The sequence below is a fragment of the Bdellovibrio bacteriovorus genome, assembly GCF_002208115.1.
Lineage (GTDB): Bacteria > Bdellovibrionota > Bdellovibrionia > Bdellovibrionales > Bdellovibrionaceae > Bdellovibrio > Bdellovibrio bacteriovorus_C.
On record NZ_CP020946.1, the window covers coordinates 3498423 to 3555201 of the forward strand.

Consider the following 56779-nt stretch of genomic DNA (forward strand, 5'->3'; position numbering starts at 1 on the left):
TCAGATAGTTCCCGACTGCCTCGCAGTTTTCCTGATTGCCCGTGAAGACGATCACACCGCCGCGAGTGGCGTTGAGTTCATCCAGCAAACGGTCATTTTTCATCGAACGATCCAGGAACAGAACCTTTTGTTTCAGGCTTTCCACCGGCGCTTCGGCTTTTTCTGAACGCACCATCACCACATCCGGTTTCATGAACAATTGTGCGATGGATTCCACATTGGAACCAAAGCTTGCCGAGAACATCATGGTCTGGCGCGGACCACGCAGAGTGCTTTGAATCGTGCGAAGCTGCGGGGCAAAGCCCATGTCCAGCATGCGGTCGGCTTCATCCAGGACGATCACTTCCACATTCTGCAAAAGCAGCTTGTTGCCGGACAGATGGTCATTCATGCGACCCGGCGTCGCGATGATCAGACGCGGATTTTTCTTCAGTTGGTTGGCTTGCTTTGAACCCGTGGTCCCGCCGATTGCCAGGCACACAGACACCGGCATTTCTGCACAAAGTTCCAGAAAGACTTTGTAGATCTGCTGGGCCATTTCACGGCTGGGAACCAAAATCAGACCCCGGGCCTGAGGTTTTTTCTGCAAAGTGGTCAGCAAAGACAAGGCAAAAGCCAGCGTCTTGCCGCTGCCCGTTTGAGCGATGGCGATGATATCAGAACCATCCAGGCTTGCCGGGATCGCCTGGCTTTGCACCGGCGTCGGTTTGGAGATTTTCATTTTGGTCAAAGCCGGCAGCAGTACAGGTGCCAGGTTCATTTCCTGAAAGGTCTTGGCGCGAACGGGGGAATTATGCAGTTTCATAGGGCGCAGGTGTACCACAACCCGTTGAAAAGAGACAAAAAAAAGCGGCTTTAAGCCTTCGCCCAAAGCCGCTTTGCAATTATAACAGACCTGATTACTTCAAAGACGCCAAAGCCGCTTCGTAGTTCGGCTCATTGACGATCTCGGACACCTGCTCAACATACAAAATCTTGTTGTCAGCAGAAAGGGTCACCACCGCGCGGGAAAGAAGGCCTGCCAGCGGGGAATCCATGATCTGAACACCCCAGTCCTTGCCGAAAGAGCTGCGGAAAGTGGAAACAGTCTCGCAGTTCTTGATGCCTTCAGCACCGCAGAAACGGGCTTGAGCAAACGGAAGGTCCGCAGAAATGTTCAGAACAACCGTGTTGTCCAATTTAGAGGCTTCCTGATTGAAGCGACGAACAGACGCCGCACAAGTGCCAGTGTCCACGCTTGGGAAGATGTTCAAAACTTTCTTTTTGCCTGCATAGGTGCTCAAAGAAACTTCAGAAAGATCGTTGCGCACAAATTTGAAGTCTTTGGCGGCAGTGCCCGCTTCTGGAAGAGTGCCGGAAGTATTAACGGGATTGCCTTTGAGTGTGATCGATGCCATGGATGCTCCTTTTGTTTAAGCGAACCCAGCATAGCACCGATCCGGTGAAGATCAAAATGATCTACTTACAAATGGACAGATTCTGGCTCCAGCTCACAATGGACTTATAGCTGGTCTTGTCACCGGCACGCAGCACCGACCAGTACCGGGCGCCACCTTTCCACGCCCCGCTCACTTTACCGGCAATACGCCCGTCACGGCCCACCCAGCGATCCAGAATTCTGATACCACAGCTCAGGTTTTGCAACGGATCGTGAAGATCTTTGGTGGACTTAAAACCACAACCATAGGCGTTGCCGGACTCGATGGAAATCTGCAGCAAACCACGACTGATCACGCGCTTGCCGTTACTGTCATTGAAGTCCTCGGTATAGGATGTTTCAGTTTTAAAGTTACTCTCAAATCTTACCATGGACGACAGCATGAAGGCCCAGTATTGTTTGCGCTGGGCATAAGACAAACTGGAATATTTCGGACAGAACAAGCTGCGGTCGGCGGGGATCACATCCAGCAGATTTGGACCCAGCTTATCCAATGCACTGTAAACGTGCGTGGACCAGGCCTTGCCGTCAGTCACCTTGTCTTCCCATAAAGGAATGACTTCGCGCAGATTATTATCCACGGAAGGAGGCGTCACCGGCGGAACCACCTCTGGTTCCACAGGGTCCGGCGTCGTGGTGCCGGTATCAGGAGTCGACGACGAGGAGTTTTCCGAAGAACCCACCGTCGTGGAGCTAGAGGATTTACAACCCGCCAGGATCTGAACAACAAGCAACAGGGCGACTACGAAAAATAGTTTGTGTTGAGGGGTGTTTTTCATTCTGAACCCATCGGCAAAAAAATCCCGGTGCTTGACTGTTGGTCAAACTGTCGAAGTTTTTGTAATTTTCTGGGCCTTTTTCCGTAAACCTGAAATCATGGATTTCCTACACACTGAAGGCCGGTTCACGACAAAAAAGTGAGCCGGTCCAGAGTCTGAACTTCCCTTTTGGCGGCGAAGTCTTTACAACTGGGGGATGTCTGAACATTTCGAAAAACGTCGTGCGATTTTTTTACAGCTTGGTTTCAACGAATCCGCCCTGCCTCAGCTAAAGGCTTATTTGGATCTGTTGTGGTCCTCGAATGAAGAGCTGAATCTGATCAGCCGTAAAATGACCTACGAGGAATTGATCGACAATCACGTCATCGACTGCCTGCTGCCGATCAAGGACTTTCCGAAGGATGTAAAGGTGGCGGCGGATTTTGGTTCCGGCGGGGGACTTCCGGGGGTGATCTATGCCATCCAGTTCCCGAATGTTGAGTATCACCTGTTTGAAAAATCCAAACTGAAACAGGATTTCTTAAATCGCTGCGTCAGCATCGCGCCGAACCTGCGCATTCACGGCGAGATCCCGCCAAAGCTTGAAAGAATCGAAGTGGTTTCTTCCCGCGCCTTCAAGCCGGTGGATGTGATTTTGGAATTCAGCCGTGATTACTACAAAAAAGGCGGCAAGTACTTCCTGCTGAAGGGCCGTAAAGAAAAGATCGACGAAGAAGTCGCGTTGGCTCGCAAGAAGTTCAAAGACCTGAAAGTCACCATCCAGCCGCTGAGTTCTCCAGTACTGGAAGTGGAACGCCATCTGGTTCTGATTTAATTATTTCCCAGGCCTTGTCACCACAAGGCCGATGCCTCCGGCCACCAAGCCCCAAAATGGCGAACCGATCCCCCACAAGGTCACACCCGAAGCGGTCACCAGGAATGTCAGCAATGCCGCCTCACGACTCCAGTCTTCACGCATCGCTGAAGCCAAGCCGTTTGCAATCGTCGCAAACAAGGCAATGCCTGCCACTGACAAAACCAGCTCTTTGGGGAAAGCCGCAAACACCGCCATGATCGAGGCGGCAAAAAGTGAAATCAGCAAATAGAAAGCACCGGCAGAAATAGAGCTGATATAGCGCTTGGCTGGATCTTGGTGCGCCTCCGGCCCGGCACAAATCGCCGCGGTGATCGCTGCAAAGTTCACCGAAAATGCACCAAAGGGAGCCAACAACAAAGTCGCAAAACCTGTTCCCGTGATCACCGGTGAAATCGGCGGCTGATAGCCTGACGCTTTCAACACCGCCACCCCTGTCAGATTCTGAGAAGCCATCGTCACCACAAACAAAGGCAGGCCAATACCGATCATTACCGGGAAAGAAAACGCAGGCACCACAAACTCAGGACGGGCAAATTCAAGTCGTACCGAAGAAAAATCCAGCATCCCCTGCGCTTGGGCCACCAGCACCCCGGCCAGCAGCACAAACAGCACTGAAAAGCGCGGACTGAAACGACGGGCGGCAAAATATACCGCCAGCATGACCAACACCATCACGGGCTGGGCTTTTAAGGAATGAAACACGTCCATTCCAAAACGCACCAACACTCCCGCAAGCATCGCGGAGGCCAGTGCCACCGGAATACGGTTGGCCACGCGGGCAAAAATCCCCGTAATCCCTGAAAGCACAATCAGCACTCCACAGAAAACAAAGGCCCCAATCACTTCGGGCATCGGAATGGGAGTCGCAAAACTTGCCACCAACAGGGCGGTGCCCGGCGTGGACCACGCAGCCAGAATCGGCATCTTGTAATGCCACGAGAAAAGAATGGAAACCAACCCCGCTCCAACACAAACCGCAAAGACCCAGGAACTGGCCTGGGACGCGGTCGCCCCCGCCGCCTGCGCTGCCTGAAAAAGAAGAGCCACGGAGCTTGCAAAGCCCACCAGCACCGCCACGATGCCTGTCGCCACACTGGGAAGAACGGAAGTCATTGATTTCATGTCTGAACGCTACCACGCACTTTGCTGTTCAACAAGGAGGGGGAATTTAATTTGTCCCCGTTCCGCCTTGTGAAAGACGATAACAAGCTCATCTGCAAGAAGGAGTTTGCCATGTTGAAAGTGACCGCTGAACACCCCGAATTCAAATACATAGAAATTCTGGTCGACGGGGATATTAGTAAGGATTCCGTTGTACCCCTTCTGAATCTGATACAAAAACGCATTGATGACTGGGGTGAAGTCAGCGTCTTGGAAGAAGTTCGTGACATTGGCAAGATCGAACTTGCGGCCTTCTGGAAAGACCTTCGTTTTGGCATAAAAAATCTCAAGAAAATCCCGAAAGCTGCTATAGTTACAGACATCCACTGGGTGAAAAACGTCAGTAATTTCTTTGATCCGATTGTGGGCACTGACATTGAGGTTTTCACCCGCAAAGAGCTGGATCAGGCCCGTGCCTGGCTGGCGGAAAAGGAACCGGATGAAGCAACGATCAATAAAGCAAGTGGCCTCCGCAATCCGTGAGGATATTGACGACCTGATCACCCGACGCGCACTTCCCACCCATCAAGTGCGCATCGTGGATCCGTTTTTGTTTTTGAATCATCACGGGCCGCAAACTTACCCTTCACCGAATCACGGTCTGCCTTTTGGCCCGCATCCGCACCGCGGCTTTGAAACCGTGACCTTTATTCTGGAAGGCGACATCGCCCATCGTGACAGCGGCGGGCATGAAAGTGTGATCAACGCCGGTGGCGTGCAGTGGATGACCGCCGGGGATGGCCTGATACATGAAGAAGTGTCTTCAGAAGAATTCATGAAGAAAGGCGGGCCGCTGGAAATCCTGCAACTGTGGGTGAATCTTCCGGCAAAACTCAAACGCACCAAGCCCAACTACAGGGGCTTGCAGGCCCCGGACATTCCAAAGATCAAAACCGATGACGGCAAAGTGACTGTGGAAGTCGTCTCTGGATCCTGGCTGGGGGAAAAGGGCGCCTTTGAACCCCTGGTCGACATCCAGTGCCAGTTGCTTCACCTGAAGGCCTCCGCCCAGTTGGATCTGACAGTCTCAGCCCCGCGGAATATTTTCTTTTATGTCGTGCGCGGTTCGGTGACCGTCAACGGTCAGACTGCCGAGCGGTTTCAACTGGTTGAGTTTAACAACGACGGTGATACCCTGCGGGTCAATGCGGAAGAAGATGCTGTGATTCTTTTTGCCCATGCTGATCCTTTCAATGAACCCGTGATTTCCCACGGACCGTTTGTGATGAACACCAAAGCAGAAATCATCGAGGCTATCGAGGACTATCAAGCCGGAAAATTCGGCTAAAGACTGAGGTTCATGCCTCCATCGTCCATTCTTTCAGGACGGCTCCAGTAATGGTACTGGGGCGTCCATTCATCCATGCCGATACCGGCCAGACTGAGCAGACTCCACACCGGACAGAATGTGTCCCCCGGCCCCACCACACTGCTGTTCTTTTTAAAGATGCGCTCCCCGCGCCGCTCATAGTACACCAGGCCCGGCATATTGTTTTTTCCCGGCACTACACTTTGTTCCCGGATGTAAAGTCCCCCACCGTGGGAAACCATATTAAAGCGCCAGCCCCGATCATTGGCAAAACGCCGCTGTATTTCAGGAGGATCTTTTGAAAACATCACCACGGCGAACTGTTCTTCCAGCGCCGGTAAAAAAGCATTGTAACCATCCGCCCACATTGTGCATGAACGACAACCCTGCCCCATATTGTGAATGGCCAGCAACCGATCCTTGCCATCGAAAAGATCACGCAAGGTCACTTCTCCGTGAAGGTTTTTGAAAATGTAGTTTTTGACTTCCAATGGTGGATTTTCTTTTCTTAAGACTTCAAGACGGCGCTGCAAACGATAAATGTCGTTTTCAAGTTTTTGAATTTCGCCCAGAGGATTTTCATTCAACATAAACGCCCCCTGCCTTCATTCTAGTTACAGTGGAAGTTTTTGTCCGCGTGTATTCCGTCAGGTTATGACGTGATCTTACTGCCAAGGATCCGGACAATCTGCAGAAGGTTTTCCGGAACCTCTTGTCGATCCTCAATGCTCCAGGCGGCTGACAGCATCGAATAGCAGAATGTCCATCCCAAAATACGATAAGGATCCATCGCAAGCTCGCGATAAAGAATGTCCAGACGCTGATCAAGAATCTTTTCCAGTGGTTGTCCTGAAGGATAACAATCCAGCGGATTTGAAATCATCGCCCCGACTTCAAAGGCCGGGTCACCCACATATCCATGTGGATCAATGACCTTCCAGCCGTCGGCAGAAGCCAGAATATTGTCATGATGAAGGTCCCCGTGTAAAAGCACATCGCGCGGAGCCGTCATACAAAGTTCGTCATAAAGAACGGCTACCAGTAGCACCAGCTCTGAAGAAAGTCTTCCGTGCAACAGTGACAGTGTCGGCAGGAAGTCGCGCACATGCTTGTAAGGCAGGGTCCCCGCGGGCCGCTCTTTACCCAAAGACCGGATCATTTGCGCAATCACTGACGTGGCTTCGCCATCTTTACCGGCCTTCACCAGTGATTTCAGTGAACTGCCCGGTGACACCATCTGCATCATAAAAGCTCTTTGATCCGACTCCACCGCCAGCACTGCCGGAGTGACTTCGGAATAGTATTTAAGCCATTGCAGCTCTTTATCCAGAATTCCATCAGGACAAAGTACTTTGAGCACCACAGGATTTTTTTGCGCATTGGTGCGCGCATATCCCACGAAGTTATAAGAAAGATCTTCGGCGTGCCCGGTGATCGTCAGATCCCAGCGTTCACAAAGCCCGCGCAACAAAGACGGAAGGCCTTGCAGCCACTCTTCGCCAGCAATACCAAAAGTGTCGCGGATGTTTTTCACAAACGGTGCGGGAAAATTCATACTATTGACTCTGGCACAGCGCTTCGGAAAAAGTAAGCAGGTACCTTTTGGACCTTGATCCAGATTGGGAGAGGGGCTTTTGACTTAAGACAGGAACGCGCCCAGCCTGAATTCATGCTAGAAATGATTCTGTCTTTATTTCTGATGACGAAAGCCGCTCCTGCAAGCAATTACGTGAGTGTGACTGACACTCTTCGCCGCATTGTTCAGGAAAATCCCACCAACGCTCAATGGATCGATATCGGTCAGTCTGATTCCGGTCAGATGATCTCGGGTCTTAAAATCGGAAACGGTGAAATTGCCGATCTGATTGTTGCCACTCACCACGGGAACGAGTACGGCTCCACCGCCGTGGCCCTGGGTGCGGCCGAAGCCTTTGCCAGAAATCCGATTCCGGGTCACACCGTTTACGTCATTCCGGTTCTGAATATTTCCGGCTACAACTCCCGCAACCGTTACGAGCGCACCTCCAGCGGATCTGTGGATCCCAACCGTGATTATCCAGGCCCTTGTGTGAACGGCGCCTCTCACCGCTCCAAGGCCACCAAAGCTTTGGCGGAGTTCCTGGAAAAAGCCAACATCGTCAGCTCCGCCACCTTGCACACCCACTGGCCGGCCGTTCTTTATCCATGGGGCTTCTCAACCCGTGACACGGAAACCGCCTATGACAGCACCTTCATCGGTCTTTCCAAAGATGCCGTCGTGGAAAGCGGTTATCAGGTTGGAAATTCCAAAGAGCTTCTTTACGCCGCCGATGGCGCCTTTGAAGATTACGCTTATTGGAAGCACGGCGTATGGTCATTGCTCTTTGAAATGGGCACGACTCATTCTCCGTCCCAGAATCAGATGAAACAAATGATTGACGTAAACGTTCCGGGCCTTCGCCGCTTCTTTGAAAACGCGCCTAAAGAGCGCGCTCAGAATCATGCCTTTACCGGCAAATGTGACAAGAGCTCCCGTCAAAGAGAGCACTTGGAATAGTCCTGTTTAGCGGGCCGTCAGCACAATTTTTCCAGTGTGCTGACTGGCTTCCATCATCGCATGGGCCTCTGCGGCCTGTTCCAGCTTAAGAACTTTGTAAATCACCGGGCGCATTTGATTTTTATTCAGCAGCGGCCAGATATTTTTCAGCAAAGCATCGGCAATACGGGATTTTTCCGCCACCGGACGCGCACGCAAGGTTGAACCCGTCAAAGTCAGTCGCTTAAACATCACTTTGCGCAAATCCAGTTCCACCTTCGCCCCCTGCAAAGTGGCGATCTGCACCAGCCGTCCCTGCATCGCCAGCGCCTCAATGTTTCGGGCGAAATAATCTCCACCCACCATATCCAGAATGACATCCACACCTTTATCCGCCGTCAGTGTTTTCACCACGCTGACAAAGTCCTCTTCCTTGTAAAGGATCACCCTTTCAGCGCCCAGATCCAGACACGTCTGCACGGATTCTTTTTTTCCCACCGTCGTAAAGACCCGAACCCCCAAAGACGCCGCCATCTGAATCGCCGTGGTGCCGATGCCTCCGGCCCCGCCGTGAATCAAAACGGTCTCGCCTTTTTGCAGACGCCCACTTTCAAACAGATTCGTCCAGACAGTAAAGAAGGTTTCCGGCAATGCCGCAGCCTCTGTCACACTCATGCCTTCAGGAATCGGCAAACACTGCCCTTCCGGCGCCGCCACATATTCGGCATAACCCCCACCGGTGACCAGCGCACAAACCATGTCGCCCACTTTCCAGCGAGTGACCTCCGCGCCAACGGCGATGACTTTGCCCGCCACTTCAAGCCCCGGAATATCCGACGCCCCTGGAGGAGGCGGATAAGATCCCTGTCTTTGCGCGCAGTCGGGACGATTCACGCCGCTGGCATGAATCTCAATCAACACCTCGGTGGCAGCCGGTTCAGGCTTTGGACGCTCACGCACTTTCAAAACTTCAGGTCCGCCGGGCTGGGTGATTTCAATAACACGCATGATTGACTCCTTCTGGGATTCATTCAAAATGCGCCCGGCTTTTTCCGTCGTCAAGACTTTGAAACTGGGCCATAGACCAGTTGCCGGGCGTTAAGCCCGAAGGCCTGAAACACGATAAGATTTATATGAGAATCTTGCTGCTGGGATTAATCATCACAAGTGCTGTCACGGCTGGAGCTGAAGAAAGTTCCGTCTACACCTGCCGCTTTGACGGCGAGTACGGAAACTTTTCATCCATTCGCATGAAGAAATATTTCGATCCTGCGGAAAACATGCAGATGGGCAAAATCGATCTGCTGCAAAATCTGGTGGTGGTGGAAAGCACGCCGGCCCGGGTTTATCAGATTCCTCTTCTGGACAATCAAACCTACGTTCAACTGTGGAACTCCAAAGACATCCGCGTCGATGCGCAGCTTTCCTACTCACAAGGTGGCCGTGAATTCAAAGCCACCTACACCAAGAATGAGGAAAAGAAAGCTCTCGTCTGCCGAGAGCTTCGCGATTAAAGATCGAAGTTGCCTGAGGCTTCCGGCTGGAAGGTCACGGCCTGCACTTTCAGCTTCTTGCTTTGACCGTTAGGAAGCTTCCAGTTGATCTCCTGACCAACACTCAAGCCCAAAAGCGCAATCCCCACCGGCGCCAGAATCGACAAGCGTCCTTCTTCCAGTTTTGCATCCTGCGGATACACCAAAGTCATTTCACTTTCCTGACCGGAAGCTTCATCCAGGAATTGCACGCGGGAATTCATGGTCACGACATTTTTAGGGATTTCTTTTTGCGCGATCACATTGGCGCGGCTGAGCTCTTCTTCCAAAGCTTCAGCAAAAGGACCTTCCACCTGAGAAACCAAAGCGGACAGACGATGGAAATCCTGATCAGTAATAAGAATGCGAGGTTCTGTGTTGTTGTTCATAACTCCTCCTAAAGGAATAAGAGCTGTTGTTAAGTTGATTTGATTTTTAAAAATGCGGGGAACGAAAAGGTAAAACTAGGCCTTCAGCAGAATTTCTCTGCTGCAACAGAATCTCAGAATAAGATTTGCGAATGTTGCGCGGCTCATTAAGTCATTAAACCGCACTCAGGCCGCTTTTTCAAGGTCGAGTGCGAAAAGACTGTAAGTCACTGATTACTTTGCGGGTTCTTGAACCTGCTGGCTCATTTCCAAAAGAATTTTACGGGCCTTTTCATAGTCCTTGTCCGAACAATCCTTGAATCCCTCCAGGTGATAGAGGTTTTTCAGGGCCTTCGCTCCTTCTGGAGTGGACGGGAAGCTTTTCAGAGCGGCGATCAGACGGGCACTGAGATCCGCCGGAAAGTCCTTGCGAAAGACAACCGGATCGCTGGGAATGGATTCAGTCTTTTGAACAATACGAACCTTTTCATAAACATCAGGAAACTGCGATTTGACCAGCCGGCGCGCGTCCTGGGGAATGCCGTCCTCTGATGGAGTGTGATACGTGGCCCCGGCATCCACACGTCCCTGATAAACCATCATCACCACGCTGTCGTGTTTACCGGCAAAAACAGTGTCGCCCAGTTTGATATTCTGATCCTTGAAAAGTTTCGCCGGAAGAATATAGCCGGAGGTGGAAGCCGGATCGACATAAGCAAACTTCTTACCCTGCAGATCGTTCACACTTTTGATTCCGGGATCGGCAGTGATGATCTGACCCCAGTATTCAGAGATGCCGCGGTTCACACCAATCAGCTTGGCCTGAGCCCCGTACTTGTCGTGAGCCAGCACATAGCCGAACGTATTTAAGATCGCCACATCCACGCGCTGCGAGCCAATAGCTTCTACCACGGCGACATAACTGACCGGCACCTGCATGCGCACATGCAAACCGGACTTTTCCAGAATCCACTTTTCCAGCAGCTTCCCGTTTTCCATAAGCACAGCCGAATCCTGGCCTGGAACCAGTGCAAACTGAATAGGCTTTTCACGGCTTCCCAGCTCCTTTTGTGACGTGCATGTAATCAAAAGAAACGGGAACAGGACGACAAGAAAAAACTTCAACAAGGCGCTTCTCCTCACAGATTTCTCATCGAATTTACTCTTGGTATTAAATGTATGCAATAAACACTGTCATAAACTAATATGAATTGTAAACCTGAGCAGTTTTCGAGGATAAGGAGGGCATGGAAATGTCTAAGGTTAAGGTTGAAATCGATGCTGATCTACAAGATCTGATTCCTCAGTTTATTGAGAATCGGAAGAAGGACATTGAGTCCCTTAGCGCTCTCGTGGAGAAAAACGATCTCCAGTCTATCGCGCAAATGGCTCACAAGATCAAAGGTGCTGCTGCAGGATACGGCTTTGCCGAACTCAGCGACCTTGCCGCGCAAATGGAAGTTGCCGCGAAGAAAAACGACGCAACCCCCTTGCCTGAACTTGTGAAGAAGATGCGCATTCACTTTCTGAATATCGAGATTCATTACGTCCCGATGTAGGAGCCTATGAACCATAAGAACCGCCTGTTTCTTTTTACCTCAGTTCTGGTACTGGGCACCCTGCTCATTGCCGGAACTGTTGGTTACAAGATGGGCAGTTCTTCGCTGGAACAAAGCACCCGCGAACGTCTGGTGCAGATTCGTGAATTCAAGTCCGATGAAATTCAAAAAGAATTTGCCTATCTGAAGAACGCTCTGGTTCTGACTTCGGAATACACGCCGATTCTTCAGTTCCTGCGCCGTTATCCACAAGAGCACCAGCAACTGCAGACCTGGCTTCGTTCTCACGGAAAGCCCACGGCCTGGCGCAACGAAATGGAAGAGCGCAATCCCTCACAGGTCTCTGATTATCCCCGGATACTGGAACAATTCACAGCCCTGCCGCTGTTTTTGCAATATCAGTTTCAGGAAAGTGCACGCACCCAGAACCGCCCCCTGCCTCAGCTAGCTTCCGTCAGCGGGTTTTCCGGGCTGGACTATTTCCGAAGCTACGAAAGTCTTCATTCAAAACTCTTCGATGTTCTGGAGCGCTCTCACCTGAGCGATGTTCTGCTGATTGAACCCAACGGCACGGTGGCCTATTCAGCCGCAAAGTCCCTGGCCCTGGGGGACAACCTTATTTCCGGCCCGCTTTCCAATTCCCGTCTGGCTCAGGCCTATCGCTGGTCTCTGAATGCCCCCAAAGGGGCCACCAAGTATTTTGATTTTACTCCGATCAGTCATTTCTGGCATACACCTGCGGCCTTCCTGACAATGCCGCTGTTTGATCAGACTAATTTTGTGGGAACTTTGGTTTTCCAGCTTTCTTTGGATCGTATTGATCAGATTCTTTCCCACAATCGCAAATGGAAAGAACTGGGTCTTGGCATGACCGGCGAAGTTGTCGCCTTCGGCACGGACGGGTTTGTGCGCAACAACCCGCGCATGTATCTGGAAAGCCCCGACAGCTTCGCTCAGAAAGTTCGCCAGCAAGATGACGCCCGCACAGCCCTGGAAAGTATTGAGCGGTCCCGCTCGGCATCTTTGTCTTTGATTCTTCCGCCGACTCAGGTTCGCCGCTATATGGAGCGGGGTGTGGCCTTTGATTCCGGCGAAGACTATCTGGGCACACGCAGCCTGCAGTCCGCTGGGCGCGTGAATGTCGCTGACAATACCGACTGGATCATTATCAGCAAAATGGATCTGAATGAAAGCCTGGCACCGCTGTCTTACAAGTTGCCGTGGTTCTTTATCGGAGGCTTTTTACTGTGGAGTCTGGCATTAGCCGGAGCATGGCTGGTTTATCGCCGCATGTTCTTTCCGTCGCAGGTGCTGGCCGACGGCCTGGACAAACTGAAATCGCACAACTTCAGCGAAGTCCTGCCCGCTCCGGAAGAGGATGAGTACAAAGACCTGTACCAGAAATTCGACGAGGTCCGCGAGGACTTCCGCAAAACCAAGGCCGCGCGCGACTTCCTGGAAAATGTGGTCTATTCCCTGAACGAAGTCTTTTTCATCGTCGAGGTGGAGGACGTCGAGGACAGCCTGCGCAAGAACTTCCGCGTGCGGGGTTTCAATCCCACCGCCCAGTCTTTGACCGGAGCCCCGGGGCACACTCTGAAAAACAGCGACCTCAGCCTGTGGCTTGAAACCGATTACTCGGTGATTGAAAACTCCTTGCGCGAGCGTGACATCCACAAGTCCACCCACACGGCGGAAGCTTCCTTAAAGAAAATCACCGGCGACCGTGTCCCGCTGGAAGTTTCCTGGGCCCGCGTCAACACTGAAAACAAAGGGAAGATTCTTCTGGCCATGATGGGCACCGACATGCGCTGGAAAAAGGAAATCGAAAAAGAACTGAAGCTGAAAGAGGAACTTCTGAAAGAATCCCAGTCCCTGTCCAGAACGGGATCCTTCCGCTGGGACATCCGCACCGGAAAATGCCTGTGGTCAGAGGAAGAATTCCACCTGCTGGGCCTGACCCCGGACAATGTCGTTCCAAGCTATGATCTTTTCCGCTCGCTGATTCTTTCAGAGGATCTGCCGGTCTTTGATAAAGCCCTGGCAGAAGCACACAAAAATATCGCCCCCTTCCACGTGGATCTGCGCATGAAAAAGCAGGATTCCAACGATCTGATCTGGGTGCGCTGTCAGGGCCGTACTGAGTACGACGACTATGGCAATGCCCTGTTCATGTACGTCACCACTCAGGACATCACCGAGCTTCGTCGGGTGGAGCAATCCCTGATCACCACCAAGAACGAAGCCCTGAAGGCTTCGCAGGCCAAGTCCGAATTCCTGGCTCAAATGAGTCACGAAATCCGCACACCAATGAACGCAATTATGGGAATGGCAGAACTGCTGAAAGAAACCAAGCTGGACGCCGATCAAAAGTACTATGTGACGATCTTCTGCAAAGCGGGCGAGGTTCTGATGTCGCTCATTAACGATATTCTGGATCTTTCCAAGATCGAAGCCGGCGAAGTTTCCATTGAAAACATCCCGTTTGAGATGACGAAGCTGATCGCCGACGTTGAGGACATGATGAAGCCACGCGCCCTGGAAAAGGGTCTGAGCTGTATGTGTGAAATTGCTCCGGGAGTTTCGCCTCACCTGATGGGCGACCCGACGAAACTTCGCCAGGTGCTGATCAATTTGATCGGGAACTCGATCAAGTTCACCCATAAGGGCCAGGTGCGTCTGGTCATCGGCAAGAATCCGTCCAAAAAAGACACTCTGCTTATCAGCGTTACCGACACAGGCATCGGGATTCCTGAGGATCGCCAGCACATGATTTTCCAGAAGTTTTCCCAGGCCGACAACTCCGTCACCCGAAAGTATGGTGGTACGGGGCTGGGACTTGCTATTTCCAAGAGCCTGGTTGAGTTGATGGGAGGCCAGATCTGGTTTAAAAGCCGCCCGGGCACTGGAACGACGTTCTTTTTCACAATTCCGTATCGCGAACAGATCTACAACCCAGTGAACCACAAGCCGGTGCCAATGCGCACCCCTGAACTGGATTTTGTAAGTCCGAAGCCGCGTGACCCGAATCACAAGGTGAAGATCCTGATTGCTGATGACACCGAGGACAATCGCACCCTGTTCACGCACTATCTTAAGAACGAGCCCTTTGAAATAATTGAAGCAGAGAATGGACTTCAAGCCATAGATCAGATAAAGTCAGGTGAGTTTGACATCGTCTTTATGGACGTGCAAATGCCTGAGATGGATGGCTATGCAGCCACTGATCGAATCCGTGAATGGGAAAAGGAAAGTCACAAAGCTCCGGTTCCTATCATCGCCTTAACGGCGCACGCTTTGGCGGAAGATCGGCAGAAATCCTTGCGGGCCGGCTGCAACGATCACATCGCCAAGCCGTTTAAGAAGGACACCCTGTTGGGAGTCATTAACAAATACTCTCTGTAGGAGAACCAAGGATGGCTGCGCCACAAGAAGAGAAAAGCCGATTGCTCATCGTCGAGGACGATTCCGACATCCGAGAGCTGTTGAAGCATTTCTTAAAAGAATTTGTGGATGAAATCGTGGAAGCCGAAGACGGCTCTGCCGCCCTCCAGTTCGTGAAGGCCCAGGAGTTCGACACCATCTTGTCTGATATTGAAATGCCCCACATGAATGGTCTTAAGTTTTTGGCCTATGTTCGCTCTTTGGGTCAAATGACCCCGTTTGTTGTGCTAACGGCTCACGGAGATCATTCCCGCGCCCTGGAAGCACTTTCTTTGGGCGCCTTTGACTTCATCACCAAGGATTCCAAACGCAAAGTCGTGATCGAAAGCGTCTGCGCGGCTTTGAAATTCGGGCGCGAGATGAAGTCTTCCAAAAACGATGCTGTGAGATCCTCTCATCTTCGTAAAATCTATGCGGATATGTCCAAATCTTCTGAGATGAGACTGCGCAAGATTATCGAGGAAATGTCGTCCTAAGATTTGACCGGCTCCCGATTTGAGGCCATGTTAACTTCACAGGAGTTGCCCCATGGTTAAAATGTCCGGAGTCTATCAAGGTCACAAACACAGTGAAATCAAACACGGCCCGTCCGGTGCCGCACTGGAAACTGACGCCCCCAAAGACAACAATGGCAAAGGTGAAGCTTTTTCTCCGACAGACCTGGTGGGTGCTGCCATGGGCAGTTGCATGATGACTGTGATGGCCATTGCCGCTGACAAAGACGGTGTGGAACTAAAGGGCGCGCGCTTTGAAGTGGAAAAAGAAATGGGCGTAAACCCACGCCGTATCGTGAAGCTGAATGTGGTGCTGCACATGCCTCAAAGCATCCCGCATGACTACAGAAAAAAACTGGAACAAATCGCCCTGACCTGCCCGGTGAAACAAAGCGTTCACCCGGACATGCAGGTTCCGGTTTTGTTCCACTATGACATCTAGTTATTTTACCAGAACAGAGACCTCGGCCACTTTGCTGTCACCTTCATAAAGCACAAAGTGATGACGACCCAACGAAGGCGACCACAGATAAGAATCGGTCGCCTTTATTTTTTTGTCTTCGTTGATCTTCCAGTACAGATCCTTCTTTAAGGAATTTTCAACCAGCAAAGGCATCTTTTGATTTCCCGGCGGAATTGCCGGATCCAGCGCCAGCACCATGCCGTCCTGAGGATACAAGATGCGCGCCCCCGGATAAGCTTCCGGAGATGATTCCTGCGGTGGAACGGTTTCGGCCAGTCTGGTTTCAGACGGATAGTGATCCTGCAACCAGATCATGGTGCGCTTCCAGATCGGGGCGGCGCCACTGACTCCCATCACATTCCACATCGGTTCACCGCTGAAATTTCCAACCCACACTCCCACAGTAAAACGATCGTTCATCCCCACACACCAGTTGTCGCGCATGTCCTTGCTGGTTCCGGTTTTTACCGCCGCCCCCGGCAGCGCCAGGGCGGAATCCAGTCCAAACCCCAAAGCCCTGTTCTGATTGTCGGACAGAATTTCTTTCACCTCGCGCGCACTGGTTGCCTGAAAGACCTCAACAGCTTCGGCCGTTTCCTGAAGAGGCTCAAATTTCAACGAGGACAAGAAACCATCCTGGGCCAGGGTTCGATAGCCTTGCGCCAGATCCTCCAAGGTCACATCCGCCACCCCCAAAGCCAGGGCCGGTCCGTAGTGTTCAGGCTCTTCCAGATTTCTGAAATTCAACGCCTTAAGCTTTCCCCAGAATGAATCATCGTTTAAAAGTTTGAAGGTCTTTACCGCCGGAACATTCAAGGACGATCCCAATGCGGTCTTCACCATCACCCAGCCATAAAACTGGCGGTCATGGTTTTGGGGTTTGTACACGCCCCGGTCAAAGACGATATCCACGGCCGAATCCTCAAGCCAGGATTCGGCTTTTAAAAGATTCTTTTCAAAAGCTGTCGCATACAAGAAAGGCTTCAGCGTCGATCCTGCCTGCCTTAAGGACTGAACTCCGTCGACATAAGGCGCACTGGAAAGATCGCCAGATCCACCGACATAGGCGAAAACTTCGCCCGTGCGGTTTTCAATCACAATCACCGCGGCGTCATTCACGTTCTGCGCCTGAAGCCTGCGAATCTGGGAGGTGATCTGTTCCTGGATATAATTTTGCAAGTCCCGATCCAAAGTTGTTTGAATCTGACCGCGCCGCCCCTCTTTTGAAAATCTTTGTGCAAGATGCAGGGCCTGTTGATTCTGGGTGCTCATCTTTTGCGGCTGAATGCGACTGATACTGTCCTTCAAGCTGGGGCACAGATCCGGCTCCTGCCAACAGGCGCGTTTTTCCCATTGTGCGGTTTCAGAATTCGGCGAACGAATCAGGACGGACAGAAGTGTTGAGTCCACACGATTTAAATCCGCTGAACTTTTTCCAAACATCATCCACGACGCCGCATTCACCCCCCGCAGCTCGCCACGGAAGCTGACCAGGTTCAGATAGCTTTCCAGAATCTGCTCTTTGCTCCACTGACTTTCAAGTTTTAGCGCCGCCACAGACTGGCGCATTTTTCCGGGCAACCCTTGCCAGGTTTTCTTATGGGGATGAAGCAGTTTCACCAATTGCATGGTGATCGTGCTGGCCCCGCGCGGGGAATCCTTCACACTGCGCTGATACACCGAGGCCGCCATGGCCACAGGATCCACGCCCCAGTGACGGAAGAAATTTTTATCCTCCGACTTCAGCAGCGCCGCGATCATGGCCGGTGAAATGCCTTTATGATCCGCCCACAATAAAGTGCGCTCTTTCAGATCCTGACGCCATTGATGCAACGGTTTTCCGTTACGATCCACTAGAAACAAATCTGAACTGACATAGGACTTTTTCACCGACTCATAAGAGGGCAAAGACGGAACCCCGCTGGCCAGGACTGCAAGTCCCGCACTCAGCCCCAGCACTCCCGCCCCAACAAGTCCCCAGATCAGTCTTTTTCTCATTGCACACTCCATACGGATTCTGGCAGTTCCGCAAAGAGATCCGGGCTGTACATCGCCTCCACGCGCGGTGCTGGCAGTACGTAGGTACCTGACTGATTGAAGCGCAATGTGTATTCCATCACCTGTTCATCCTGCGGGAACCAGGAATGATAGAAACGAATCAGCTCGGACTTTCTTTCCACCGAGGTCGCATAAGAAGCCTGAATCACACTGGCCCCGGTCGGGACTGGATCTTCAACCACCACCCAGGTCTGCGAAGCTTTGGCTTTTACTTTCAACTGAACCCTGGCGACATCCCCGACACTCCAGCGGCCCTTTTCTTTCTGCTCGACAGGCGTGATGATTTTTTCAACGTTAAATCCGGCAAAGACCGGCTTGGTCACAGGAACGGCGGCTTTCACCGACACCGTGATCCACGGACGACCCGCGCCCTGCTGATCCAGCTTCAATTCGCCTTTGTCCTGATGCCATGGAAGGCTCAACGAACCCGAGCTTCCCTTGGACCAAGAGTATTTCTCGGAAGCCCCGGCAAGTTCTGCCACGAATGTCCCTTCGACTTTTTCTTTGCCATAGTGTTCTTGCAGACGTCTCATCACAATCGCGCCCCAGGCGTTATCTGAAGTCAACGCCCAGGCCCCCTCTTGCTGCAGGCCCCATGCCCCCTGATACAGGCGAGGAATATCGGACTGCCATTGCGGAAGCTTCATCATGGTCAGAATCAGGCGCAGGACCGAGCTCTCTGTGTCACGCATAAGCCATGGCATGGATTCCAAACGCTCATCTTTGAACTGCAAACGCTTGGCGGAGAAGTAAAAGCGGTTGCGCAAGACAGACTCGATGTCTTTCATAGTCTGTTCTCGACCGGACACCTCTTTTTCCCACAAATGAATCTGATACCATTCAATCAACGTGTACATGGGCCATTGGTTCGGCGAATATTCAATCGTCGGTATGCTTGCGATATTCAGTCGGCGATAACGGGAAAGTGTCTCCATGACGGTGATCTTTTTAAGAACACTATCGGCACGATCGAATTCCTGACTTTCACGCAAACGGCCTTCAGCGTAGGCATTCAACGCATCCAGCATGCGATTTTCATGTTCATCACTGAATGTGAAGCCGGCCTCGTGGGCAATATTCAAGACATAAGCTGTCAGGTTCACGTTTCCAGAAACTGCATTCCCCGGGAAATATCGCAACAACCCGTTGCCATCCAAATAGGTGTCAAGCTTGTCTTCCAGCTTCTGCCAGGCCTTTTTGTCATTCAAAGACACGACTCTTGAAACCTGCTGTTCAAGACAGGAATACATATAGTTCTTCCAGAACTCACGAATGCCTTCCGTCGAACCACCCAGGGAACTGTTCAGTTCCACAACGATAGAGCTTTTTGCCTGATCCGCTCCGGCAGGTTGTTGCAAAGAAAGCTTTTTGAAGTCCGGCCAGTTGCCAAATTCACTTTGATAAATTCTTGCCACTCTCACCGGAAGAATCTGCTGGGTCTTTTTTATCTCGTCCACCGCGCGACCATCAACCGTGCGGGCGCTTAAGATATACTCAAGCTGGGAAGCACCGGCCGGAACTTTGACCTTCCAAAAGACCTCTTTTGCCTCGCCTGCTGCCAGGCGCAGTTTCTGGGCCGGGTGAGTCCCCGCATTTGGAGTCACGGCGAGGGTCAAATTCAGATCATGAATTTTATCCGAGGCATTGCGCACTGTGAACCCTGCCTGGAATTCGTCCCCGTCGCGAACGACCGAAGAAAGGCCCGGCATAATCATGACTTCCTGAGAAGACTGAATGGATGTCCAGCCTGTGCCGAACTGATCCTGCCCCTGCAGGGCCACCGCCACAATGCGGAAGCTCGTGGTGGAGTCATTCAGCTTGATATCAACCTTGGCCTCCCCTTTGGCGTTTAGTTTTACACTCGGGTTCCAGTACAGCAGGGTATCAAACAGTTCGCGGCGAAGACCTCCCGCCCCGTCACCGCCGATAGGTACGGCTTTTAAACCGAAGTGGCGACGACCCACCACTTGCGTCTGTGACGTTGCTGTCTGCACCGTGTGTGAACGAAGTCGCATCATGGAGCCCAGCAGATCCCAGGAATCATTGTCCCGCAAAGCCAGCAGCCCTTCGTCCACAGCCACCAAAGCCACTTCCGCTTTGGCTGCCGGTCGACCCAGACTGTCTTTCACGCTGATTGTGACTTGGGATTTCTGACGGGCACTGTAGGTCTTTTTGTCCGTAGCCACCGACACTTTCAGAGTGTTTTCTTTCCAGCCGACTTTGATTTGTGCAAGACCGAGCTTGTAAGCAGGCTTCGCCAAATCCACCAGCGCCGTTGGTTTTGGATCCGCCAGTCGACCGCGGATCGCAAAGGCTGATACCACCACATTCGGAGCATATTCCTTTTTGATCGGCACACGAATCACCGGGCTGTCACCGCTGACATCGACGACTTCCGAGTGAAGGATGCCATCGCGCTCTACGGTCACCAGAACTTTGGCCTGCGGGAAGGGCGTGCGTAACTGAAATTCTGCGGTTTCGCCAGGTTCATAAGTTTTCTTAAACGGGATCAGATCCGCACGATCATTGTCTTCAGATCCAAACCACTGATTTTCCCCAGGGCGAATGATCCACTGAGTGACGTTACTATAGCTTATGCGCCCTTGAGCATCCTTACCGGACACCACCGCAATCACGGATCCCGAAGCCTTGGTCTTTCCTTTACACAGGAACTGGCCTTGGGCATCCGTGACCCCGCGGCACAGCTCGCCTATTTTTTTGTATTCCCGGAAATCTTCATAGGCATAAAAGCCCCCCACCAGGCGCTTGCGGTGGGTGTAGTAACGGCTGGTATACAGATCAACCTGCACACTCTGATTTTTCAGTGGACGCTGTTGCAGATCCAGGGCTACGACATCAAACTCCACTTTATCCGGAGTCGCGGACCAACCGCGGGACTTCATCCCCAAAACCAGAGACGACGACCACAAAGGGAAGGTGCGGCTGAGTGATTGAATCTCTCCGTTCGGGTCCTTGTATTCAATCTCGGTACGCAGATTCTGAGGTGCGGCCGCATATTTAATTCCGGAGATTGATTCCTGGGCCACGCCTTGCTTGTTTAACTTAAAATCACGAGTCCCACTTTGTGGGACGTGACGGTGAATTTCTTCTTCGCCCTGGCGGAACAGGCCCTCACTGACCGCTCCATTGGCAAAAGCATACTCCTGGAAATCTTCATTTTGCGGCGAGAAATAGCCCGGCTCAACATTCCAGCGCATCTTCACTGGCAAGTCCCCGGCAGGACCGCCGGCAAAGTATGTTCCGGACACCTGTACGGGAATATTCTTTTCCTGCACGTACACCGGTTTTGTGCCATCCAGCCTTACCTGCATCAATGGAACGCGGAAGTTTTCAACAGCCACGTCACCGACAGCAATTTGGATTGAAGGCGTGTCTTTTTCCAAAGTCAGGGTCCAGCGTCCCAGCTTCGCCCCAGCGGGCACCGGCCAGGTCACCAACGCTACGCCCGTTTGTTTGTTCCAGGTCAAAGACAGCTTGAACGTCTGCAATCCGGAATCGTGCGCCACCGTCAGACGGGTCGGCCATTCATTTGCTGTCGGCAACGAAAACCCCGAAAGGCTGGTTTTGCGCAGTACAATTTTCGCTGACATTTTTTCTTCAGGTTTCAAAAGTGTGCGGTCTAAAATCGCATGCCCCAGCCAAAGGGAATCCGTGTCGCCCGAACGAATCTGGAAACGCCACGATTCGATGCCTTTGTCCCAACTGGTATGGGTGAAGCTGAAATCATCACTTTTTTCCGCCATGGCAAAAAAGCCCCCATAAAAGCCGCTTTGTGGATCCGTCGCCCAGTCATCCACCGGTTTTGCGAACTTGAAGGAAGCCCATCCGCGCGCATCCGTTGTGGCACTGGAAATAACATTCCCGGCATTGTCAAAGATGGAAACCTTTGCACCCGGGACGACTTTAGTGGTTTTAAGCTCCGTCACCCACACCCAGGCTTCATTGCGCGTGTGCTTCACATGCACAGACATATTCGTCACAAGACCGGCCGAACGCACATAGAATGGCTTTTTCTGATCCAGCAGGTTCTGTCCCAGCAGAGGGCTTTTCATTTCCACCACATAGAATCCAGAAGCCTTCAGCGGAATTCCCACCACCTCAAGGTCTGTGGCTTTTGCCGGCTTGTCGACTTTGATTTTTTGTGTGGCCTTCCCCTGCCAGTTTTTCAAAGCTTCTTCACCGTAAGGGTTTCGCATCACTTCGCCCAAGGCCTTTATCACGGACTTAAAGTCATTCGCCTTCAACTGCCCTGTCCAGCCCCCAAACTGAGTGTCCACAGACTTTTCCACGCGACGCAAAGTCACCGCCATGGCCGCCTCGGGACCGGATTCGATCACCCCGAAAGTGGAGGCAAATTTCAGCAGCGAAGGATCTTCGCCGGTTTTTACCTTCAAAGGGAACTGGGATTGATTGGACAACAGGCGATCATCCTCGTCCTTCATTTTTGCGGGAATCACCACAGTGTACTGACTGTTGGCCACAAACGGGCCCTTAAACTCCAAATAGCTGACGTTATCTTTTCCGCCCGCAGCGGCATCCAGATTCGCAGCTTTGATTTTTTTTCCGTCGGCTGACTGGATATAAATTTCCTGTGCCAGCTTTGCCGGGAATGATGCTGAAGCATTCAGACGCATCCCCATCAAAGGGACACAGGGTCTGTTCGCAGCCTCCCGATCGCAATTGAAAGACAATTTAAACGGCTCACGCACATTGAATTCATACACTTCATCTTCTTTCGAAGTGTGACCGGATGGTGACTGCACGGCCTTGGACCATACCAGGCTCACTCTGGCACCCGCCGGGAAAGGGCGCTGTGCTTTCAGAACGACATAGTCGCCTTTAAATAATTCTTTTTCGTACTTGTATTCATTTTCGGCAGCCTGATAAGTTTTTGTCGCTTCCCCACCTGTGATCACCTGCGCAGGGACACGATCCCCCAGACCCTCAATCACAAAGTAAACACCCGCAGCCAGAGATTCTGTTTTTACCGGAGAGTCGGCAAAGACCACAAAACTTTGCTCGGGATCAATGTCACGATATGTTTGCGGGAAGATATTTTTGATATGCGGGCCGCCTGTGTTGAAGCTGAAGATCTGACCATGAACCTTCACTTCACAAGATTGTCCTCCAGCCACGGGCTCAGTGAAATCAAATACCCAGTTCCGGGTGTCGATCCAGCGGCCCTGTCCTTTTTTTGCATCAAAGCACGAACTCTGCACCGGAGAATCCAGTTTGATTTCGCCAAATCGAACCATCGGTTGATTGAATTCGACCCGCACTTGCTCAACAGATTTTACAAAGCCCTGTGGAGTGAACGTCTGCACCTGCACTTTTTGCTGAGCAAAAGACAGCGTGGTTAGAAGAGAGAAAAACAAACTGATCATAGGGAACTCCTTCTGCCTCTTAAGCTTGGCTGTCGCTTTCAGTCAGGTCACTGGATGATGCCCTATGCCGACGTTCTCAATGGGGTTTCATTCTCAAAACTGGACTTAGTTCTGTATTCGTCCCCAACTCGAAATCACGGGGAAAAGACGTAAGATTTTCTCTATGAGGGGATTAGCTTTTATCTATTGGTGAGCGCACACAAAACCATGAGAAAATAATGGCTAGTAAAGGGAGGTCTTTATGACGACTCTTGAAACAAGAGCTATTCTGGCTCCGAAAATTCGTTTAGGACGTGTGGTAATTTATTTCTATCTGACCGCATTCATCGTGGTCGGTATTATCGCCTATCTGGCGAATGGCTGATGACATCAACTCAGGGATCAGTGACAATATTCAGCACAATACTGAAAGGGGATCCCTATGAAGAAAATGTTGCTTGTCAGTTTGTTGGCCGTTGCGATGACTTCTTGTATGCATAAATCCAAGAAGGCTGAAGCCCCTGCCCCTGCTGAACCCACTCCAACCCCAACGGCGACAGCCGCTCCTCAAAAAGCCCAGGCAGTTTTGAAAACCATTAAAGGTTCCAAACTGAAAGGCATCATTCACTTCACCGAAGGTGATGGCGAAATGAAAATCGAAACGATGGTTGAAGGCATCAAACCGGGACCTCACGGATTCCATATCCATGAAAAAGGTGATTGTTCTGCTGCGGACTTTTCTTCAGCCGGTGGCCACTTCAATCCGACCAAGGGATCTCACGCGGGCCACGACGGTCAGGGACGCCATGTCGGTGATATGGGAAATCTGATTGCCGATAACAAGTCCAAAGCCATCACAACTCTGGTGATCAAAGGCATGACTATGAAACCGGGTGCTGAAAGCATCATTGGTAAAGCGGTGGTTATTCACGCGGACAAGGATGATTTGAAATCCCAACCGGCAGGAAACTCGGGTGCGCGTATTGCGTGCGGAGTGATTCAGGCCCTTTAAACAAGGGCCCGAAATGAAGGGTGAAGGCTTAAACGGCCTTCACCTTCTGGAAGATTCGTCCGAAGATGCTTTCACCTTTGGCGTTGAACATTTCCATTTCAACGGTGTCGCCGGACTTCATAAATGGCGTTTTAATCGCGCCGGTCTCGATTTGCTCAATCATGCGTTTTTCCGCCAGACAGCTTGAACCATTGGCGTGATCTTCATTGGAAACAGTTCCACTGCCGATCACAGAACCCGCCGCCAGGTTGCGGGTTTTTGCCGCATGAGCAATCAACTGTCCAAAGTGGAAGTGCATGGCGCCCGCATTGGCTTTACCAAAGAATTCACCATTGTACTTCACATTGAGTGGCAAATGAATGCGCCCGTCTTTCAATGCCTCACCCAGCTCGTCTGCCGTCACGGCAAACGGAGCCAAGGCTGATGCCGGTTTACTTTGGAAGAATCCAAAGCCCGCCGCCAGCTCTTCAGGGATCAATCCACGCAAAGACACGTCATTGATCAAGACATACAGACGGATGTATTTCAGTGCCTCATCAGGGGTCACGCCCATTGGTACAAAGTCAGTCACCACACCCACTTCACCTTCAAAGTCTGTCCCGTGTGCGAAATCACGCTGAGGGATGTCTTCGGTCGGTGCCAGGAACTGCCCACACTCGCCCTGATACATCAGAGGAACCGTGCTCAAGGTTTCTGGAAGCGGAGCTTTGCGCGCCATGCGCACCAGCTTGATATGATAGATAAAGGCAGAACCATCAGCGAACAACCATGTGCGCGGAAGCGCAGAGTGGAAGTCACCTTCTTTAACGGCAAAAGCACCTGCCGCTTTGCCCGCATTCAAGTCGTCAGAAAGTTTCTTCAGGGAAGCTTCTTTCTCGGACCATTTTTCCATCGCTTCACGCAAGGATGGGGCAATAGCTGTGGCTTTCACCGCGGTTTTAAGGTCGCGGCTGATCACACACAATTCACCATCCATGCTTTGAGACGATTTAAGAGAACCTAATTTCACGTCGAATCCTATTTCAAAAAATCTTAGTCAAAAGTGATCTGCAAGTTCGCGCCCACCGCGCGGTAGTTTTTCAAACCGTCTGCGGCATCACCGCTGGCAGTTTCATAATACAAAGTAGCACCCAACTGCGGAGCAAATTTGAAGCTTGCACCAAAGATGATCGGAGTCAGTGGCGATTTTACATCGTTCACTTTGCCGACTTCAGCATCGCTGTCCAGATTCAGACCCAAAGATACACCGGCGAACACGCCTGCGTATTCTTCGAATTTGTACATAAGCGCCACTGGAACATCCAGATAGTTCATGCTGATCTTGTTTTCATCACCAGTCGCATCTGTTTCAACAATCACCGGTCTTTGAGTGTAAAGCAAACCTGTGCGCATGTGCCATGCACCAGAGATCGGGAAATGAGCTGTTGCACCGAACTGGAAACCCATTTGGGATTTTACAGAAGCCAAATTAGAATCCACTTCACCGGACTGCTGACGAATACCCACTTCCAAACCATAATCAATATCTGCCATCGCAACGGATGACATCATACCCAAAGCAGCCATCACTGTTAGAGCCAACTTTTTCATTTTAATCCTCCTAAAGGCTTTCATTGAAGCCCTCAAATAGTCCCATAATTTGAATTACTTATCAAAACACCACACAGCATTTAGTGCCATCTCGTTTATAACCTTATCCAGCGACACCTCGCTGTGCTCCAAAGCCAGATGGTGTGCTTCAACGGTTCCACGAGCGGCCAAAACAATCAGAACCAATGGAAGCAACGCCCGCCACAGGATCTCAAACTTCGACCCGGCCTGCGGGGAATACTCGTCCTTCCAATCCCCGAACTTAAGGCTTTTCACCAGCATGTATCCAAGGCTGAACAAAAGAACTGTGATGATACAGAAGATCCAGGATTGATTCGGAGGCAGCGACTTGAATTGTTCAAGCCAGCCTTCCAAATTCCAGGAGCTGTAATCAGCAAAGCGCATGCGCTTTCCGTATTTCGCAAAATGGAAAAAGTCCACAAACGTCAGAGCACAGATCAGAAACCAAACCGTCGTGAAATAGACTTTATAAAACACAAAGCCTGCACGCGGCCATTTCTGCAACACCGCCTGAATCATCACCAGGAAATAAAGCGGAATGAACAAGAATCCAAAGATCAAAAGATCAAAACGAAACCCCGCCAGGAAAGACTGGGCAAATTCAACAAACGCCGCATCCGGGGTCGCATGAAACACCGACAGGAAATAGAGATTCAGTCGGAACAAAGTCATGAAGACGATCATGGCAAACGCCAAGACGGCCATCTTTAAAAACACTTTAGAAGAGAAACGCAGAGAAAAGATAAAACGATTGGGCATCGAAAAGTCCTTTGACTGAAAATCAAAAGCAGAATGAAATGTGAGGCTCAATAGGAGTCAGTATATGTCCTCGATAGTACTTTACAACTATTTTCGAAGCTCCACTTCGTACCGTGTTCGTCTGGCTTTGCACCACAAGGGTCTGGCCTTTGAGTACAAACCCATCAATCTTTTGAAGAGCGAACAACTGACCCCGGAATACAAAGCCATCAACCCGCTGGGCGGCGTACCCACGCTGATCCACGACGGCAAGATCATCCCGGAATCCTTTGCCATCATTGAATATCTGGACGAGGTCTTCCCACAAACACCTCTGATGCCGAAAGATGCCTACAAACGTGCCCGCATCCGCCAAGTATGCGAAGTGATCAATTCCTTCATGCACCCGATGGCCAATCTGAAAACACTCAAGTACCTGACCAACAAACATGGCTATGACCAGGACCAAAAAGACGAATGGGCCCAGCACTGGATCTATCAGGGGCTGGAAGTTCTTGAAACAACGCTGAAAGAGTTCTCGGGAACTTACAGCTTCGGTGATGAAATCACCATGGCCGACATCTTCCTGATCCCGCAGCTTTTAACGTCTCAAAGATACAAAGCCGACATCACCAAATTCCCAACCCTGGTGAAGATCAACAACAACTGCCTGAAGCTGGAAGCTTTCAAGAAAGCTCACCCGTTCAATCAGATGGATACACCCGAAGAATTCAAAAAATAAAAAAGGCCCGGAAACGGGCCTTTTCTTTTAGTTATGATGAATGAAGAGGAAGTTCCATTTATCAATCACCGGGATGATGATGAAGACTAACATGGAAACGTTGAGCCACATAAAGAAGGCCAGCCAACGTTCAGTCCCATTGGACTTGTAGTAGCGATAGAACTCTTGCAGAACCTTGAACACAAACGGGAACGTCAGCAGAACAAACATCCAGCTGGCGTGAACAAACACCGGCGCCGCCAAAGCCACACCCACATAAACGAAGGTGTAAAGGCCGACCTGGAACATGGTTTTTTCCATGCCCAAAGCCACCGGCAAAGTCGGAATCCCGCCCGCTGCATAGTCATCTTTGTAACGGATTGCCAGCACCCAGAAGTGCGGCATCTGCCACAGGAACATGATCAGGAACAGATACAAAGACTCCGAGTTGAAGATGTCCGGATTTGCCACCGCGTAACCGATAGTCACTGGCAAAGCCCCCGGGATCGCCCCCGGAACGGCCGCAAACACCCAACGGCGTTTCCACCACAAAGTATAAGGACCGTTATAAAGGAAAACGCAGAACAACCCCACCCAGCCGGCCACAGGCTCCAGCTTGAACAGCATGTTCATACCGACCAGCAAAAGACCTACCGACAAAATACCCGCCGCTGCCGGCTTGATTTTACCGGAAGGGATCGGACGCTTGGCTGTACGGGGCATTTTTTGGTCGATCTTCCAGTCTTGAACCTGATTGAGCGCAAGAGAGCCCGAGCTGAGGAAATAAATCCCCAGCAGGGTTTCTAAAAAGATTTTCCAATCAAAGGGATTTTCGATCTGAAAACCAGTGGCATAGCCGGCCAGTCCCGCTAGGACTGAGAAAACGACTATGCCAAACTTGGTAAGATCTGCGTAGATTCGTAGCACGATAATCTTACAGCGGGCTGACTTCGTGAACGCGAGTCGCGAAGTCGATCGCGCAGATCGCGAACAGCAACGCCAGGAAGAAGAAACCAGATGCAAAGACAAAGCGATTCATCTTGGTGTCGTCTTTCAAGTGCATGAACCAAAGGCAGACCAATGTAGCCTTAACCAAAGCAATCAGGAACGCCACTGGCGCAGCCAAAGCACCCAATTCAGCTCTGAAGTTGTGGGCGATGATTGTCAGGAAGGTCAGACCGAACAAAGCCAGGGCAACTTTGAAGTAAGTTGCCAGTGGCGTGATGTGCGGATGAAGAACATTCGAATTACTGTCGTTATGTTGAGCCATTTGTTACCCCACCAAATACAGAAGAGGGAATAGGAAGATCCAGATCAAGTCGACGATGTGCCAGAACAAACCAACACCTTCTACAACGATCCAGTACTGACTGTGGAAATCACCGCGGATAGTGCGGATCAAACACCATGTGATCAGACCCATACCCAACAAGACGTGGATACCGTGCAGGCCCGTCATCACGTAGTAGAAGCCGAAGTACAAACCAAGGTTTGCGTGTTCTGCGCCCACTTTCGCAACATCCAGGAATTTACCCGGAAACAGACCCAGGTGGAATTTATGCTGGTATTCGAAGTACTTGATCACCATGAAGATCGCGCCGCAAAGAACAGTCGTTGCCAGGGCAAGGACCGCTTTTTTCTGCTGGTTCTTCTGGATGAAGGAGATCGAGATCGCCATAGTGAAGGACGAGAAGATCAGAACCAGGGTATTTACGAAACCCATCTTCCAATCAAGAGACTTCGCACCTTCAGCGAACATCGCCGGATATTCATTGTGATAAAGAGCGTAACCCACAAAGATCGCACCGAACATCAGGATCTCTGTAAGCATGAACAACCAGATACCCTCTTTACCAGAGGAATACTGTTGCTCAGCCGTTTTAAAGTGGTGAGCTACGTGTGCTGTGTGAGCGCCGTGTGCTGTATTATCTGTACTCATAAGGCCCCGCTGTTACTACTGGTTCAACACTGAAGTTGTCATGTGGAGGAGGAGAAGCCGTCTGCCACTCCAAAGTTTTAGAGCCCCAAGGATTCATCGGAGCTTTTTCACCTTTCAACAGACCCTGAACGATTGTGTAAAGACCGAACAGGAAGCCGATAAGGATCAACCAAGAACCCACTGTGGAGATCTTATTCAGATTCTCGTACGCCGGGATGTAGTCGAAGTAACGACGAGGCATACCCATTGCGCCCAGAACGAACTGAGGGAAGAAGGTCACGTTGAAACCGATGAAGATGAACACGAAAGAGATACGAGCAGTGGTTTCGTTGTACATCTTACCGAACATTTTCGGGAACCAGTAGAAGTAACCACCCATCAACGCCATCAAGGTACCACCCACCATTACGTAGTGGAAGTGAGCCACCACGAAGTAGGTATCGTGGAAGTGAACGTCGATTGGCAAGGTCGCCAGCATGATACCAGTCACACCACCGATGGCGAACAGGAACATGAAGCCTAAAGCGTAAAGCATCGGAGACTGGAAGGACACGGAACCTTTATAGAAAGTCGCCACCCAGTTGAACATCTTGATCGCCGTCGGAACCCCAACCAGCATTGTCAGGAAGGAGAAGATGATACCAGTCGTTTCAGACTGACCGGACACGAACATGTGGTGACCCCAAACGAAGAAGGACACCGCCGCGATACCCAAAGAAGAGTATGCGATCGCCGTGTAACCGAAGATGACTTTTTTGGAGAAGGTCGTGATCAGCTCGGAGATGATACCCATCGCCGGGATAACCATGATGTAAACCGCAGGGTGAGAGTAGAACCAGAAGAAGTGCTGGAACAATACCGGGTCACCACCCAGTTTAGGATCGAAGATACCGATACCCAGGAATCTTTCCACTGCCAGAAGAAGCAATGTGATACCCAAAACCGGAGTCGCCAGCATCTGAAGGATCGCTGTTGCATACAAAGACCAGATGAACAATGGCATACGGTGCATGGTCATGCCAGGAGCTCTCAGCTTGTGCACAGTCACGATGAAGTTCAGACCTGTCAGGATGGAGGACATACCCATGATGAAGGCTGCAAGAACCATCATCGCCGTCGCTGTACCCGTTCTGATAGAATAAGGAGTGTAGAACGTCCAACCAGTGTCGATCTTAGTAGTGAAGAAGGTCGCAATCGCCAGAGCCGCACCCGCCATGAAGCAGTACCAGCTCAGCAGGTTGATTCTTGGGAAGGCCACGTCTTTCGCACCGATTTGCAAAGGCAGGAAGAAGTTGCCCAGAATCGCCGGGATACCAGGAACGATAACCATGAAGACCATGATCGCCCCGTGATACGTCATCACCTGGTTGTAAACGTCACCGTTTGCCAGAATCTGACCCACGTTTGGTGCCGCATTTGGAGCAAAAAGTTCCAAACGAAGCAACAAAGCCATGATCCCACCGACAAGGAAGAAGAACATAACTGTGATGAAGTACATCAGGCCGATACGTTTGTGGTCGACAGTAGTCAGCCAGGACCAGATGCCTTTTTCGAAATTAATATAGTTGTCGCCGTGAGCTGTAGTTTTCGCCATGCTCAACTCCTTACTTCAGATTCTTGATGTACTCGACAAGAGCACTCAATTCGTTTTCGTTCAGCTGACCCTGGAAGGTGGGCATTACGCCCTTAGGGAAGCCTTTAACGATGTGTTTGTTTGGCTCAAGGATGGATTCGCGAATGTAGTTTTCGTCGAACATGATCTTGGTGCCATCATCCATAACTTCTTCGTGACCGAATTTCTGGAACAAAGAAGGACCGACCATTGTTGCCGGGCTGTCCACCGCGTGGCAGGACGCGCAGGCTTTAACCGCAAACAATTTCTTACCTTTTTCACCCAGCGGCAGGAATCTTTCTTCCTGACCCTGTTCCAGGTATTTGTCGAAGTCTTCACGGGAAACAACTCTCAACTTACCGATCATGCCGGAGTGAGAAGTACCGCAGTACTCAGTACAGAACAGGTGAAATTCGCCCAGCTTGTCAGCCTTGAACCACAAAGCTGTGTAACGGCCTGGAACCGCATCCTGTTTAATACGGAAGGATGGAACGAAGAAGGAGTGGATCACATCAGAGGAAGTCAGAAGAATCTTCACGTCCTGATTGATAGGTACCACAACCTCATTCACGGTTTTGAAACCGTTCTTGTATTCAACTTCCCAAGCCCACTGTTTACCCAATACGTTGATTTCCAACGCATTTTTAGGCATCGCGCGCATTTGGTGATAGATGTACCAGCCCCAGCCGAACACACCCAGGAAGATTACAAGTGGAATGAATGACCACAAGAACTCCAACGCTGTGTTGTGAGAGATATAGGCTGTCTTGTCGTTGGAAGACTTACGTCTGTATTTCCAAACGAAATAGATCATCCCACCGATCACAAGGACGCAGGCGATCAAACTTGTTACAAGCAAGAATCCATAAAGATTGTCGACCTGCTTCGCAATCTCGGTTCCCTGCGTGGGCATGAAGGATTGGGCCTTCGCAATATTAAACCACATCATGTACCTTTATCTCCCCGCCGTATTGTTCTGCTCTCTGCGAGCGCGAATCCATACAGGCAATAACCAAATTACCATCACCAAAACCATCACCGCTCCGCCCATCTTCATTACGTTGAAGGCAACAAGCGTGTACTTGCTTTGATGTGGGTCATACTTAAAACAATAAAGCACCAAGCTGTCGACGAAGGTTCCGATTTTACCATCGGTCGCTTCGTTCAGAGCGATCTTGATGTCCTGAGGATTAAACATAATCCCCGGCAGATAGCGCGAGATCGTGCCGTCCGGAGTGATCACAATCGCTGCTGAAGCGTGGGCCCACTCCTGGGCTTTCTCGTCCCATCTGAACTTGAATCCCAGTGACTGCGTCAGTGCCTGCACCGTGGATTCGTCCGCCGTGATGAAGTGCCATTCCTTTTCAGATCCGGCGCGGTCATACAGCTTCATGTAAGTCTGTTTTTTGTGTGCCGCCAAGTCGGGAGTCTCTTTTGAGTCAAAACTCACAGACAGCAACTTAAACTTCTTACCAATCGTCCAATCCTTGTCCATCAACTTGAGCGCGTCGGTCAGACCGTTCAAATGGAAGTTACAAAGACCCGGACAGGAAAAATACACCGGCGAAATGATCACCGGATGTTTACCGTCGAAGAAAGACCCCAGCGCCACTTCCTGGCCATTGTCGTCTTTCACTTTCAAAGTCAGGTCGATTTTTGAACCCAACTTTTCGTCGATACCCACGCCTTCAAGCTCTTTGGGCTGCTCGTTGGCAACCATCGGAGCCGGCTTGCCGTCGTAGGCTTGAGCACCTGCTGAAAACAAAACAAGAACGGCTGTCATCAGTACCGTTCCCATTGTCTTTGTTTTCAATACCAGCTCATTGGCAAGCATTAATTAAATCCTTAATTATTGTGCGGTTTTTGCAAACTCAGCAACTTTAGCAGGATCGTCTTTGGATTTATTTTCAGTGATAGAATCGATGAAATGGATCACAGCCCAACGATCAGCCGGCTTGAAATGAGAGTAAGCCGCCATAGAGGAACCTTTGATACCATTTTGCAGAACTTTATAGTGAGCGATAGCGCCTTCACCTTGAGTCCATTTACCTTCAACCAAGTTACGTGGCTTAGGATTCAAAGCCGCACCCGCAGCACCGTCGCCTTTACCTTCGTTACCGTGGCACATAGCGCAGTTTGTAGCGTAGAACTTCTTACCGTAAGCAACCATTTCTGGAGTGGAAACCCAAGGATCCTGAACTTTGGTGATATCGAAGACAGGAACAGCGCCCTCTACTGCAGGGGCATTTGGATCTACAACGTTCTCGCCAAGATCAACACCTTTATTGATCGCAACGATGTAAACGAAGAATGCACAGACGAATACCATTGAAAAGGCAAACGCCAGCAGACCACTACGGTTATACTCATCTCTAGGTTCAGACATAGGTTGGCACTCCCTGGGGGACGCAAAGTAGTTTTGTCACAGTATTGTAATATATTAAACGATAACTAACCGAAAACAGGCTGATGGGCAACCTATTACGCCGACCCGGTCGAGTTGATTTTGCGCGGCGCAATGCGCCACGCCGCCGCTAGAACAGGTAACTCCGAGTGATGTTCACAAAGGCTTCAGGATTCTCGATATTTGGACAATGTCCTAAGTCAGGAATTTGCGCGAATTTACCCCGCAAAAACAGCGCCGCCAGAGCTTGAGAATCAACCTCAGAAAGCAGCTTGTCGTGCTCCCCGTGAAGCACCAGAACTTCATGTTCCACGGACTTCAAATCCTCGCGAACATCAAGCCCATCAAGGGCTTTAAGCACCCAGTGACCGATGGTTTGCACAGCTTTATAGGCATCCGCCACCACCACTTCCTGGAAGTATTGGGAATGGGGATTATTATTATGAATCGTAGATCCAATCACCGTCGCCGTCAGCGCGCGATCTTGTTTCATCTGCTCAAACGCGGTGATCATCGAAGCATCGAACGTGACGCCTTGTGCCCCGACAGGATCAAGCAGGACGGCCTTTTTAAAAAGAGTGGGTGCTTTTGACAACATCAGCGCCGCAATCAGCCCCCCGGTGGAATGCCCCACCAGATGATACGGCCCCTTGTTCAGTTGTTTGAGCAACGCGATGAAATCCTCGGCAAACAGATGCATGTCAACTTCACTGCTATCCTTGGGGGCGGCACTTTTCCCGCACCCGCGAAATTCAGCGTAAATCAAAGAACCGGAATAATTCTTTCCCGCCGCATGCTTTGCCCAGTGTTCCTGCGCCGGATACCACCAGCGGTTGGAAGCCAGATTTCCATGGATAAAGAAAACACTTTCCGGAACCAGCCCGTCGACGACTTCATGGTGAATCATTCGCGACCCACCTGAATTTCTTCTTGGCCGGTGCGCACTTCTCCGCGGAAGGGATAACCTTCAAAATCACGACCCTCAGAAAGCTTCTTGTTGCCGGAAAGAATCTGATAAACCCAAGCCGCGGTGAAGTTTGGAACGGCTTCCACCATCTTGTGTTCCGAACCATTGATGTACAAACGGCTGGCGCGGGATTTTTCAGGAACGGCATCCCAGTATTCATCCAGCACGCTTGTATTGATGTACTGATCCTGGCGTGCAATCAACAGATGCAATGATTTTGCCGGAATGGATTCTGTCAAATCAATCGGACGATACTTGCGAATCCCCTGAACCAGACGGAAAGTGGCTTCCAGCTTGAACGGATTTTCAAGCACGATCGGCTCTGCCTGCGGATAGGTCGCATAAATGATCTGATGCAGATAATAGTCATACAAATCATCGTCGGACATTTTGTTAAACGGAAAAATCTGACGAGTCGCCCAGATCTGCGCACGAATCCACTGATCCTGACCATCCAACGGACGTGTGAACGGAGCCATCATGATCAGATTTTTCACCAGGGATGGATAAGCGGCGGTGAAGCCTGCAGCCACACCACCGCCATAAGACAGTCCAGCAATATTATATGGACCTTTTAAATTCATTTTATCTAAAAGCGCTTTCAGGTCTGCGACCTGATCCTGAACCGGAATCGGCGCCACCACCGGAGCATACTTCAACAAAGTCTGCCCTTGTCCGATGGGATCATAGCGCAAAACGCCGACACCTTTTGCCAGCAGAGCATTCACGAAAGAATCCCACTGGCGGGTGCTGTAAGTCAGACCATTGATCAAAATAACCGTGGGCTGTTTTTCTTTGGCCGGAACATAATCCACAAACAACTCTTTTTGCGGAGCAACCTGTACGAAGCCCTTAAACACTTCAGCCTTCGCCAAAGACTCCAGGGACACAAAGAAACCTGATACCAAGACACTCAAAGCCAAGAACAGAAATCTCATCGAAGTCACTCCTTATAAAAAAGTTGTCAGATCATTTACAAAACCAAACCGCCATCAACGCTGATCACAGCGCCGTTGATATAGCCCGCCTGCTCGCTGGACAGGAACAAACATGCGTTGGCGATGTCTTCCACTTCACCCAAACGCGCCACCGGAACTTTGCCTTTCATGCCGTCCAGAACTTCTGCAGGCATCGCTTTGGTCATTGCCGTTGCGATAAAGCCCGGAGCAATTGCATTGGAAGTGAAACCTTTGCGACCCAGCTCTTTCGCCCATGTCTTGGACATACCGATAACGCCCGCTTTTGCCGCCACGTAATTCGTCTGACCGAAGTTTCCATAAAGCGCCACAACAGACGCGATATTGATGATGCGCTTGCTGCTGGAGTTTGGATTGAATTTTTCCAAAACAGATTTAGTGACATTGAACAAACCCGTCAGATTGGTATTGATCACCGCATCCCAGTCTTCAGGTGACATCTTTGCAAAAGATTTGTCGCGGGTGATACCGGCGTTGTTCACAAGAATATCCACAGCCCACGGCAAAGACGCCGCCGCTTTCGCGACGGAGTCACGATTGCCAACATCGACTTGCGCGATGTGAATCTGCGATCCGTATTTTGCAAATTCAGATTTTGCAGTTTGCAAAGCTGCTTCAGAATAATCCCAGATGGAAACATTTCCACCGGCTTCCAAAAAGCTTTTGGTGATTTGAAAACCGATACCGGAAGCTCCGCCGGTCACGATGGCATTTTTGTTTTTGAAATCAAAATTAATATTTGTCATGAACTTGAAGTACCCCCACAAGCCCCCGGTCCGTCAAAGGAAAAAGCACTTTTTCGCTCGGAGTATAGAGTTAATGCTCTAAATTTCTTTTCTTGCCAAAGACCGCAAATTGAATTCTAGATTAGCGAAATCGCAAAGGATTAAATGATGACGACGACAAGAAAAGCGACAATTGCAGGGACCGGGATGTACGCGCCTGAACGCGTGATCACCAATCAATATTTCAATGATCTTTACAAAAAAGACATCGGAACCTTCCTCGCGGAAAACCGCAACATCAAGGAACGCCGCTGGATGAATGAAGATCAGCGCACGTCGGATTTGATTCTGCCCGCCGCCGAACAGGCGATGAAAGCTGCTGGCATCACAGCCAAGGATCTGGATCTTATTATCGTCTCTACTGACACACCTGACTATCTTTCCCCGTCCACGGCCTCGGTGGTGGCTTACCGCCTGGGCGCAGTGAATGCGGGTACTTACGACATCAACACCGCGTGCGCGGGTTTTGTTGTGGGCTGCGATATCGCTTCAAAATATATTTTCGCCGACAGCAAGTACAAAAATGTTCTGGTGGTGGGCGCCTATGCGATGTCCAAGTATCTGAACTTTGATGATTACAAAATTGCTTCGCTGTTTGCCGACGGCGCGGGAGCGGTGATTTTGCAGCCGTCCAAAGACAACACCGGATTCATCGACAGCCAGATGTACACCGACGGTCAATATCACGACTATATGGGCATCTATGCCGGGGGCACAGCCCAGCCGGTCACTCACCAGGTCGTGGAAAACAAAGGTCACCTGTTGGCTTTCCCAAAACGCATTCCGCCTGAAACCAACGGCATCCACTGGCCGCGTTTGACTAATATTTTATTGGATCGCATCCAGAAGAAACCGTCTGATATCAAGCATTTCTTCATCACCCAGTTCAACGTGCAAAGCATCTATGAAACTTTGGACAAACTGGAGCTTCCGCGCGATCGCGCCCATTACGTGATGGACCGCTACGGATATACCGGTTCTGCCAGCATCGGCATGGCGGTGGCGGATGCGGCCAATCAGAAAAAAATGAAAAAAGGCGACTTGGTCTTTATGTTGGGCTCCGGCGGTGGTATGAGCATGGCTGCACTGGCTCTGGAGTGGGGATACGACACTTAATCCACGAGAAGGTAACGATGGAACTGGATTGGCTGAAACGCTGGAAGCTTTATTCTCCGAAAAATATCGCCATTAAAGATGGCGATACGGGCCGTGAATTTTCCTACGCTGATTTTTTCGATCTGGCCAACGCCGGAGCGCACGTGCTGCACGAAAAGTTCGGCATCTGCAAAGGGGACCGTGTGGCGGTCCTGGCCACCAACGAACTGGAATACGTGTTTCTGTTCTTTGCTTTGCAACGCCTGGGCGCCATCATGGTGCCGGTCAACTTCCGCCTGACCCAGCGAGAGGTCAATCACATCGTCGCCGACTCTTCGCCAAAACTGGTTTTGTTCCAGGAAGCGTATCGTGACATCGTCGAAAACCTTCCGGGCACAAGACACTATCTCCTGCAGGGACCAGACAGCTTCGCTACAGATCTGCAAAATCCGCCAGCGCAAGGGGAAATGCCCTTCGTGCCGAACGAGAATGATCCGGCGATGATCCTTTACACGTCAGGCACCACAGGCTCCCCAAAAGGCGCCATCCTGACCTACAAAATGATCTTCTGGAATTCGATCAACACAACGTTGCGACTAAATATTTCACAAACCGACTGCACGGTGATCTTTTTGCCATTCTTCCACACCGGTGGCTGGAATGTTTTAACGACTCCGTTCATTCATCGTGGCGCCAAAGTGGTGTTCTTGAAAAAATTCGACGCTGAACAAATTTTAGCTTTAAGTGAAAAAGAAAAAGCGACGCTGTTGTTCGGTGTTCCGACCACCATGGAAATGATGGCAAGGTCCCCACGTTTCAACGACACCAACTTAGAAAACATCCGCTATGCCATTGTCGGCGGCGAACCGATGCCGCTGGAGCTGATCAAGACCTGGGATAAAAAAGGCGTTCCCGTCCGCCAGGGCTATGGTCTGACCGAATTTGGTCCGAATGTGTTTTCACTGAATGAAGAAGATGCCCTTCGCAAAATCGGCTCTATCGGTTTTCCGAACTTCTATATTGAAGCCAAAGTCGTCGACCCTGAAGGCCGCGAGCTGGGGGCCAATCAGGTGGGCGAACTGCTCTTACGCGGTCCGATGATCATGCAGGGCTACTGGCACAACGAAAAGGCCACGCAAGAAACCATCAAAGAAGGCTGGCTTTGCACCGGCGATCTGGTTCGTCGTGATGACGAAGGTTATTATTATGTTGTCGGACGCAAAAAAGACATGTTCATTTCGGGTGGAGAAAACGTGTACCCGCCCGAAGTGGAGCAGATCCTGCGTTCCCACCCCGGCGTCTTAGAGGCGGCGGTCATTGGCATTCCGGATGACAAATGGGGCGAGGTCGGCAAAGCCTTTGTGGTTCGCAGCAGCAATGACCTGACGCCGGAAACCCTGCACCAGCACTGCGTTCAGAACCTGGCGAAGTTCAAAATTCCCAAACATTTCGTGTTTTTGCCGAGCCTTCCCAAAGGGGACAGCGGCAAAATTCTGAAGCGCGTTCTAGCGGAAACGGTGAATCAAAGCTTCTAACAGGTCCGTCATTTTCAGTTATACAAACGCCCTTACGGGGGTTATACAAAGGCCACGTAACCGGAGACTTTCTATGAAAAAACTGATGATGGGCCTGATGTTGGCCGTAAATCTGATTTCCCTCAACGCCTTGGCAGACAAGCAATTCGTGGGCGCTGGCAAATTCTATGATCTTATTGCTGATTACAAAACTGTTTGTAAATCTGCAGAGTGCACCAAGCCGTATCGTGAGATGATCGTTTACACAAACGGCGTGCGTGATTCCTTCCTGACAAAATTCCAATTCTCTAAGCTTGAGCGTATCTCTGACAAGCAAGCCTTCATCTGGATAGACACTGTCCTGCAAGGCGACTTCCACGCTGACGGCAAGACCGTTTTGGAAGAAGTCGTGGCGATCTTTAAAGGGACTTCCCTGGTTGCTTACAAAGTCGATTACAGCCAGTTGGCTTGGTATGTCGGCGCTTGTGGCTGGGATGGCGAAAGCATGTCGGGTTTGGAAAAATGCCCGATGGGTAAAATCCATGAGTCCAGCTTTGTGTCCCCGGATTTCAAAACCTATATCCGCAACGACGACGACATCGCCGACTTCTATAACTAGGTCCTAGGTCGAGTATTCATTTCTTGTCAGGTTGCGCGTGGAAAACTCGTGTAAACTGACAAGTATATGTTCAAGTGGATCGTCCTTTCTGTAACCCTTCTATCTTTGTGCGCCTGTGAAAAGGGCCCCAGTCTTGGGCCCGGCGACGACGATCTATTAGCCAGTGAAAACCAGGCCGACTGCGGATTTGTGCAAAATTCTTATGGTCAGCGCATCTCCTGGAAGTCCAACATCCCTGTAAAATTAAAGCTTCACAGCAGTTATCCTTTGGAATTCGAAGATGCGCTTAACAAAGCAGCCCAGCACTGGAATGATGCTGCCGGCATGACTTTGTTCACCTTCAGTCGTGTGACCGACTCTCAGGCAAACACCGCCGCCAAGGACAGCAAAAGCACTGTGCACGTCCTGACGGAATGGCCGTGGCAGGAAGCTCCGAAAAAGAACTATCAGGCGTTGACCACCCTTTACTGGCGATCAAACCAGATTTATGAAGCCGATCTGATTCTGAACGAACAGTTCTTTAACTTCTTTACTTACGACATCCCATCCATGGGTTCAGGTGTGCATCTTGAAAGTTTGATGGTGCACGAACTGGGGCATGTGTTGGGCCTCAAACACCGCGACAACACCGTGGCCAGTGTTATGTGGAGTATTTTAAGTTCAGACACAATCCGCAACACCCTGACTCAGGCGGATCGTGATACAATAAAGTGCGAGTATTAATATTATGAAGAGACAAAAGTCACCGCTGCAAAAAATGTCGCGCATGATGAGCCTGATTTTACTGATGGCGGCTCTTCCCTTTGCTTTGCACGTACTGAATGAAAAGCTTTCCCCGCAGCGCAAAGTCGCCTCTGACGGAGGCTTAAGCTCGGTGGGCACGGTCTCTGACAGCTTTGACTTAAGCGAAGCCACCCCTGAGGAATTCAGAAAAGCCTTCAAGTACCAGGTTCTTAAAAATGTCGAGCTGGATCAGTTCAGCGAGGGTCCGGGCATCAAGCTGGGGCTGTTCCTGATGAAAAGTCCGGCCGGGTCCCGCGTGTTTGTGTGTGACCGCTATCCCACCGTGGATCTGCTGTTCTCAGCAGAAGGCGTGGCAATTTCCGGTGAAATTCCAAAGATGGTCGTGCGCATCCCGTGCGTGGTCAGCGATGACCAGAACCATATCGCCGCTTTCCCGATTCCGTTTGCGCGGATCTTCGCAAGCCCGGTCAGTGATTTTGAATTCGACATCACCGCCCCTGGCATTCGTGAGGGTGGCAAAATCTATTTCCGCAATGTCGTGGATGAATGGCCGCGCGAATGGGCCTGGACCGGTGTGAAATTTTACGGGAAGGATGCTTCAGACACTTTAGAGATCACCGGCTATGAAGTGATCTCTGTTCTGGGAGAACCCCTGGTATTGCCTCAGGGGCAGTAAGCACTTAACGAACCGGCTCGAAATCAGGAACGTAACGAACCTTGTCTTCACCCTTGGATTTCTTTTCATACTCATCATAGGAACGACGGTGGCCTTCCACATCGCGGGCGATCTGTTCATCGATCTCGCGGTTTTTGCGATCGTTCAATGAATCCATGGCCACGGCATTCTTTTCTGCCGGCGGCTGCCACACATCACCAACATAGATGGCGTTGCCTTCAAAGAACTGCACTTCTTTCACAAACTTGATGCGCTTATCATAAAACACATAAGTCCAGCGGTCCTTGCCATGAAATCTTTGAGTTTGGGTGGGGCTTCCCATCAGATCAAGAACGTCGTCTTTTTCCATTCCAGGCGTGATTTCTTCAAATTGCTTCAGCATGGATGTCTGGCAGGCAGACAGCATCAGGCCAAGCGAAATCAACGGTATAGCCGCATATCGGAGCATACTTCCCCCATTCTTCTAAGGTACCAGCTTCGCCCGTTCCTCGAAAGCGAGCAACTTTCTTTTGTCTCAATATGGGACAGGGATTTTTATTTTTTCAGAATAACCGGATCGGTCAGACTGGCCGGGGCCTGAGGAGCGGACTTTTTATGCCCATCAGCAGCCTCAGAAGCTTCCACCTTTTTTACATCTTCCGGAGTTTCGTACTGACTGCGAACCTTCTTCAGGGTGCGCTTTACGGAAGATCCCAGGCTCATCTGATTTTCCATTTCTTCGATGGACTTTAAATCAATGCGTTCGTATTCACGTTTGTCCGCCAGACCCTTTTCCGGGTAACGGTATTTCAGCAGGGTTCTTTCCCGGTCATAGTCCTTCAGATTCTTTTCCATGTCCTTGTGCAAGGTCATCATGTGGCCCAGAATCTCGTTCACCTTGGCGGGATCCTTGGTGTGCTGCTTTTCCAGAATCAGCTTTTGAATTTCAGTTTCACCGGCTTTAATTTTGGCTTCCAAGGCCGCCACACGGGCCTGAACCACGCCATACCTGTCCTCGCGGGATTTGACTTCTTTCGGAGCGGCTTCCTTCTTTTCGCCGTGGCCTCCGCCATGCTCTTCACCCCCGCTGGCCAAAGCCACGGAAGCAGACAAAAGAATTGTCAAAAAGCTTAACGAAATTTTAGGAACCAGACAGGACATCTTGCCTCCAGGAAATTTTAAAAGGCAGATACTTTATTCGGTTGATCAGGACAGAGGCTTTAGCCGGAGTCAGGCCCCGCAACACAAGTCTTCCGCCTCCCACATTTGCCAGCAATCCCGCCACATCCCAGCCAAAGCGGGAATCGGTCATGGCTTCGCGCAATTGAGCCAGCAGTCGACTGGACTCGATGCCATCGATAGTGACCGTATAGGCCAAGGGCCCTGAAACCGTATCCGCGTTGGCAAAGTCAGTGACGTCAGAAAAATCGGCGGTGTCTGAAGACATCGGTGCCGGTTCAGAGGCTGGCTGCGAATTCACCGAATCCAAAGTCTGACTGAAATCGTAAGGGGCTTCTTCCATCGGTGGAACATCCCCCGGAACTTCCACAGGTTCGGCATAAGAAACATTCTCTTGTGGAGGCGCATTCATCTCCGGATCCTGCGACGGCTCGTAAGCCTGCTCGGCATACTGCTGATCATTGGAATAAGGCTGATCCTGATAGGATTGTTCCGGGATGGAGTTGTCAGGAGTGAAGGTTTCCTGCGCAGCAGAGAAATCCTGAATCGGCGGGACAAAGTCATTTCCAGGCTGCTGGAAATCCTGTCCCCCCTGAAAATCGGCCGGAGCTTCTGGCTCCGGCTCGTGTTGTGCCATTTCTGGCTGTCCATTCCAGTCGACAAAGAAAACCGCATTGCAGTGGGAACACGTGAAAAGAGTCCCCAGATGCTTATCAAGAATCTCTACCGGTTGGTGGCAACTTGGACAAGAAGCCAATTATCTTTTTCCCTTCGAATCTTTGTCCATGCGGCGACGCTCTTCACGGTTCATCGGACGATCATCACGAGGACCGCTTTGGAAAGTCATCTTACGCTTGGGAGCCTCTTCAGTCTCTGGCAGGCTGTGACCGATATCCGCTTCGCTAGGAGATGAATAATCCAATTCATCCAAGTCAGCTTCTTCCGGACGCAGGCTTTCCAGAACTTCCTGCTCGTTCTGCTGGGCCACCAGTTGAACGCGCATCACTTTCTCGATGGCATCCGACTTGATGGTGTTGTTCAAAGTCTCAAAGGCTTTGAACGCCTCTTTTTTGTACTCGATCAAAGGATCTTTCTGCGCGTAACCACGCAATGAGATACCTTCTTTCAGTTTGTCGATCACGTACAAGTGGTTCTTCCAGTGATGATCAATGCTTTGCAGAAGGATCATTTTCTGAACCTGCTCAAAGAACGGACCCATGGAATTTTTCTGACGATCCCAGACTTCTTTCACGCCGGATTTCACAGCGTCGGTCACCGTTTCAGTGTTCACAGCCATGGTCGCAAAGTCGATTTTGAAACCGAAGCTTTGTGCCAGGGAGTTATTCAGACCTTCCAGGCTCCACTCTTCTTTTTTGCCGCCTTCAGGGATGTGGGTATCCAACAAATTGGAAACAACATCACCCAGCCAGTCCAGAGTGGTTCTTTCGATTTCCTGACCTTCCAAAACCTTGCGGCGCATGCCATAGATCGCGTTTCTCTGCGCATTCATCACAGAGTCGTATTCCATCAGGTTTTTACGGATATCAAAGTTGTGACCTTCAACCTTGCGCTGAGCGCCTTCGATCGCGTTGGTCACCATTTTGGCTGTGATTGGTTCATCCTCAGGGATGTTCAGCATTTCCATGATTTTCTGGATGCGCTCACCATTGAAGATTCTCATCAGCTTGTCTTCCAAAGACAGATAGAATCTGGATTCACCCGGATCCCCCTGACGACCGGAACGACCACGCAACTGGTTGTCGATACGGCGGGATTCGTGACGTTCAGTACCGATGATGTACAAACCACCCACGGCACGAACTTCCGCACGCTCCGCTTCAACCTGAGGTTTGATCTTCTGAACCGCTTCCGCGAATTCCGGAGAATCATCATTGCCCACTTGTGCCTTTGCCAGCATGTCAGCGTTACCGCCCAGCATGATGTCAGTACCACGACCGGCCATATTGGTGGCGATGGTCACAGCCCCTTTGCGGCCCGCTTGTGCGATGATTTCCGCTTCACGCTCGTGGTGTTTCGCATTCAGAACTTCGTGCTTAACGCCTTCTTTGCGCAGGAACGAGCTCAAAGCTTCGGATTTTTCGATGGATTCAGTACCCACCAGAATCGGCTGACCCTTGGCCATACGCTCTTTGATATCAGCGGTGATGGCTTTGAACTTCGCTTTTTCTGATTTATAAACCACGTCTTCCTGATCCTTACGCTGGATCGGACGGTTGGTCGGAATCACGTTCACTTCAAGATTGTAAATCTTTTTGAACTCAACTGCCTCTGTATCCGCAGTCCCGGTCATGCCAGACAGTTTTTCGTACATACGGAAATAGTTCTGGAAGGTGATGGTCGCCAAAGTCTGATTTTCAGACTTCACTTCAACGCCTTCTTTGGCTTCGATGGCCTGGTGCAGACCATCGCTCCAGCGACGACCCGGCATCAAACGACCGGTGAATTCATCGACGATCACGATCTCGCCGTCCTTGATCATGTATTCCACATCAAGACGATACAGATAGTGAGCTTTCAGACCCTGATACACGTGGTGCAGGATTTCGATGTTTTGCGGATCGTAAAGGTTGGAAAGACCCATCAGCTCTTCGACTTTCGCGTTTCCAGCGTCAGTCAGGGAGGCTGTTTTGGATTTTTCCTCCATGGTGAAGTGAACATCGCGCTTCAGGTGCGGGATGATCTGATTCACAGCATAGTATTTGTCAGTGGAGGATTCCGCAGGACCGGAAATGATCAGCGGCGTACGCGCTTCGTCGACCAGGATGGAGTCGCACTCATCGACGATGGCATAATAGTGAGGTCTTTGAACATAGTCGTTCAAATCAAACTTCATGTTATCGCGAAGATAGTCGAAACCAAGTTCATTGTTGGTGCAGTAAGTGATGTCACAAGCGTACATCTGCTTGCGCTGCTGGTCTGTCAGACCGTGAACGATGATACCCGTGGTAAGACCCAGCCAGCCGTAAAGACGACCCATGTGCTCGGCATCACGACGAACCAGGTAATCATTCACAGTTACAACGTGCACACCGCGACCCGTAAGAGCGTTCAGGTAAACCGGCAAAGTAGCCACCAGGGTTTTACCTTCACCCGTTCTCATCTCGGCGATGTTACCGCGATTCAGAACATAACCACCGATCAACTGAACGTCATAGTGGCGCATTCCCAACACACGCTTAGAGGCTTCACGGCAGACCGCAAATGCTTCCGGCAGGATATCGTGAACTGTTTCGCCTTTCTTCAGTCTCTCTTGAAACTCGGGAGTCTTGGCTTTGAGTTGATCATCCGTAAGAGCTGCCATCTGAGGTTCCAGGGCATTGATACGATCCACAGTGGGCTGGATCTTTTTCATCTCGCGGTCGTGCTTCGTTCCGAACATTTTTGTCAAAATTTGTGTAACCATAGCCTATGAGGATAGACCCAAATTGACATAAGCGGCAAGGTAAGGGGGCAATTTCTGGATGCGTCATTGACGCGATTTCATTCAGAATTTCAAAGACTTCCTCGAGAGTGACCCCGACCAAAGCCTTAAACTATCGCAATGTAAATCGCACCTGACGAAGACCCTCATAAGCCGCGATCGCCACACTGGTAGCGAGATTCAGGCTGCGAGCCCCCTCCCCAATCATGGGAATGGTGACGGTCTGCTGTGGGTGCTTTTGCAGGAATTCGGGATCCAGTCCTTTGGTTTCTTTACCAAAAACGAACCAGTCTCCGGATTGGTACTGAGGTTCAAAATAGGTGCGCTGGGTCTTGGTGGTGAAAAGCCAGATGCGGGACGGATCTTCGACGTGTTTCCACCAGTCCTCGAAGGTTTCGTGGCGATACCAGGTCAGGTGAGGCCAGTAATCCAGCCCCGCCCGTTTCAAGTTGGTGTCGTTGATCTCAAAACCCATTTTTCCGACAATGTGCAGTTCGCAGTTGGTGCCAACACACGTGCGCCCGATATTTCCGGTGTTTTGCGGGATTTCGGGCTCGATAAGAACAATGCGGAAAAGCTTTTCTGTATTAGGCAAGGTGTCTGTAAACCTCTTGGCCCAGTTTGGACAGCGCCAGTCGACGACCTTTATCGACGATCAGCTCAAGATTCATCAGCTCACGATAGAGCGTCAAATCAATCGGTACAATCTCCCGGCCAGAGGAGCGACCCAGTCTCTGAATATAAGTGACCTGCTTGTCACTGAGTTTGGAAGTCAGCACCGGCTGCTCTTCCATGGAACGTCTCCAGTCTCCGCCTGAAATCACCGTGGCATTCACCGGCAGCTTCAGAGGATTCAGGAAATAGATCCAAGCTTTGACCGGAGCGGACATGCCTTCCGGGTGCACTTCGATCTCTTCTCTGGAGTAAAGGCTCTTGTCAGGATCCAGACGGTTGTAACCGTGGAATTCATCCATCAGGCTCAACAATAAATCGGATCCCTTAAGTTCAATCAGTTGCCCCGGAACCAGGTCAGATCCCCCTTTGACCACAGCCGGGAAGCCCACTTTCAAGCGGTAGGCTGTCGCCTTAACCCTTGCAAATACTGAAGATTCCACGAAATTCTGGATCTTGCTGAAATGGACCATGCCCTCGCAAAAAGAACCGTAAACGAAAAAACGCGTTGTAGTCATTATCCCCCCCGAGTACGACAACAAAGTTTGATTTTCCGAAAAAGAGGTCCCGTGTGTACCAAAAACCACATGGCACCGCAAGCCGCTTTGCCAGGGCATTTTCTTTTTTTCCAAGCAGTGACACTTACTGGTCTGCGTTATTACGAAATTAAAAAAAATAAATGACCTTTCTAGTTTTTGCATTCCTGATTTCCTTTGCTATCCTTTTGAAAATCCAAATTTGGAATTTCTTTTCCTGAACAAAGAAGTAGATGAAAAAAATTGAGGCAATCATAAAACCCTTCAAGCTTGATGATGTGGTCGATGCTCTCTCAGAGGTCGGCGTTGAAGGGATCACTGTCTCAGAAGTTCGTGGTTTCGGCCGGCAAAAAGGGCGCACTGAGGTTTACAAAGGCGCCGAATATGTTGTCGACTTTCTCCCTAAGATAAAAATTGAAGTGGTTCTTCCCGCGGCTCTGGTTGACAGTGCGGTGGAGGCCATTCGCAAAACAGCTCACACAGGCAAGATTGGTGACGGTAAAATCTTTGTACTTCCTGTGGACTCAGCCCTTCGCATCCGCACCGGTGAGAAGGACGAGCAGGCACTTTAGATTATAGTTTTAACCCCCAGGGAGGCTCACGATGACCGGTAAAGATGTATTGAAGTTCGCCAATGAAAAAGGCGCGAAAATGGTGGATCTGAAGTTCTGCGATATGCTTGGAACTTGGCAGCACCTGACTGTGCCTTTGCACCAACTGACTGCTGAGGCTTTTGAAGAAGGCTACGGCTTTGACGGAAGCTCCATCCGCGGATGGAAAGGGATCGAGGAATCAGACATGATCATCATGCCGGATCCTTCCACAGCGATGATGGACCCCTTCATGCAGGTTCCAACATTGTCTTTGATCTGCGATGTCTGCCTTCCTGAAACACTTCAAGCTTACAATCGTGACCCCCGCCAAGTGGTGAAAAAAGCCATCGCTTACATGCAGTCCACCGGGATTGCTGACACAGCTTACTTCGGTCCGGAAGCGGAATTCTTCATCTTTGATGACATCCGTTACGAACAAACCAACAACTCTGCCTTCTATATGATCGACAGTGACGAAGCTGTCTGGAACACCGGCCGCGACGAAGGTGGCAAAAATCTGGGTTACAAAGTCCGTCCTAAAGAGGGTTACTTCCCGGCCCTGCCAACAGACTCCCAGCAGGATCTAAGAACCGAAATCTGCCTTGAACTTGAAAGATGCGGCATGCAAGTGGAACGTCATCACCACGAAGTTGCCTCCAGCCAGGGTGAGATCAACTTCCGCTTCGACACCGCCCTGAACATGGGCGACAAAATGATGTGGTTCAAATACATCGTGAAGAACGTGGCAAAACGCTACGGTAAAACCGTGACCTTCATGCCAAAACCGATCTTCGGCGACAACGGTTCAGGCATGCACATCCATATGTCCCTGTGGAAAGATGGAAAAAACCTGTTCGCGGGCAACAAATACGCCGGCCTTTCTGAAATGGCTTTGCATTACATCGGCGGTGTTTTGAAACACGCTCCGGCTCTTTGCGGTATCATCAACCCGACAACCAACTCTTACAAGCGTCTGGTTCCGGGCTTTGAAGCTCCGACAAAACTGGCTTACAGCTTCAAAAACCGTTCTGCGGCAATGCGCATCCCGAACTCGGGTCCAAATCCGAAGGCAAAACGTATTGAGTTCCGCACTCCAGATCCATCTGCCAACATTTATCTGGCGGAAGCAGCCATCCTGATGGCGGGTCTTGACGGCATTATCAATAAAATCAATCCGGGTGATCCACTGGACAAAGACATCTACGGTTTGCCGCCTCAAGAGGCAGCCGCGATCCCTTCTGTTCCGGGCACTTTGGAAGAAAGCTTGAATCATCTTATGAAAAACTGCAGCTTCCTGAAAAAAGGCGATGTTTTCACTGATGACTTGATCGAAACCTGGGTTCAGTACAAAATCGACAAAGAAGTGCGTCCGGTTCAACAAAGACCGGTTCCCTACGAGTTCCACCTGTACTACGATTGCTAAAGCGCTTTTGCGCAGGAGGCAGCGCAAGCCCTGGCTTGTGCTGCTGGACTAGATCAGCTTTAGATAAGGAAAGAATATGGCATCTGACGACGTAAGAAATTTTATGGGCTATCTGTGGATCCGAAAGGAAGATGGACTCATCACTATCGGTATCAACGAAGACGGTCTTGAAGACTTCGAATCCATTTCTTCTGTGGACCTTCCTGCAGAAAATGAACAGGTCGAAGAAGATGTCGTGATCGGAACTCTTGAAACTGATGACGGTCCGCTGGACATCTACACTCCGGTTGCCGGAACTGTGGTGGAAGTAAATTCCCAGGTTATCGACGATCCATCTTTGATCATGGAAGACCCATATGAAGAGGGTTGGTTGATCCGCATCGAGGCTGATGAAGAAGCCGATGAGGACGATGAAGACGAAGATGATGATGACGACGACGATGAGGATGAAGACGACGATTATGACGACGAGGACGAAGACTAGTCCTTAACGACAAAGCCCCGGAAAACCGGGGCTTTTTTTATTCCCGAATCAGTGCCAGGTGGTTCCCTTCGGCGCCATGCGATCCAGTTTTCTGGCGGTCAGCCAGGCCCCAATCACAAAAGCAGATCCGATCAAAATGTGCACAATGTGATCGGCGGTTCCCAGCTCGAGGTATCCTGGAATCAAACGCCACCAGAATGAATCATAGTCCATCGTTGGAGGAATCATCGTGGTGTTGGATCCGAAAAGGAATCCCGCAAGACCCAGCATTCCATAGATCGCACCAAAGATATAACTAAAGCGCTCAGCAGAAATCAGAGAATTATTCACCCCAAACCACAAGGCCGCAATGCCCGAAAATATGTGCACCAGATTGTGGGTCCAGCCCAGATGCATTCCAAACAGGTTCGGCAAAACAAATCCAGCCATTCCCACCAGCACAAAGGCAACGCCGACAACCATACACACCCATTGAGCCGGCGAGGTTTCGTTTTCAGCCAGCACGACGGGTTTTTCTTCGGGACGCTGAACAGGTTTCGAGACTTTCTCTTGTTTAGGAATTTCTTTGGGTGTTCTTTCAAAGTTCGGTCTTTGCGGTTCCATAAGATGCTCCTTTGTTTTAACAGCACCATTATCCGCCTTCCCCAAGGGCTTCGGCAGAAGACTTATGGAATTTTGACAAGATTCATTGACCGATCTGCGATTCAACAGGAATCCGGTGACCCTGTTTGGACCTTCTGCTAAATTCCGTCCATGTCTGCAAGGTTTGAGAATCTGATTTTATATGCCATCTGCACTCTGATCTGGGGCTCCACCTGGCTTGTGATCACCTTTCAGATTGATGCCGCTTCTCCGGTGACCTCGGTTTTCTGGCGTTTTCTGCTGTCAACAGCTCTGCTGCTGCTGTTCTGTTTCTGGAAAAAACAAAATCTAAAATATTCCCGTCACGACCATCTGCTGTTTGCGGGTCAGGGTGTATTGATGTTTTCCATCAACTACATGCTGACCTATGTGGCGGAAACGATGATCAGCTCTGGCATGGTCGCACTAAGTTTCACTTTGCTGGTTTACTACAATATGTTCGGCATGCGCCTGTTCTTTAAAAAGCCGATCACCGCAAACGTCATCTGGGGATCATTGCTGGGTGGCGTGGGGATTGTTTTCATTTTTCTGAATGAGATTCTGAATTTCGATCCCAGCTCTAAAACCATCTGGGGTCTGCTGGTGGGATTCCTGGCGACGCTATCCGCTTCCCTCGGAAATATGGTCGCGCAAAAGAGCTATCAAAAACGAATCCCGGTGGTGGTCACCAACACCTGGGGCATGTTGTACGGAAGCATGTTCACTTTGATCGTGGCGCTGGTGCTGCAACATGATTTAAGCATACCGCTGAATGCCCGCTTCCTGGGGGCTCTCTTCTATCTGGCGCTGTTCGGCTCGGTGATTGCCTTTGGGGCGTATCTGTCTTTGGCGGGAAGAATTGGAGCGGAGAAAGCCGCTTATACAAGCGTGCTTTCTCCGGTGATTGCCCTGACACTTTCCAGCTTCTTTGAGAACTTCCACTGGACGCCTTATATCGTCATTGGTGTGGTTCTGTGCCTGCTGGGAAATGTACTGACGCTTACCAAGCGGGCGGGTTGATTCCCGGAGGAAGGAAGAACACACCCACTTGGAACATGATGGAAATCGTTTTATCTGTTGTTTTTCTTAAGTCACGGCCCTGCGGGGCGCCGTTATCGACGATGATCAAACCGTCATTGCTGCCGGAAATATAAGTGTGTCCCGGAGTATAACCCGCCCCATTCATCATGATGGCACCCAAAATCGGTTTATACTTCGTTGAATCCCAGGCAACCCAGCCGGCTTTATAAAGAGCCATGGAATAATTCACGACGGCCGCGGTGCTGGACCAGATCAACTGATTGCCCTTGGTTTTATTAAAGTCATCAGTCACCCGATAGCCCGCACGCTGATAAGCCTGACGCAGAAGTTCCGACTGAAATTCGGCACAAGGAACATTCGAAAATCCGTGACGAACCGCCGTACCTTGGGTCGCAATACTCCAGGCTCCGGTGGTTGTGATCGCTCCGGTTTTTTCAAAGTCGATAGATCTTTGGGTCGCAACCTTTTTATCGATCATCAAATAAGATTTCGGAGTAGCGACCTCGCGGTTCACCGCTTTTTGCAGTTCTGCAAAAATACTTTGGTACTTTTCACGCTGGGCCACGGACATGGTTTCCGGCTTCACGCCCTGATTCAATTTTGCGCCAAAACGTTTGGTTACGGACGTGACGTAATTAAACTTGGGCTTTCCGTTGGGCTGATAGTACTTCAGAAAACCCTCTCCCGGTGCCGCCGCCTGAACCACTGCAAAGTTTCCTTCGGTTCCTTCCAGGTTGCCAACAATGGAAGCAAAAACAAACAGTCCGCCCGAGGTTTTGTTGATTTCATCAATCTTGCTTTGCGGGAACTGCGTCTTGAACGCCTCAGTGACAGAAACGATTTTCACCGGATACAGAAATCCGGTGCTGGATCTTTCGATGGCTCCGCTGGAGGTGCGGTAATCCAGATGTTTGACTTCGTAATTGGATGGAACCTCGATCTGGGTTCCCGCGGGAAGTTCGACCTTGTTTTCAAGGATGCCGGATTTTTCATGGCGCAGGGTCATGGCCTGATTTAACAACAACTTCTGACTGGTGACCGCTGAACCACCGCCTGCACCGGTATTGCCGCCCGCTTCTTCCTCCGGGGACTCCACTTCCGGAGTCGGCGGCACAAGCGAGGCGCTTTCGTTGCCGGTTTCATCAATCGCCGGGAAATCATTGGCTGGTGCGCATGCCGCCAGAGTCAAAAGTGCTGCCAACAAAAAAGACTTGGTGATTTTTGTGGTTCCTGCCATCGGACCTCCGTTCACAGAGGTCTTCGGCCGACTCACATTAGGAATTTAATGTTTTTTGTGGTGTAAAAACTTTTTTCACAAGATTGACTGCAAGTGCCCAAATTCTGAATGAAAGAACAAGACGGCTTGTTTGTTTACGGACCTCGAGGCGAGGTCCGTGATCTTTCTTTACTTTCCGACCAGGGACTTTAATTCACTCACAAGCCCCTGCATCCCGTGGGACATCTGTGACATCTGATCGCTGGTCTGCGCCACTTCCTGCGCAACCTGGGCGTTTTTTTGTGAAGCCTGATCCAGCCTGTTCATTGCTTCACTGATCAAAGTGATGCCGCGGGACTGTTCATGACTGGCTCCGGCGATTTCGTTGTTGATCTCAAGCACTTTCTTGGCTGAATCCAAAAACTTTTGCAGCTGTTCACCGCTTTCGGCCGCCGCCTTGCTGCCGTCGTGAATGCGGGAAACACTTTCTTCGATCATCTTGGATATGCCCTTGGCTGAATCAGCACTTCTTTGCGCCAGTCCCCGAACAGCATCCGCAACCACCGCAAAACCTTTTCCCATCTCTCCGGCTCTGGCCGCTTCAACAGAGGCATTCAAAGCCAACAGGTTCGTCTGAAAGGCAATATCATCGATCACCTGGCTGACATCCCGGATCGCTGCGGAGGATTCTTTTAGTGTCTCCATCGAGGCAATCAGCTTCTGCACGGACTCGGCCCCGGCCTTGGATGCGGCAAAACTTTCGGCCGACAATGCTGATGCGGTTTTTGCGCTTTCTGAATTCAACTTCACCATGCCGGAAAGCTCCTCTAGCGAAGCCACCGTTTCTTCAAGTGAGGCGGCGGACTGAGTCGCACCCTGCGCCAAATCCTGACTGGCCCGATTCAAGTGTGCACTGGTTTCATCCAGTGAATCCCCTGAACTTTCGATATTGGCCGCAAACCGGGTCATTCGACTTACCAGACTCTGGGTCACAAGCATTCCACCCGCCAAACAGAACAAAACACCAAGAACTGCCACCACCACATTCAGGGTTCTTAAACCCGCACCTGATTGATGGGCCGTTTCGGCATCCTTTTCTATCAGCCCCCCCAGCGCTTCCATTTTTTCCTCAAGCACCTTAAAGCTCTTGTTGAAATCTTCAAGCTCGCTTAAGGCCGCCCGATATCCCTGGGTGCTGGCAAGACCCACAATCTTTCGGGTCTGCCCAATGTACCTTTCCATTTCGGGCTTGGTTTCGGCAATGGCTCGACGAGTGCTTTCGTTCAACGGCAATTCTTCCAAAGCCTGCAGGTACCGTTGGAAGTCCCCCGCTTTTTCCTCTGTCTCTTGCGCAATCGCCTTGAGATTGTCTGCTTCGTTGCTTTCAGCCGCCAGCAAGGAAGCCAGCACCACGGAGCGCAGACCGTCATGCATCATATCCGCCAGAGTCATATTACGAACCGCTGGCAACTGAACTTTTGCAACATTATCAAACTGATTCATCAAGGTGGTGGAGTTCACATAGGAAAGAACCGCCACTCCCATCAGGACAACGATAAATCCACCACACAGGAACAACAGTCGTTTTCTTAAAGTCCAGTTCATGACTGCCTTCTACCAAAGCTTGGATTCGATTGAGAGATAAACGAAGACACCCCGTTCATGTTCAACCGCTGACGGCCCCAGCCCCAGCAGTGCTCCAATGCCCGGAACCACTTCTGTTTCCTGACCTACATCAAAAGCCGTACGAATCCCCGGAACGATGTAATAAGTGGACTCGCTGGCCTTGGTGTCCTGAGCCACCACAGATTCGGCATTATTAAAGGCAAATTCACACAACAGATTCGTTTTCGGGGTCACATTGTAAATAACACTGGTGCCGAAGTTAAATCCGAATACAGAGGCCGTATCCCCATCCGAATTCTTGGCATCCGGAGTGTAGGTAAATCCGGCATTCCAATGGTTGGTCCACTTTTCATTCAGAGTCAGAGACACCGCCTGATTGAATTGGAAACCCACCACGCCGTTGCCAAAACCTTTTTTATAATCTCCGGTCGGCACAATCAGAGTAAAGCGAGGAGCGATGGCGACAAGTTCGGTGTTGAGTAGCTGATAACGATAGTTCAAGAGCACGTCACCCACCTGGGTTTCCTCTTCAACACCGTTCAGTTTCATCACCGGGATCACGTAGGAAAACTGATGGGTTTCATCGGTTATTGGAATCTCATTTGTAAAGTTATAAGTCCATTCATGAGCCGGATCCATGTACTGATAGGACTGGATGAACTGAACAACACCGGCCTCCTGGTTGTAGGCCTCTTCAATTAAAAAGGAATTGTCTTTGACGACTTCGGCGGATGTCACCGCGCACACAGACAACACACTCAGCACAACAGCGAGACTTCTAAAGAACAGCATGTAATTTCCCTCCGGATATTAATGATATTCTTTCGAATTTATCTTACCGACGCAAGGTTCTCCATACCATCGAGACCATAGTCACCAGACCCAGGAAGTAACAATATTGCACACTTCCCGCCAACCCCAGTGGAGAAATCTTTGCCATCTGACTGGCCAGCAATATCTGGGCCCCATAAGGAATCACCCCTTGCACTACGCAAGAAAAAATATCCAGAATACTGGCGCTGCGAGCCGGGGGCACACCTTCTGTTCTTGCCACCTCCCGCGCCAAATCGCCGGTGATGATAATGGCCACCGTGTTATTTGCCACCGCAAAGTTTGCCAGCGACACCGAAAGAGCAATACTGAATTCGGACCACATCTTTTCCAGACGGGCATTTCGAAACTGCAGTTTCTTCAGCAACGACTTCAGAGTCTGAATGCCCCCTTGCTCTTTCATCATCTGACCCAAGCCGCCCATAATCATGGAAAGCAGGAATATTTCCTGCATTTCCTTAAAGCCGGCATAGATGTCCTGCCCCAGACGCAAGACTGTATAGTCAGCAAAGAACAGCCCCAGCATTCCCGCCAGAACAATTCCCAGCATCAACACCAAAAATACGTTCATTCCCAGCAAAGCCAGAACCAGCACCACCGCGTACGGCAAAGCTTTGTAAAGCTCCCCGGCTTGGACCGGCACACTTGTACCGGACTTCACCGTAAAATAGAGAAGAATCATCGTCAGGATGGCCGCGGGCAGACTGATGCCAAAGTTCACCCGGAACTTGTCACGCATCGATGCCCCCTGGGAACGAGTGGCCGCTATCGTCGTGTCGGAAATAAATGACAGGTTATCCCCGAACATGGCTCCGCCGACCAGTGCCCCAAACACCAATGTTTTATCCAAACCACCTGCGGCGGTAAGCCCTAAAGCAATCGGCCCCAATGCCGAAATGGTGCCCATCGACGTTCCGATAGCTGTGGATATCAAAGCCGCCAGAAAAAAGAAGCCTGGGACCATCAGACTTTCGGGAATCACTTTCAAGCCCCAATATATAGTGGCATCGACGCCGCCAATGGCCTTCACCACCGAACCGAAAGCTCCGGCCAATAAATAGATCATGCACATGGTGAGAACATTAAGATCCCCCAGGCCCTGCATAAAGGTTGTCAACTTTCGGTCAAAAGTTCCCTTCATCAAAACAAACGCCAGGATCACTGCCGGCAGTGTGGCGACCGGAGAAGGCAATTGATAAAAGGCGAAGTCCACGCCCTGCCACAGATAATAGAATCCACTTCCCAAAAACACCGCGATGAATGTCAGCAAAGGAAGAAACGGTCTCATACCTACTCCGTTCGTCGGATGATGTGATAACCAAAGCGCGTGCGCACAGGTTGTAATGTTGTCTCATTCACCTTCAGGGCAAACGCGGCCTCTTCGAAAACCTCGTCCATTCGGCCTTCGGCAAAAACGCCCAGATCACCACCGACCCGGGCCGAAGGACACTGAGAGTACTTTTGCGCCAGTTCCTCAAAAGTCTTTCCACTTTTCAGCGCGCGCAGAATGTCGTCGGCTTCGTACTGATGTTTTACCAAGATATGGCTGGCTCTGATTTTCATACTGTCCCTTTTAATTTGACGATCACTTAAAGGTTCCATAAGGTCGTAAATGTGAAATTCACTTTATTTTTGCTTCTTTTCAGTTTTTCCGCGTGGGCAAAACCTGTGGAAGTCCATGTTGGTGGTTACGAATTTCCACCCTATGTGATCAACTCCAGCGGCCGCTATGAGGGCCTGACGCTGGACTTTATCTCCTTACTAAACAAAAAGCAGAATAAGTATAAGTTCATCTTTGTTCCAACGACCTCCACCCGAAGATACCACGATATGAAATCCGGGCGATATCAAATCATTGCCTTTGAAAGCAAATCCTGGGGTTGGGGTAACGAGCAGGTTGAAACCAGCAAGATCTTCCGCTTTGGTGCCGAGGTCTTTGTCGCCAATAAAGAACGCGCCAAAGATCAAAGCTTCTTCAATGAACTTAAAGGTAAAACCATCAAGGGCATGCAGGGCTATCACTATGGTTTCCTGGGGCTGTCCACCAGCAACAAGGCTTTAAAGGGATTCAATGTGGAATTCACCAACACCCCTGACGGAAACATCCGGTCGGTGGTGATGAAACGAGCTGACATCGCGGTGATCGCCAAAGAGTATCTGGACATATACCTGAGCAAACACCCCGACGACCGCGACAAAATCCTGGTTTCCAAGAAACCTGACCAGCTTTATGAACTAGGCGTTTTGATCGGCAAAGAAAAGAGCCCGATCTCGGTTGCTGAAATGAACCGATTGATTGATTTGGTCCTGACAGATGGCTCGTGGCCAGCCTTGCTGAAAAGCAAGGGCATCAGCGAACAAA

The 56779-nt window shown here is 50.5% G+C and carries 58 protein-coding genes (2 of these 58 only partly in view); 22 read left to right on the forward strand and 36 right to left on the reverse strand.

The features are described 5' to 3' along the window. The 3 genes from B9G79_RS16745 to B9G79_RS16755 form a co-directional block, all read right to left on the reverse strand. On the reverse strand, window positions 1-805 hold the 5' portion of the coding sequence (locus B9G79_RS16745; RefSeq protein ID WP_232468836.1) for a DEAD/DEAH box helicase. It extends 551 nt beyond the left edge of the window; only the first 805 of its 1356 coding nucleotides appear in the window; it begins with the start codon at window positions 803-805; its stop codon lies beyond the left edge, outside the window. Window positions 806-899: 94 nt separating this feature from the next. Continuing rightward, entirely contained in the window at window positions 900-1397 is a 498-nt protein-coding gene (gene tpx, locus B9G79_RS16750) for a thiol peroxidase (RefSeq protein ID WP_088566507.1), read from the reverse strand. Window positions 1398-1458: 61 nt separating this feature from the next. Beyond that, window positions 1459-2217, reverse strand: coding sequence for a transglycosylase SLT domain-containing protein (locus tag B9G79_RS16755; RefSeq protein ID WP_232468837.1), 759 nt, complete (start codon window positions 2215-2217; stop codon window positions 1459-1461). A gap of 196 nt (window positions 2218-2413) precedes the next feature. Here B9G79_RS16755 and B9G79_RS16760 point away from each other — a divergent pair, with 196 nt between their 5' ends. Beyond that, a complete protein-coding gene (locus tag B9G79_RS16760; RefSeq protein WP_088566508.1) occupies window positions 2414-3031 on the forward strand; it encodes a 16S rRNA (guanine(527)-N(7))-methyltransferase RsmG in 618 nt (205 codons plus the stop codon). Here the strand turns inward: B9G79_RS16760 and B9G79_RS16765 are convergent, their stop codons facing one another. After that, entirely contained in the window at window positions 3032-4195 is a 1164-nt protein-coding gene (locus B9G79_RS16765; RefSeq protein WP_088566509.1) for a benzoate/H(+) symporter BenE family transporter, read from the reverse strand. 111 nt (window positions 4196-4306) lie between these two features. Here B9G79_RS16765 and B9G79_RS16770 point away from each other — a divergent pair, with 111 nt between their 5' ends. Further along, entirely contained in the window at window positions 4307-4717 is a 411-nt protein-coding gene (locus tag B9G79_RS16770) for an STAS/SEC14 domain-containing protein (protein ID WP_232468838.1), read from the forward strand. Next, complete coding sequence (locus B9G79_RS16775) at window positions 4674-5522, forward strand: pirin family protein (RefSeq protein WP_232468839.1); 849 nt, start codon at window positions 4674-4676, stop codon at window positions 5520-5522. The genes B9G79_RS16770 and B9G79_RS16775 overlap by 44 nt, the downstream gene beginning before the upstream one ends. Here B9G79_RS16775 and B9G79_RS16780 read toward each other — a convergent pair. Both B9G79_RS16780 and B9G79_RS16785 read right to left on the reverse strand, forming a co-directional pair. Continuing rightward, complete coding sequence (locus tag B9G79_RS16780; protein WP_088566511.1) at window positions 5519-6133, reverse strand: DUF899 family protein; 615 nt, start codon at window positions 6131-6133, stop codon at window positions 5519-5521. The genes B9G79_RS16775 and B9G79_RS16780 overlap by 4 nt on opposite strands. Before the next feature lie 62 nt (window positions 6134-6195). Further along, a complete protein-coding gene (locus tag B9G79_RS16785; RefSeq protein ID WP_088566512.1) occupies window positions 6196-7098 on the reverse strand; it encodes an aminoglycoside phosphotransferase family protein in 903 nt (300 codons plus the stop codon). 114 nt (window positions 7099-7212) lie between these two features. On the opposite strand from B9G79_RS16785, the gene B9G79_RS16790 reads away from it, so the two are divergent. Then, on the forward strand, window positions 7213-8079 hold the full coding sequence (locus B9G79_RS16790) for a M14 family metallopeptidase (RefSeq protein ID WP_232468840.1): 867 nt from the start codon (window positions 7213-7215) through the stop codon (window positions 8077-8079). A gap of 6 nt (window positions 8080-8085) precedes the next feature. On the opposite strand, the gene B9G79_RS16795 is transcribed toward B9G79_RS16790, so the two are convergent. Then, complete coding sequence (locus B9G79_RS16795; protein ID WP_088566514.1) at window positions 8086-9066, reverse strand: NAD(P)H-quinone oxidoreductase; 981 nt, start codon at window positions 9064-9066, stop codon at window positions 8086-8088. 125 nt (window positions 9067-9191) lie between these two features. On the opposite strand from B9G79_RS16795, the gene B9G79_RS16800 reads away from it, so the two are divergent. Further along, the gene (locus B9G79_RS16800; protein WP_088566943.1) at window positions 9192-9572 is read left to right on the forward strand and encodes a cell wall hydrolase; all 381 of its coding nucleotides are present in this window, start codon (window positions 9192-9194) and stop codon (window positions 9570-9572) included. Here B9G79_RS16800 and rnk read toward each other — a convergent pair. Both rnk and B9G79_RS16810 read right to left on the reverse strand, forming a co-directional pair. Continuing rightward, a complete protein-coding gene (rnk, locus tag B9G79_RS16805; RefSeq protein ID WP_088566515.1) occupies window positions 9569-9979 on the reverse strand; it encodes a nucleoside diphosphate kinase regulator in 411 nt (136 codons plus the stop codon). The genes B9G79_RS16800 and rnk overlap by 4 nt on opposite strands. A 213-nt stretch (window positions 9980-10192) precedes the next feature. Further along, a complete protein-coding gene (locus B9G79_RS16810) occupies window positions 10193-11086 on the reverse strand; it encodes a phosphate/phosphite/phosphonate ABC transporter substrate-binding protein (RefSeq protein ID WP_232468841.1) in 894 nt (297 codons plus the stop codon). Window positions 11087-11211: 125 nt separating this feature from the next. Here B9G79_RS16810 and B9G79_RS16815 point away from each other — a divergent pair, with 125 nt between their 5' ends. The 4 genes from B9G79_RS16815 to B9G79_RS16830 are packed head-to-tail and all read left to right on the forward strand — an operon-like array spanning window position 11212 to window position 15897. Beyond that, entirely contained in the window at window positions 11212-11517 is a 306-nt protein-coding gene (locus tag B9G79_RS16815; RefSeq protein WP_232468843.1) for an Hpt domain-containing protein, read from the forward strand. Window positions 11518-11523: 6 nt separating this feature from the next. Beyond that, entirely contained in the window at window positions 11524-14922 is a 3399-nt protein-coding gene (locus B9G79_RS16820; protein WP_088566518.1) for an ATP-binding protein, read from the forward strand. Window positions 14923-14933: 11 nt separating this feature from the next. Then, window positions 14934-15437 (forward strand): response regulator, encoded by a 504-nt coding sequence (locus B9G79_RS16825; RefSeq protein ID WP_011162897.1) that lies wholly within the window; start codon window positions 14934-14936, stop codon window positions 15435-15437. A 52-nt stretch (window positions 15438-15489) separates the two neighbouring features. Then, complete coding sequence (locus B9G79_RS16830; protein ID WP_088566519.1) at window positions 15490-15897, forward strand: OsmC family protein; 408 nt, start codon at window positions 15490-15492, stop codon at window positions 15895-15897. Here B9G79_RS16830 and pbpC read toward each other — a convergent pair whose 3' ends face one another. Together pbpC and B9G79_RS16840 are read right to left on the reverse strand one after the other, a co-directional pair. Next, window positions 15898-17916, reverse strand: coding sequence for a penicillin-binding protein 1C (pbpC, locus tag B9G79_RS16835; RefSeq protein WP_232468845.1), 2019 nt, complete (start codon window positions 17914-17916; stop codon window positions 15898-15900). Further along, window positions 17913-23381 carry an alpha-2-macroglobulin family protein gene (locus tag B9G79_RS16840; protein WP_088566521.1) on the reverse strand — a complete coding sequence of 1823 codons (5469 nt, stop codon included), beginning with the start codon at window positions 23379-23381 and terminating at the stop codon, window positions 17913-17915. Before B9G79_RS16840 ends, pbpC begins: the two co-directional genes overlap by 4 nt. Before the next feature lie 241 nt (window positions 23382-23622). On the opposite strand from B9G79_RS16840, the gene B9G79_RS18535 reads away from it, so the two are divergent. After that, on the forward strand, window positions 23623-23745 hold the full coding sequence (locus tag B9G79_RS18535) for a hypothetical protein (RefSeq protein ID WP_269768123.1): 123 nt from the start codon (window positions 23623-23625) through the stop codon (window positions 23743-23745). A 57-nt stretch (window positions 23746-23802) separates the two neighbouring features. Further along, window positions 23803-24372 (forward strand): superoxide dismutase family protein, encoded by a 570-nt coding sequence (locus tag B9G79_RS16845; RefSeq protein ID WP_088566522.1) that lies wholly within the window; start codon window positions 23803-23805, stop codon window positions 24370-24372. Between the two features lie 28 nt (window positions 24373-24400). Here the strand turns inward: B9G79_RS16845 and B9G79_RS16850 are convergent, their stop codons facing one another. From B9G79_RS16850 to B9G79_RS16860, 3 genes are read right to left on the reverse strand one after another with little or no spacing between them, the layout of a single operon-like run. After that, the gene (locus B9G79_RS16850) at window positions 24401-25381 is read right to left on the reverse strand and encodes a fumarylacetoacetate hydrolase family protein (RefSeq protein WP_088566523.1); all 981 of its coding nucleotides are present in this window, start codon (window positions 25379-25381) and stop codon (window positions 24401-24403) included. A 23-nt stretch (window positions 25382-25404) separates the two neighbouring features. Beyond that, on the reverse strand, window positions 25405-25962 hold the full coding sequence (locus tag B9G79_RS16855; protein WP_226987892.1) for a porin family protein: 558 nt from the start codon (window positions 25960-25962) through the stop codon (window positions 25405-25407). 54 nt (window positions 25963-26016) lie between these two features. After that, on the reverse strand, window positions 26017-26742 hold the full coding sequence (locus B9G79_RS16860) for a hypothetical protein (RefSeq protein ID WP_088566524.1): 726 nt from the start codon (window positions 26740-26742) through the stop codon (window positions 26017-26019). Window positions 26743-26806: 64 nt separating this feature from the next. Here B9G79_RS16860 and maiA point away from each other — a divergent pair, with 64 nt between their 5' ends. Next, window positions 26807-27463: a maleylacetoacetate isomerase gene (maiA, locus tag B9G79_RS16865; RefSeq protein ID WP_088566525.1), complete on the forward strand. Its 657-nt coding sequence runs from the start codon at window positions 26807-26809 to the stop codon at window positions 27461-27463. A 27-nt stretch (window positions 27464-27490) separates the two neighbouring features. Here maiA and cyoE read toward each other — a convergent pair whose 3' ends face one another. The 10 genes from cyoE to fabG all read right to left on the reverse strand — a co-directional run bounded on the left by cyoE (window position 27491) and on the right by fabG (window position 36087). Further along, on the reverse strand, window positions 27491-28369 hold the full coding sequence (gene cyoE, locus B9G79_RS16870; protein ID WP_088566526.1) for a heme o synthase: 879 nt from the start codon (window positions 28367-28369) through the stop codon (window positions 27491-27493). A 7-nt stretch (window positions 28370-28376) separates the two neighbouring features. Continuing rightward, the gene (locus tag B9G79_RS16875; RefSeq protein WP_011162887.1) at window positions 28377-28712 is read right to left on the reverse strand and encodes a cytochrome C oxidase subunit IV family protein; all 336 of its coding nucleotides are present in this window, start codon (window positions 28710-28712) and stop codon (window positions 28377-28379) included. A gap of 3 nt (window positions 28713-28715) precedes the next feature. After that, entirely contained in the window at window positions 28716-29381 is a 666-nt protein-coding gene (locus B9G79_RS16880) for a cytochrome c oxidase subunit 3 family protein (protein ID WP_080701406.1), read from the reverse strand. Continuing rightward, on the reverse strand, window positions 29368-30975 hold the full coding sequence (gene ctaD / locus B9G79_RS16885; protein WP_088566527.1) for a cytochrome c oxidase subunit I: 1608 nt from the start codon (window positions 30973-30975) through the stop codon (window positions 29368-29370). The genes B9G79_RS16880 and ctaD overlap by 14 nt, the downstream gene beginning before the upstream one ends. Before the next feature lie 10 nt (window positions 30976-30985). Beyond that, complete coding sequence (gene coxB / locus B9G79_RS16890; RefSeq protein WP_088566528.1) at window positions 30986-31942, reverse strand: cytochrome c oxidase subunit II; 957 nt, start codon at window positions 31940-31942, stop codon at window positions 30986-30988. Window positions 31943-31948: 6 nt separating this feature from the next. Beyond that, window positions 31949-32806 (reverse strand): SCO family protein, encoded by an 858-nt coding sequence (locus B9G79_RS16895; protein ID WP_232468847.1) that lies wholly within the window; start codon window positions 32804-32806, stop codon window positions 31949-31951. Between the two features lie 36 nt (window positions 32807-32842). Then, on the reverse strand, window positions 32843-33379 hold the full coding sequence (locus tag B9G79_RS16900) for a c-type cytochrome (RefSeq protein ID WP_088566530.1): 537 nt from the start codon (window positions 33377-33379) through the stop codon (window positions 32843-32845). Window positions 33380-33527: 148 nt separating this feature from the next. Further along, a complete protein-coding gene (locus B9G79_RS16905) occupies window positions 33528-34304 on the reverse strand; it encodes an alpha/beta fold hydrolase (protein WP_088566531.1) in 777 nt (258 codons plus the stop codon). Further along, complete coding sequence (locus B9G79_RS16910; protein WP_232468849.1) at window positions 34301-35302, reverse strand: alpha/beta fold hydrolase; 1002 nt, start codon at window positions 35300-35302, stop codon at window positions 34301-34303. Before B9G79_RS16910 ends, B9G79_RS16905 begins: the two co-directional genes overlap by 4 nt. Window positions 35303-35337: 35 nt before the next feature. Beyond that, the gene (fabG, locus tag B9G79_RS16915; protein ID WP_088566532.1) at window positions 35338-36087 is read right to left on the reverse strand and encodes a 3-oxoacyl-ACP reductase FabG; all 750 of its coding nucleotides are present in this window, start codon (window positions 36085-36087) and stop codon (window positions 35338-35340) included. Between the two features lie 144 nt (window positions 36088-36231). On the opposite strand from fabG, the gene B9G79_RS16920 reads away from it, so the two are divergent. The 5 genes from B9G79_RS16920 to B9G79_RS16940 all read left to right on the forward strand — a co-directional run bounded on the left by B9G79_RS16920 (window position 36232) and on the right by B9G79_RS16940 (window position 40774). Then, window positions 36232-37242 (forward strand): ketoacyl-ACP synthase III, encoded by a 1011-nt coding sequence (locus B9G79_RS16920; protein ID WP_088566533.1) that lies wholly within the window; start codon window positions 36232-36234, stop codon window positions 37240-37242. A 17-nt stretch (window positions 37243-37259) separates the two neighbouring features. Next, window positions 37260-38756, forward strand: coding sequence for an acyl-CoA synthetase (locus B9G79_RS16925; protein WP_088566534.1), 1497 nt, complete (start codon window positions 37260-37262; stop codon window positions 38754-38756). Between the two features lie 73 nt (window positions 38757-38829). Next, complete coding sequence (locus B9G79_RS16930; RefSeq protein ID WP_088566535.1) at window positions 38830-39354, forward strand: hypothetical protein; 525 nt, start codon at window positions 38830-38832, stop codon at window positions 39352-39354. A 66-nt stretch (window positions 39355-39420) separates the two neighbouring features. Further along, window positions 39421-40077, forward strand: a complete 657-nt coding sequence (locus B9G79_RS16935) for a matrixin family metalloprotease (protein WP_088566536.1) — start codon at window positions 39421-39423, stop codon at window positions 40075-40077. Between the two features lie 4 nt (window positions 40078-40081). Further along, window positions 40082-40774: a hypothetical protein gene (locus tag B9G79_RS16940; protein WP_088566537.1), complete on the forward strand. Its 693-nt coding sequence runs from the start codon at window positions 40082-40084 to the stop codon at window positions 40772-40774. 4 nt (window positions 40775-40778) lie between these two features. On the opposite strand, the gene B9G79_RS16945 is transcribed toward B9G79_RS16940, so the two are convergent. The 6 genes from B9G79_RS16945 to B9G79_RS16970 form a co-directional block, all read right to left on the reverse strand. After that, window positions 40779-41222 (reverse strand): outer membrane protein assembly factor BamE, encoded by a 444-nt coding sequence (locus B9G79_RS16945; protein WP_011162873.1) that lies wholly within the window; start codon window positions 41220-41222, stop codon window positions 40779-40781. Between the two features lie 86 nt (window positions 41223-41308). Further along, complete coding sequence (locus tag B9G79_RS16950; protein ID WP_088566538.1) at window positions 41309-41914, reverse strand: hypothetical protein; 606 nt, start codon at window positions 41912-41914, stop codon at window positions 41309-41311. Further along, window positions 41895-42569 (reverse strand): hypothetical protein, encoded by a 675-nt coding sequence (locus B9G79_RS16955; protein WP_232468851.1) that lies wholly within the window; start codon window positions 42567-42569, stop codon window positions 41895-41897. The genes B9G79_RS16950 and B9G79_RS16955 overlap by 20 nt, the downstream gene beginning before the upstream one ends. Window positions 42570-42689: 120 nt before the next feature. Then, on the reverse strand, window positions 42690-45356 hold the full coding sequence (gene secA, locus B9G79_RS16960; protein WP_088566540.1) for a preprotein translocase subunit SecA: 2667 nt from the start codon (window positions 45354-45356) through the stop codon (window positions 42690-42692). A gap of 130 nt (window positions 45357-45486) precedes the next feature. After that, a complete protein-coding gene (locus B9G79_RS16965; protein ID WP_011162869.1) occupies window positions 45487-45969 on the reverse strand; it encodes a tRNA (cytidine(34)-2'-O)-methyltransferase in 483 nt (160 codons plus the stop codon). Then, window positions 45962-46564 (reverse strand): gamma-glutamylcyclotransferase family protein, encoded by a 603-nt coding sequence (locus tag B9G79_RS16970; protein ID WP_232468853.1) that lies wholly within the window; start codon window positions 46562-46564, stop codon window positions 45962-45964. The genes B9G79_RS16965 and B9G79_RS16970 overlap by 8 nt, the downstream gene beginning before the upstream one ends. 251 nt (window positions 46565-46815) lie before the next feature. On the opposite strand from B9G79_RS16970, the gene B9G79_RS16975 reads away from it, so the two are divergent. The 3 genes from B9G79_RS16975 to B9G79_RS16985 all read left to right on the forward strand — a co-directional run bounded on the left by B9G79_RS16975 (window position 46816) and on the right by B9G79_RS16985 (window position 49082). Continuing rightward, a complete protein-coding gene (locus tag B9G79_RS16975) occupies window positions 46816-47154 on the forward strand; it encodes a P-II family nitrogen regulator (protein WP_088566542.1) in 339 nt (112 codons plus the stop codon). A gap of 31 nt (window positions 47155-47185) precedes the next feature. After that, window positions 47186-48598 carry a type I glutamate--ammonia ligase gene (gene glnA / locus B9G79_RS16980; RefSeq protein ID WP_088566543.1) on the forward strand — a complete coding sequence of 471 codons (1413 nt, stop codon included), beginning with the start codon at window positions 47186-47188 and terminating at the stop codon, window positions 48596-48598. 76 nt (window positions 48599-48674) lie between these two features. Continuing rightward, complete coding sequence (locus tag B9G79_RS16985; protein WP_088566544.1) at window positions 48675-49082, forward strand: glycine cleavage system protein H; 408 nt, start codon at window positions 48675-48677, stop codon at window positions 49080-49082. 48 nt (window positions 49083-49130) lie between these two features. Here the strand turns inward: B9G79_RS16985 and B9G79_RS16990 are convergent, their stop codons facing one another. Then, entirely contained in the window at window positions 49131-49685 is a 555-nt protein-coding gene (locus B9G79_RS16990; RefSeq protein ID WP_088566545.1) for a DUF4383 domain-containing protein, read from the reverse strand. 150 nt (window positions 49686-49835) lie between these two features. Between B9G79_RS16990 and B9G79_RS16995 the strand changes: the two genes are divergently transcribed. Further along, the gene (locus B9G79_RS16995; protein ID WP_088566546.1) at window positions 49836-50723 is read left to right on the forward strand and encodes a DMT family transporter; all 888 of its coding nucleotides are present in this window, start codon (window positions 49836-49838) and stop codon (window positions 50721-50723) included. On the opposite strand, the gene B9G79_RS17000 is transcribed toward B9G79_RS16995, so the two are convergent. From B9G79_RS17000 to B9G79_RS17020, 5 genes are all read right to left on the reverse strand, one after another. Then, window positions 50704-51981: a hypothetical protein gene (locus B9G79_RS17000; RefSeq protein ID WP_088566547.1), complete on the reverse strand. Its 1278-nt coding sequence runs from the start codon at window positions 51979-51981 to the stop codon at window positions 50704-50706. The genes B9G79_RS16995 and B9G79_RS17000 overlap by 20 nt on opposite strands. Window positions 51982-52149: 168 nt before the next feature. Then, entirely contained in the window at window positions 52150-53565 is a 1416-nt protein-coding gene (locus B9G79_RS17005) for a HAMP domain-containing methyl-accepting chemotaxis protein (RefSeq protein WP_088566548.1), read from the reverse strand. A 9-nt stretch (window positions 53566-53574) separates the two neighbouring features. After that, the gene (locus B9G79_RS17010; RefSeq protein WP_088566549.1) at window positions 53575-54378 is read right to left on the reverse strand and encodes a DUF3187 family protein; all 804 of its coding nucleotides are present in this window, start codon (window positions 54376-54378) and stop codon (window positions 53575-53577) included. A gap of 43 nt (window positions 54379-54421) precedes the next feature. Further along, a complete protein-coding gene (locus B9G79_RS17015; RefSeq protein ID WP_088566550.1) occupies window positions 54422-55705 on the reverse strand; it encodes a Na+/H+ antiporter NhaC family protein in 1284 nt (427 codons plus the stop codon). 2 nt (window positions 55706-55707) lie between these two features. Then, window positions 55708-55980 (reverse strand): peptidylprolyl isomerase, encoded by a 273-nt coding sequence (locus tag B9G79_RS17020; protein WP_088566551.1) that lies wholly within the window; start codon window positions 55978-55980, stop codon window positions 55708-55710. Window positions 55981-56031: 51 nt separating this feature from the next. On the opposite strand from B9G79_RS17020, the gene B9G79_RS17025 reads away from it, so the two are divergent. Next, window positions 56032-56779, forward strand: partial view of a substrate-binding periplasmic protein gene (locus tag B9G79_RS17025; protein WP_088566552.1) — the 5' portion only. 8 nt of this gene lie beyond the right edge of the window; only the first 748 of its 756 coding nucleotides appear in the window; it begins with the start codon at window positions 56032-56034; its stop codon lies off the right edge, out of view.

What these genes read in the sequence shown, in the direction of transcription:
- B9G79_RS17010 (WP_088566549.1), bottom strand. Translation starts at nt 54,378, where the DNA reads ATGCTGTTCTTTAGAAGTCTCGCTGTTGTGCTGAGTGTGTTGTCTGTG.
- coxB (WP_088566528.1), bottom strand. Translation starts at nt 31,942, where the DNA reads ATGATGTGGTTTAATATTGCGAAGGCCCAATCCTTCATGCCCACGCAG.
- B9G79_RS16840 (WP_088566521.1), bottom strand. Translation starts at nt 23,381, where the DNA reads ATGATCAGTTTGTTTTTCTCTCTTCTAACCACGCTGTCTTTTGCTCAG.
- B9G79_RS16985 (WP_088566544.1), top strand. Translation starts at nt 48,675, where the DNA reads ATGGCATCTGACGACGTAAGAAATTTTATGGGCTATCTGTGGATCCGA.
- B9G79_RS17000 (WP_088566547.1), bottom strand. Translation starts at nt 51,981, where the DNA reads ATGGCAGGAACCACAAAAATCACCAAGTCTTTTTTGTTGGCAGCACTT.
- B9G79_RS16935 (WP_088566536.1), top strand. Translation starts at nt 39,421, where the DNA reads ATGTTCAAGTGGATCGTCCTTTCTGTAACCCTTCTATCTTTGTGCGCC.
- B9G79_RS16815 (WP_232468843.1), top strand. Translation starts at nt 11,212, where the DNA reads ATGTCTAAGGTTAAGGTTGAAATCGATGCTGATCTACAAGATCTGATT.
- maiA (WP_088566525.1), top strand. Translation starts at nt 26,807, where the DNA reads ATGTCCTCGATAGTACTTTACAACTATTTTCGAAGCTCCACTTCGTAC.
- fabG (WP_088566532.1), bottom strand. Translation starts at nt 36,087, where the DNA reads ATGACAAATATTAATTTTGATTTCAAAAACAAAAATGCCATCGTGACC.
- B9G79_RS16845 (WP_088566522.1), top strand. Translation starts at nt 23,803, where the DNA reads ATGAAGAAAATGTTGCTTGTCAGTTTGTTGGCCGTTGCGATGACTTCT.
- B9G79_RS16880 (WP_080701406.1), bottom strand. Translation starts at nt 29,381, where the DNA reads ATGAGTACAGATAATACAGCACACGGCGCTCACACAGCACACGTAGCT.
- B9G79_RS16755 (WP_232468837.1), bottom strand. Translation starts at nt 2,217, where the DNA reads ATGAAAAACACCCCTCAACACAAACTATTTTTCGTAGTCGCCCTGTTG.
- B9G79_RS16875 (WP_011162887.1), bottom strand. Translation starts at nt 28,712, where the DNA reads ATGGCTCAACATAACGACAGTAATTCGAATGTTCTTCATCCGCACATC.
- B9G79_RS17020 (WP_088566551.1), bottom strand. Translation starts at nt 55,980, where the DNA reads ATGAAAATCAGAGCCAGCCATATCTTGGTAAAACATCAGTACGAAGCC.
- B9G79_RS16940 (WP_088566537.1), top strand. Translation starts at nt 40,082, where the DNA reads ATGAAGAGACAAAAGTCACCGCTGCAAAAAATGTCGCGCATGATGAGC.
- B9G79_RS16920 (WP_088566533.1), top strand. Translation starts at nt 36,232, where the DNA reads ATGATGACGACGACAAGAAAAGCGACAATTGCAGGGACCGGGATGTAC.
- B9G79_RS16995 (WP_088566546.1), top strand. Translation starts at nt 49,836, where the DNA reads ATGTCTGCAAGGTTTGAGAATCTGATTTTATATGCCATCTGCACTCTG.
- tpx (WP_088566507.1), bottom strand. Translation starts at nt 1,397, where the DNA reads ATGGCATCGATCACACTCAAAGGCAATCCCGTTAATACTTCCGGCACT.
- B9G79_RS16830 (WP_088566519.1), top strand. Translation starts at nt 15,490, where the DNA reads ATGGTTAAAATGTCCGGAGTCTATCAAGGTCACAAACACAGTGAAATC.
- rnk (WP_088566515.1), bottom strand. Translation starts at nt 9,979, where the DNA reads ATGAACAACAACACAGAACCTCGCATTCTTATTACTGATCAGGATTTC.
- B9G79_RS16910 (WP_232468849.1), bottom strand. Translation starts at nt 35,302, where the DNA reads ATGAGATTTCTGTTCTTGGCTTTGAGTGTCTTGGTATCAGGTTTCTTT.
- B9G79_RS16825 (WP_011162897.1), top strand. Translation starts at nt 14,934, where the DNA reads ATGGCTGCGCCACAAGAAGAGAAAAGCCGATTGCTCATCGTCGAGGAC.
- B9G79_RS16795 (WP_088566514.1), bottom strand. Translation starts at nt 9,066, where the DNA reads ATGCGTGTTATTGAAATCACCCAGCCCGGCGGACCTGAAGTTTTGAAA.
- B9G79_RS16975 (WP_088566542.1), top strand. Translation starts at nt 46,816, where the DNA reads ATGAAAAAAATTGAGGCAATCATAAAACCCTTCAAGCTTGATGATGTG.
- B9G79_RS17015 (WP_088566550.1), bottom strand. Translation starts at nt 55,705, where the DNA reads ATGAGACCGTTTCTTCCTTTGCTGACATTCATCGCGGTGTTTTTGGGA.
- B9G79_RS16970 (WP_232468853.1), bottom strand. Translation starts at nt 46,564, where the DNA reads ATGACTACAACGCGTTTTTTCGTTTACGGTTCTTTTTGCGAGGGCATG.
- ctaD (WP_088566527.1), bottom strand. Translation starts at nt 30,975, where the DNA reads ATGGCGAAAACTACAGCTCACGGCGACAACTATATTAATTTCGAAAAA.
- B9G79_RS16765 (WP_088566509.1), bottom strand. Translation starts at nt 4,195, where the DNA reads ATGAAATCAATGACTTCCGTTCTTCCCAGTGTGGCGACAGGCATCGTG.
- pbpC (WP_232468845.1), bottom strand. Translation starts at nt 17,916, where the DNA reads ATGAGAAAAAGACTGATCTGGGGACTTGTTGGGGCGGGAGTGCTGGGG.
- B9G79_RS16785 (WP_088566512.1), bottom strand. Translation starts at nt 7,098, where the DNA reads ATGAATTTTCCCGCACCGTTTGTGAAAAACATCCGCGACACTTTTGGT.
- B9G79_RS16790 (WP_232468840.1), top strand. Translation starts at nt 7,213, where the DNA reads ATGCTAGAAATGATTCTGTCTTTATTTCTGATGACGAAAGCCGCTCCT.
- B9G79_RS16800 (WP_088566943.1), top strand. Translation starts at nt 9,192, where the DNA reads ATGAGAATCTTGCTGCTGGGATTAATCATCACAAGTGCTGTCACGGCT.
- B9G79_RS16770 (WP_232468838.1), top strand. Translation starts at nt 4,307, where the DNA reads ATGTTGAAAGTGACCGCTGAACACCCCGAATTCAAATACATAGAAATT.
- B9G79_RS16760 (WP_088566508.1), top strand. Translation starts at nt 2,414, where the DNA reads ATGTCTGAACATTTCGAAAAACGTCGTGCGATTTTTTTACAGCTTGGT.
- B9G79_RS16820 (WP_088566518.1), top strand. Translation starts at nt 11,524, where the DNA reads ATGAACCATAAGAACCGCCTGTTTCTTTTTACCTCAGTTCTGGTACTG.
- B9G79_RS16905 (WP_088566531.1), bottom strand. Translation starts at nt 34,304, where the DNA reads ATGATTCACCATGAAGTCGTCGACGGGCTGGTTCCGGAAAGTGTTTTC.
- glnA (WP_088566543.1), top strand. Translation starts at nt 47,186, where the DNA reads ATGACCGGTAAAGATGTATTGAAGTTCGCCAATGAAAAAGGCGCGAAA.
- B9G79_RS16860 (WP_088566524.1), bottom strand. Translation starts at nt 26,742, where the DNA reads ATGCCCAATCGTTTTATCTTTTCTCTGCGTTTCTCTTCTAAAGTGTTT.
- B9G79_RS16855 (WP_226987892.1), bottom strand. Translation starts at nt 25,962, where the DNA reads ATGAAAAAGTTGGCTCTAACAGTGATGGCTGCTTTGGGTATGATGTCA.
- B9G79_RS16780 (WP_088566511.1), bottom strand. Translation starts at nt 6,133, where the DNA reads ATGTTGAATGAAAATCCTCTGGGCGAAATTCAAAAACTTGAAAACGAC.
- B9G79_RS16955 (WP_232468851.1), bottom strand. Translation starts at nt 42,569, where the DNA reads ATGGCACAACACGAGCCGGAGCCAGAAGCTCCGGCCGATTTTCAGGGG.
- B9G79_RS16775 (WP_232468839.1), top strand. Translation starts at nt 4,674, where the DNA reads ATGAAGCAACGATCAATAAAGCAAGTGGCCTCCGCAATCCGTGAGGAT.
- secA (WP_088566540.1), bottom strand. Translation starts at nt 45,356, where the DNA reads ATGGTTACACAAATTTTGACAAAAATGTTCGGAACGAAGCACGACCGC.
- B9G79_RS16900 (WP_088566530.1), bottom strand. Translation starts at nt 33,379, where the DNA reads ATGTCTGAACCTAGAGATGAGTATAACCGTAGTGGTCTGCTGGCGTTT.
- B9G79_RS17005 (WP_088566548.1), bottom strand. Translation starts at nt 53,565, where the DNA reads ATGAACTGGACTTTAAGAAAACGACTGTTGTTCCTGTGTGGTGGATTT.
- B9G79_RS16930 (WP_088566535.1), top strand. Translation starts at nt 38,830, where the DNA reads ATGAAAAAACTGATGATGGGCCTGATGTTGGCCGTAAATCTGATTTCC.
- B9G79_RS16945 (WP_011162873.1), bottom strand. Translation starts at nt 41,222, where the DNA reads ATGCTCCGATATGCGGCTATACCGTTGATTTCGCTTGGCCTGATGCTG.
- B9G79_RS16990 (WP_088566545.1), bottom strand. Translation starts at nt 49,685, where the DNA reads ATGGAACCGCAAAGACCGAACTTTGAAAGAACACCCAAAGAAATTCCT.
- B9G79_RS18535 (WP_269768123.1), top strand. Translation starts at nt 23,623, where the DNA reads ATGACGACTCTTGAAACAAGAGCTATTCTGGCTCCGAAAATTCGTTTA.
- B9G79_RS16950 (WP_088566538.1), bottom strand. Translation starts at nt 41,914, where the DNA reads ATGTCCTGTCTGGTTCCTAAAATTTCGTTAAGCTTTTTGACAATTCTT.
- B9G79_RS16925 (WP_088566534.1), top strand. Translation starts at nt 37,260, where the DNA reads ATGGAACTGGATTGGCTGAAACGCTGGAAGCTTTATTCTCCGAAAAAT.